Origin of the sequence: Segatella paludivivens DSM 17968 = JCM 13650, assembly GCF_000373185.1 — a bacterium.
Lineage (GTDB): Bacteria > Bacteroidota > Bacteroidia > Bacteroidales > Bacteroidaceae > Prevotella > Prevotella paludivivens.
In genome coordinates this window covers 1-57,671 of record NZ_KB890642.1, presented here as the reverse complement: position 1 = coordinate 57,671, position 57,671 = coordinate 1, and the positions used below count along the sequence as shown (strand labels likewise).

44 protein-coding genes (1 of these 44 running past the window's edge) are annotated in these 57,671 nt (G+C 39.1%); 21 read left to right on the top strand and 23 right to left on the bottom strand.

Translation table 11 applies throughout. The features are described 5' to 3' along the window. The 7 genes in view from ileS to B045_RS0107070 are tightly spaced (at most 33 nt apart) and all read left to right on the top strand, a layout consistent with a single transcriptional unit that may run on beyond the window. Positions 1 to 3,516, top strand: partial view of an isoleucine--tRNA ligase gene (gene ileS / locus B045_RS0107100; protein WP_018463583.1) — the 3' portion only. Its footprint begins 120 nt before the window's first position; 3,516 of the gene's 3,636 nt are visible here — the last part of the coding sequence; its start codon lies off the left edge, out of view; it ends in the stop codon at positions 3,514 to 3,516. 33 nt (positions 3,517 to 3,549) lie between these two features. Continuing rightward, on the top strand, positions 3,550 to 3,933 hold the full coding sequence (locus B045_RS0107095) for a TraR/DksA family transcriptional regulator (protein WP_018463582.1): 384 nt from the start codon (positions 3,550 to 3,552) through the stop codon (positions 3,931 to 3,933). Further along, positions 3,930 to 4,580 carry a lipoprotein signal peptidase gene (locus B045_RS0107090; protein WP_018463581.1) on the top strand — a complete coding sequence of 217 codons (651 nt, stop codon included), beginning with the start codon at positions 3,930 to 3,932 and terminating at the stop codon, positions 4,578 to 4,580. The genes B045_RS0107095 and B045_RS0107090 overlap by 4 nt, the downstream gene beginning before the upstream one ends. Before the next feature lie 2 nt (positions 4,581 to 4,582). Next, positions 4,583 to 5,560 (top strand): DUF4296 domain-containing protein, encoded by a 978-nt coding sequence (locus B045_RS0107085; protein ID WP_018463580.1) that lies wholly within the window; start codon positions 4,583 to 4,585, stop codon positions 5,558 to 5,560. Next, a complete protein-coding gene (locus tag B045_RS0107080; protein WP_018463579.1) occupies positions 5,560 to 5,760 on the top strand; it encodes a hypothetical protein in 201 nt (66 codons plus the stop codon). Before B045_RS0107085 ends, B045_RS0107080 begins: the two co-directional genes overlap by 1 nt. Positions 5,761 to 5,772: 12 nt before the next feature. Continuing rightward, positions 5,773 to 6,621, top strand: a complete 849-nt coding sequence (gene nadC / locus B045_RS0107075; RefSeq protein WP_018463578.1) for a carboxylating nicotinate-nucleotide diphosphorylase — start codon at positions 5,773 to 5,775, stop codon at positions 6,619 to 6,621. Between the two features lie 13 nt (positions 6,622 to 6,634). After that, positions 6,635 to 8,284, top strand: coding sequence for a dipeptidase (locus B045_RS0107070; RefSeq protein ID WP_018463577.1), 1,650 nt, complete (start codon positions 6,635 to 6,637; stop codon positions 8,282 to 8,284). A gap of 174 nt (positions 8,285 to 8,458) precedes the next feature. Here B045_RS0107070 and B045_RS0107065 read toward each other — a convergent pair whose 3' ends face one another. From B045_RS0107065 to dnaN, 6 genes are read right to left on the bottom strand one after another with little or no spacing between them, the layout of a single operon-like run. After that, entirely contained in the window at positions 8,459 to 10,111 is a 1,653-nt protein-coding gene (locus tag B045_RS0107065; protein ID WP_026234361.1) for a tetratricopeptide repeat protein, read from the bottom strand. Between the two features lie 23 nt (positions 10,112 to 10,134). Then, complete coding sequence (recN, locus tag B045_RS0107060; protein WP_018463575.1) at positions 10,135 to 11,793, bottom strand: DNA repair protein RecN; 1,659 nt, start codon at positions 11,791 to 11,793, stop codon at positions 10,135 to 10,137. Between the two features lie 5 nt (positions 11,794 to 11,798). Beyond that, the gene (gene porD / locus B045_RS0107055) at positions 11,799 to 12,683 is read right to left on the bottom strand and encodes a type IX secretion system protein PorD (protein ID WP_018463574.1); all 885 of its coding nucleotides are present in this window, start codon (positions 12,681 to 12,683) and stop codon (positions 11,799 to 11,801) included. Next, positions 12,658 to 13,848 carry a bifunctional phosphopantothenoylcysteine decarboxylase/phosphopantothenate--cysteine ligase CoaBC gene (coaBC, locus tag B045_RS0107050; RefSeq protein ID WP_018463573.1) on the bottom strand — a complete coding sequence of 397 codons (1,191 nt, stop codon included), beginning with the start codon at positions 13,846 to 13,848 and terminating at the stop codon, positions 12,658 to 12,660. The genes porD and coaBC overlap by 26 nt, the downstream gene beginning before the upstream one ends. Next, positions 13,848 to 14,702: a 3'-5' exonuclease gene (locus tag B045_RS0107045; protein ID WP_025884093.1), complete on the bottom strand. Its 855-nt coding sequence runs from the start codon at positions 14,700 to 14,702 to the stop codon at positions 13,848 to 13,850. Before B045_RS0107045 ends, coaBC begins: the two co-directional genes overlap by 1 nt. A 24-nt stretch (positions 14,703 to 14,726) precedes the next feature. Then, positions 14,727 to 15,848: a DNA polymerase III subunit beta gene (dnaN, locus tag B045_RS0107040; RefSeq protein WP_018463571.1), complete on the bottom strand. Its 1,122-nt coding sequence runs from the start codon at positions 15,846 to 15,848 to the stop codon at positions 14,727 to 14,729. Between the two features lie 199 nt (positions 15,849 to 16,047). On the opposite strand from dnaN, the gene B045_RS0107035 reads away from it, so the two are divergent. Next, positions 16,048 to 16,437 carry a DUF3127 domain-containing protein gene (locus B045_RS0107035; protein WP_018463570.1) on the top strand — a complete coding sequence of 130 codons (390 nt, stop codon included), beginning with the start codon at positions 16,048 to 16,050 and terminating at the stop codon, positions 16,435 to 16,437. Between the two features lie 405 nt (positions 16,438 to 16,842). Here the strand turns inward: B045_RS0107035 and rpmA are convergent, their stop codons facing one another. The 5 genes from rpmA to B045_RS0107010 all read right to left on the bottom strand — a co-directional run bounded on the left by rpmA (position 16,843) and on the right by B045_RS0107010 (position 20,409). Beyond that, complete coding sequence (gene rpmA / locus B045_RS0107030; protein WP_018463569.1) at positions 16,843 to 17,130, bottom strand: 50S ribosomal protein L27; 288 nt, start codon at positions 17,128 to 17,130, stop codon at positions 16,843 to 16,845. 17 nt (positions 17,131 to 17,147) lie between these two features. Continuing rightward, on the bottom strand, positions 17,148 to 17,465 hold the full coding sequence (rplU, locus tag B045_RS0107025; protein ID WP_018463568.1) for a 50S ribosomal protein L21: 318 nt from the start codon (positions 17,463 to 17,465) through the stop codon (positions 17,148 to 17,150). A 183-nt stretch (positions 17,466 to 17,648) separates the two neighbouring features. After that, on the bottom strand, positions 17,649 to 18,725 hold the full coding sequence (gene hisB, locus B045_RS0107020) for a bifunctional histidinol-phosphatase/imidazoleglycerol-phosphate dehydratase HisB (RefSeq protein WP_018463567.1): 1,077 nt from the start codon (positions 18,723 to 18,725) through the stop codon (positions 17,649 to 17,651). Between the two features lie 11 nt (positions 18,726 to 18,736). Further along, on the bottom strand, positions 18,737 to 19,639 hold the full coding sequence (locus tag B045_RS0107015; protein WP_018463566.1) for a hypothetical protein: 903 nt from the start codon (positions 19,637 to 19,639) through the stop codon (positions 18,737 to 18,739). Positions 19,640 to 19,650: 11 nt separating this feature from the next. After that, complete coding sequence (locus tag B045_RS0107010; protein ID WP_018463565.1) at positions 19,651 to 20,409, bottom strand: RNA methyltransferase; 759 nt, start codon at positions 20,407 to 20,409, stop codon at positions 19,651 to 19,653. 1,445 nt (positions 20,410 to 21,854) lie between these two features. On the opposite strand from B045_RS0107010, the gene tamL reads away from it, so the two are divergent. Beyond that, on the top strand, positions 21,855 to 24,068 hold the full coding sequence (gene tamL, locus B045_RS0107000) for a translocation and assembly module lipoprotein TamL (RefSeq protein WP_018463563.1): 2,214 nt from the start codon (positions 21,855 to 21,857) through the stop codon (positions 24,066 to 24,068). Here tamL and B045_RS0106995 read toward each other — a convergent pair. Further along, entirely contained in the window at positions 24,065 to 24,868 is an 804-nt protein-coding gene (locus tag B045_RS0106995) for an MBL fold metallo-hydrolase (RefSeq protein WP_018463562.1), read from the bottom strand. The genes tamL and B045_RS0106995 overlap by 4 nt on opposite strands. An 88-nt stretch (positions 24,869 to 24,956) precedes the next feature. Between B045_RS0106995 and B045_RS0106990 the strand changes: the two genes are divergently transcribed. Beyond that, positions 24,957 to 25,427: a hypothetical protein gene (locus tag B045_RS0106990; protein WP_025884098.1), complete on the top strand. Its 471-nt coding sequence runs from the start codon at positions 24,957 to 24,959 to the stop codon at positions 25,425 to 25,427. Here B045_RS0106990 and B045_RS0106985 read toward each other — a convergent pair. The 5 genes from B045_RS0106985 to thrA all read right to left on the bottom strand — a co-directional run bounded on the left by B045_RS0106985 (position 25,411) and on the right by thrA (position 34,175). After that, positions 25,411 to 26,268, bottom strand: coding sequence for a glycosyltransferase family 2 protein (locus B045_RS0106985; RefSeq protein WP_081618611.1), 858 nt, complete (start codon positions 26,266 to 26,268; stop codon positions 25,411 to 25,413). The two genes, B045_RS0106990 and B045_RS0106985, sit on opposite strands and share 17 nt — an antisense overlap. A 35-nt stretch (positions 26,269 to 26,303) precedes the next feature. Continuing rightward, the gene (uvrA, locus tag B045_RS0106980; RefSeq protein WP_018463559.1) at positions 26,304 to 29,117 is read right to left on the bottom strand and encodes an excinuclease ABC subunit UvrA; all 2,814 of its coding nucleotides are present in this window, start codon (positions 29,115 to 29,117) and stop codon (positions 26,304 to 26,306) included. Positions 29,118 to 29,200: 83 nt separating this feature from the next. Further along, on the bottom strand, positions 29,201 to 30,502 hold the full coding sequence (thrC, locus tag B045_RS0106975; protein ID WP_018463558.1) for a threonine synthase: 1,302 nt from the start codon (positions 30,500 to 30,502) through the stop codon (positions 29,201 to 29,203). Between the two features lie 3 nt (positions 30,503 to 30,505). Continuing rightward, positions 30,506 to 31,735 (bottom strand): cofactor-independent phosphoglycerate mutase, encoded by a 1,230-nt coding sequence (locus B045_RS0106970; protein WP_018463557.1) that lies wholly within the window; start codon positions 31,733 to 31,735, stop codon positions 30,506 to 30,508. 4 nt (positions 31,736 to 31,739) lie between these two features. Then, a complete protein-coding gene (gene thrA / locus B045_RS0106965; RefSeq protein ID WP_018463556.1) occupies positions 31,740 to 34,175 on the bottom strand; it encodes a bifunctional aspartate kinase/homoserine dehydrogenase I in 2,436 nt (811 codons plus the stop codon). A 254-nt stretch (positions 34,176 to 34,429) separates the two neighbouring features. On the opposite strand from thrA, the gene B045_RS0106960 reads away from it, so the two are divergent. Then, positions 34,430 to 36,013, top strand: coding sequence for an NAD(P)/FAD-dependent oxidoreductase (locus tag B045_RS0106960; protein WP_018463555.1), 1,584 nt, complete (start codon positions 34,430 to 34,432; stop codon positions 36,011 to 36,013). Between the two features lie 59 nt (positions 36,014 to 36,072). Here the strand turns inward: B045_RS0106960 and B045_RS0106955 are convergent, their stop codons facing one another. From B045_RS0106955 to B045_RS0106930, 6 genes are all read right to left on the bottom strand, one after another. Further along, positions 36,073 to 37,284 (bottom strand): clostripain-related cysteine peptidase, encoded by a 1,212-nt coding sequence (locus tag B045_RS0106955; RefSeq protein ID WP_018463554.1) that lies wholly within the window; start codon positions 37,282 to 37,284, stop codon positions 36,073 to 36,075. 3 nt (positions 37,285 to 37,287) lie between these two features. Continuing rightward, the gene (locus B045_RS0106950) at positions 37,288 to 39,984 is read right to left on the bottom strand and encodes a valine--tRNA ligase (protein ID WP_018463553.1); all 2,697 of its coding nucleotides are present in this window, start codon (positions 39,982 to 39,984) and stop codon (positions 37,288 to 37,290) included. A gap of 121 nt (positions 39,985 to 40,105) precedes the next feature. Next, complete coding sequence (locus B045_RS0106945) at positions 40,106 to 41,788, bottom strand: bifunctional metallophosphatase/5'-nucleotidase (protein ID WP_018463552.1); 1,683 nt, start codon at positions 41,786 to 41,788, stop codon at positions 40,106 to 40,108. Beyond that, on the bottom strand, positions 41,748 to 42,863 hold the full coding sequence (locus tag B045_RS0106940) for a glycosyltransferase (protein ID WP_018463551.1): 1,116 nt from the start codon (positions 42,861 to 42,863) through the stop codon (positions 41,748 to 41,750). The genes B045_RS0106945 and B045_RS0106940 overlap by 41 nt, the downstream gene beginning before the upstream one ends. Beyond that, positions 42,860 to 43,834 carry a glycosyltransferase family 2 protein gene (locus tag B045_RS0106935; protein WP_018463550.1) on the bottom strand — a complete coding sequence of 325 codons (975 nt, stop codon included), beginning with the start codon at positions 43,832 to 43,834 and terminating at the stop codon, positions 42,860 to 42,862. Before B045_RS0106935 ends, B045_RS0106940 begins: the two co-directional genes overlap by 4 nt. Next, entirely contained in the window at positions 43,789 to 44,673 is an 885-nt protein-coding gene (locus B045_RS0106930) for a glycosyltransferase family 2 protein (RefSeq protein WP_018463549.1), read from the bottom strand. The genes B045_RS0106935 and B045_RS0106930 overlap by 46 nt, the downstream gene beginning before the upstream one ends. A gap of 82 nt (positions 44,674 to 44,755) precedes the next feature. Here B045_RS0106930 and B045_RS0106925 point away from each other — a divergent pair, with 82 nt between their 5' ends. From B045_RS0106925 to B045_RS15320, 10 genes are all read left to right on the top strand, one after another. Continuing rightward, positions 44,756 to 45,262, top strand: coding sequence for a DMP19 family protein (locus B045_RS0106925; protein ID WP_018463548.1), 507 nt, complete (start codon positions 44,756 to 44,758; stop codon positions 45,260 to 45,262). Beyond that, positions 45,259 to 45,738, top strand: coding sequence for an SsrA-binding protein SmpB (gene smpB, locus B045_RS0106920; RefSeq protein WP_018463547.1), 480 nt, complete (start codon positions 45,259 to 45,261; stop codon positions 45,736 to 45,738). Before B045_RS0106925 ends, smpB begins: the two co-directional genes overlap by 4 nt. Positions 45,739 to 45,803: 65 nt before the next feature. Next, on the top strand, positions 45,804 to 48,566 hold the full coding sequence (gene metH, locus B045_RS14405) for a methionine synthase (protein WP_018463546.1): 2,763 nt from the start codon (positions 45,804 to 45,806) through the stop codon (positions 48,564 to 48,566). Positions 48,567 to 49,227: 661 nt separating this feature from the next. Further along, on the top strand, positions 49,228 to 50,106 hold the full coding sequence (locus tag B045_RS15845; RefSeq protein ID WP_018463545.1) for a tyrosine-type recombinase/integrase: 879 nt from the start codon (positions 49,228 to 49,230) through the stop codon (positions 50,104 to 50,106). Between the two features lie 385 nt (positions 50,107 to 50,491). Then, entirely contained in the window at positions 50,492 to 51,091 is a 600-nt protein-coding gene (locus tag B045_RS15065; RefSeq protein WP_081618610.1) for a DUF3575 domain-containing protein, read from the top strand. A 41-nt stretch (positions 51,092 to 51,132) separates the two neighbouring features. Continuing rightward, positions 51,133 to 52,602 carry a DUF3868 domain-containing protein gene (locus B045_RS14890; protein ID WP_018463543.1) on the top strand — a complete coding sequence of 490 codons (1,470 nt, stop codon included), beginning with the start codon at positions 51,133 to 51,135 and terminating at the stop codon, positions 52,600 to 52,602. 93 nt (positions 52,603 to 52,695) lie between these two features. After that, positions 52,696 to 53,898, top strand: coding sequence for a fimbrial protein (locus tag B045_RS0106895; RefSeq protein WP_240470554.1), 1,203 nt, complete (start codon positions 52,696 to 52,698; stop codon positions 53,896 to 53,898). A gap of 90 nt (positions 53,899 to 53,988) precedes the next feature. Beyond that, complete coding sequence (locus B045_RS0106890; protein WP_238312252.1) at positions 53,989 to 54,894, top strand: FimB/Mfa2 family fimbrial subunit; 906 nt, start codon at positions 53,989 to 53,991, stop codon at positions 54,892 to 54,894. A gap of 182 nt (positions 54,895 to 55,076) precedes the next feature. Beyond that, positions 55,077 to 56,699: a DUF4906 domain-containing protein gene (locus tag B045_RS0106885; RefSeq protein WP_018463540.1), complete on the top strand. Its 1,623-nt coding sequence runs from the start codon at positions 55,077 to 55,079 to the stop codon at positions 56,697 to 56,699. A gap of 103 nt (positions 56,700 to 56,802) precedes the next feature. Next, on the top strand, positions 56,803 to 57,012 hold the full coding sequence (locus B045_RS15320) for a four helix bundle protein (protein WP_154650123.1): 210 nt from the start codon (positions 56,803 to 56,805) through the stop codon (positions 57,010 to 57,012). The last annotated feature ends 659 nt before the right edge of the window (positions 57,013 to 57,671 follow it).

Genomic DNA, 57,671 nt, shown 5'->3' with positions numbered 1-57,671 from the left:
CAGCAGTTTATATTTTTCGAAGGTCCTCCTTCGGCTAATGGACACCCTGGCATTCATCATGTGTTGGCCCGTTCTATAAAGGATACTTTCAACAGATACAAAACCATGAAGGGATTTCAAGTTCACCGTAAGGCTGGTTGGGATACTCATGGACTTCCTGTGGAATTAGGTGTAGAGAAAGAACTAGGTATTACTAAAAAAGATATTGACAACAAGGCTTCTGAAAAATATATCTCAACAGAAGATTATAATAAAAAATGTCGTGAGAATGTCATGATGTTTACCGCTGAATGGCGTGATTTGACTGAAAAAATGGGATATTTCGTTGATTTGGATCATCCTTATATTACTTACGACAATAAATATATCGAAACCCTGTGGTGGTTGCTGAAACAGCTCTACGGAAAGGGAATGCTATATAAAGGCTATACAATTCAACCATATTCTCCAGCTGCAGGAACAGGACTTTCAAGTCATGAGCTTAATCAGCCTGGATGTTATCGTGATGTTAAGGATACAACAGTAACAGCACAGTTCCAGATTAAAGACCCTAAGGCAGAATGGACTAAGCATGGAAAACCTTATTTCATAGCTTGGACAACAACTCCTTGGACTCTTGCATCTAATGTTGCATTGTGTGTTGGTCCTAAGATTGATTATGTAGCTATTGAAACATATAACTTATACGATGGCGAACCTATGACTCTTGTTATGGCTGAAAGTCGTATAAGTGCATACCTTAATCCTGAGCAGGAAGTTAAGGAAGGCGAACTAGGTGCTTTTGATAAGGAAAACAAAGTATGCCCTTGGCGTATTGTTGATCGTATTAAAGGTACCGATTTGGAAGGTTTGCATTATAAGCAGTTGATGCCTTGGGTTAAGCCATGCGAAAAGATTGGTGACTTCTCTGCTAAGTTTGTCAACGACTATGCTGAAAAGCATGCTGATAAAGTGTTCACAAGTGAGGACGGACGTGATAAGTTTGTAGAGATGGATAGTGAGGCCTTCCGAGTTATTCTTGGTGACTACGTTACAACTGAAGACGGTACTGGAATCGTTCATATCGCTCCTACATTTGGTGCAGATGATGCTAAAGTTGCATTAGATGCAAATATCCCAGCTCTATACCTTATTAACAAAAAGGGAGAAACTCGTCCTATGGTAGATCTTCAAGGTAAGTATTATGTTGAAGAGGAATTGGACGCTAACTTCGTAAAGGTTTGTTTGAACAAAGAAGCCTATGGCAAGCATGCTGGTGACTATGTTAAGAACTCATACGATCCTAAATTCAATCCTGATGGCGTGTGGGATAAGAAAGCATCTGAAAAAGCAGAAGACCTGAATGTTATTATCTGTATGGAGATGAAACAGGATGGAACAGCTTTCAAGATAGAGAAGCATGTACACAACTATCCACATTGTTGGCGTACAGACAAACCAATTCTTTATTATCCTCTTGACAGTTGGTTTATTAATGATACTGCTAAAAAGGAGCGTATGGTTGAACTAAACAAGACGATACGTTGGCAGCCAGAGAGTACAGGCACTGGTCGTTTCGGTAACTGGTTGGAAAACTTGAATGACTGGAATTTGAGCCGTAGCCGTTTCTGGGGTACACCACTTCCTATATGGCGTGATGAAAAGCGAAACGCTAAGTGTATCGGTAGTCTTGAAGAACTTTACAATGAGATAGAGAAGAGTGTTGCTGCTGGTGTTATGAGCAGCAACCCATTAAAGGATAATGGATTTGTTGTAGGCGACTATTCTAAAGAAAACTATGACAAGGTTGATCTTCATCGTCCATATGTAGACAATATCATTCTTGTAAATGAAGAAGGAGAACCAATGAAGCGCGAAAGCGACTTGATCGATGTATGGTTTGATTCTGGTTCTATGCCTTATGCACAGCTTCATTACCCGTTTGAAGGCGAAATAGCCAATGACGGTTTGAAGAGTACAGGTAAGAGTGAGGCAGAGTATCGTCGTGAACTAGTTACTTCTACATACGAGGGAACACCTGTTCCTCCAGCTTTCTATCCAGCTGATTTTATCAATGAGGGTGTTGACCAGACACGAGGATGGTTCTTCACACTTCACGCAATATCAACAATGGTATTTAATCAGGTTGCTTTTAAAAATGTAATCTCTACTGGCCTTGTGCTTGACGCAAAGGGTAATAAGATGAGTAAGCATGTTGGTAACGTGACCAATCCATTTGAAATGATAGATGAGTATGGAGCTGATCCTGTCAGATTCTATATGATGACAAACTCTGAGCCTTGGGATAACCTAAAGTTTGATCCTAATGGTGTAGACGAGATACGCAGAAAGTTCTTTGGTACATTATACAATACTTATAGTTTCTTTGCATTATATGCAAATGTAGATGACTTTGATCCAGCTGCACCTCAGGTGGAATTGGCAAAGCGTCCTGAGATTGATAGATGGATTATATCTAAAGTGAACTCACTTATCAATAATGTAGAAGCTGAACTTGAAAATTATGATCCTACACGTGCAGGACGACTTATAGATACTTTTGTAAATGATGACTTGAGTAACTGGTATGTTCGTTTGAATCGTAAACGTTTCTGGGGTAAGGAAATGAGTGAAGACAAGTTGAGTGCTTATCAGACTCTTTATACATGTTTGATGACTGTTGCTAAACTACTTGCTCCTTTTACTCCATTCTATGCTGACGAGTTATATCATGACTTAGGTGGTAAACTTACAAGTGTTCATTTGGATAAATTCCCTGTAGCCGATAATGCTGCAGTTGATGCAGACTTGGAGATACGTATGGGTATGGCACAGAAGATTACTTCTATGACTTTGGCTTTGCGTCGAAAAGTTAATATTAAGGTTCGTCAACCACTTGCTCAGATAATGGTTCCTGCTATTGACGAAAATCAGAAACAGCATATTGAAGCTGTCGCAGACCTTATTAAGAGTGAGGTTAACGTAAAGGATTTGCAGTTTGTTGGAGGACAAGGTATTCTTGTCAAGAAAGTAAAGTGTAATTTCCGTATTATGGGTAAGAAGTTCGGTAAGCTGATGAAAGCTGTAGCTGCCAGAATGGATGCACTTGACCAGAATGAAATTGCTTTACTTGAAACTTCAGGCAACACAACCTTTGATATTGAAGGACAGACAATTACAGTTGATGCTACAGATGTAGACATTATCAGTGAAGATATACCAGGATGGTTGGTAAGCAATGAGGGTAACATTACAGTTGCTCTTGAAGTTGAACTTACTGATGAATTGAAGATGGAAGGTATGGCTCGTGAGCTTATCAATCGTATTCAGAATCTTCGTAAGGAAAATGGACTTGAAATTACCGATAGGATTATGGTTACAGTTGCTCCACATGAAGAGACAAATGCTGCAATTAAGTCTTTCGGTGAAATGATCAAGAGTCAAGTATTGGCAAATGATATAAAGATCGCAGACAATGATGGTGCTGAAACTGAATTCGATGAGTTTAAACTCAACATCACTGTTGAAAAGAACTAGCAAGAGTATAAATAATTAAATACTTATGTATCTATGGACAAGAAAACACGTTATTCAGATGAGGACTTGGAAGAGTTCCGCGGAATTATTAATGACAAATTAAAGGTGGCTCACGAAGAGTATTCTTCTATTATGCGCCAGCTAATGAATCAAGATGACAATGGTGTGGATGATACGTCTCCCACTTATAATAAAGTTTTGGATGACGGTAACGCCAACCAGAGCAAGGAAGATATGATTCAGATGGTTCAACGTTTGCAAAAGTTTATCAAAGGACTTGAAGCTGCTTTGTTGCGTATAGAAAATAAAACTTATGGTGTTGACCGTGTTACGGGTGAACTGATACCTAAGGAACGTCTTCGTGTTGTGCCTCATGCTACTCTTAGCGTGGCTTCGAAGAATGCAAGAAAGAAATGAAAAAAAATAGTTATTTATCGCAAGATGGTTTATTGGCATTTATCTTGATTATCGCAATACTTGTTATTGACCAGATAGTCAAGATAGAGGTCAAAACCAACATGTGCTTAGGTGAGTCTGTTCGTGTAACAAACTGGTTTTATATCAGCTTCATTGAGAACAATGGTATGGCTTATGGTATGACATTCTTTAACAAATTAGTTTTGAGTGTATTCCGTATTATTGCTGTTGGATGTATAGGTTGGTATATGCATAAAGTCCTTCAACAAAAACATTCTACTGGTTACATAGTTGTCTTGTCCATGATTATGGCTGGTGCAGCTGGTAACATTATTGATTCGATGTTTTATGGGCTGATATTTAATGCATCTTCACCGTTCTATGTATCATACCTTGTGCCTTTTGGTAGTGGTTATGCATCATTTTTACAGGGAAAGGTTGTGGATATGTTTTATTTTCCTCTTATTGTTACAACATATCCTGATTGGGTACCTTTCAAGGGCGGACAAGAATTTATTTTCTTCTCACCAGTATTTAACTTTGCCGATGCTTGTATTTCTGTAGGTGTTGTGCTGTTACTTCTTTTCTTTAGAAAAGAAATGGAAGGTATTTCCGAGACCGTTAAGGGTGCTTTTAAAAAGAAATAAATATGAAGTCTTCGTCTCACCAAGGAGGTAAGTTCCTTAAAATGACAATAAGTTCACTTGTTGTAATTATGGGATTATTTCTGGTGGTTTCATGTAAACCATCTGTACCTTCAAAGTTTATTCAACCAGATAAAATGGGTGATGTTCTTTATGATTATCATCTAGCTAGCAGTATGGCTCAGATTTCAGGTAATGATTCTGTCAATGCGATAAAGTATCGTGCAGCTGTATTGAAGAAGTATGGCTATACTCCTGCGGAGTTCGATTCATCAATGGTTTATTACATGCGCCATACAGATCAGTTGAAGCAAATTTATGAGGATTTAAGTAAACGACTTGGTAAAGAGGCTGTTGCATTAGGTGCTTCTGCTGATGCCGTTAATAGATTTGGTGGTGTTACTGCAAATGGTGACACTGCAAATGTATGGAACGAAGAGTCTGCTATGGTACTTACACCACAGAAACCTTTCAACTTGAATTCTTTTTCAATGGTTGCTGACTCAACATTCCATAAGGGAGATGGCATCATGCTTGATTTCAATACACAATTCATATTCCAGGATGGTATGCGTGATGGAGTAGTCGTGTTAGCTGTTAAGTTTGGCAATGACAGTATTGCTACACAAAACATGCATATTTCAACGGCAAGTCATTTCAATCTAACTATCCGTGATGACAAGAGACTTGGAATAAAGGAGATTCGTGGCTTTTTCATGCTAAATAAGAGTCAGGATCCTGGAGATAATGCAACGACGCTGAAACTCATGATAGTAAGTAATATTAAGTTGTATAAAATGCATCAGAGTAAGGCGACTGCAAATAAAGTGAATGGTGACAGTATAAAGACTTCTGGCAATGATTCAGCAAAGTCAAATGGTCAACAACCAATGCCACCATCAAGCGTTCCTGTTCCTCCTAATTCTGATCCGAATATGCAACCGAAACGCCAGATGCCAATCCCACCCAAAGCGTTGAATTAATGGCAGATGAATTCAGACGATTGGGCTTTCATGAATTGAAAGTATCTGGAAAAGTTCTCCATCAGGTCATAGTTGAGGTCATTGGAGATAGGGTAGTAAACTACTATGAGTTTACAGATGAATTGCCAATGACAGAATGGATTGGAGGAACTTGTGAGATCATTAAAGACAAGTTGATTATAGATAATAGTAATATATAAATATAAAATAATATGTTATCAGTAGACGAATTAGAAGATAAACTGATAGAATTGGCTTTTGCTGAGGATATTGGTGATGGTGACCATACAACATTGTGTTGTATTCCTGATGATGCAATGGGTAAATCACATTTGCTAATAAAGGAAAACGGTATATTGGCTGGTGTAGAAATGGCTAAAAAGGTTTTTGCTAAGTTTGATTCTACATTGAATGTTGAGGTTCTTATCAATGATGGAACTCCTGTTAAGGTTGGTGACATCGCAATGATTGTAAGTGGTAAGACTCGTTCACTGCTTCAGACAGAGCGACTTATGCTTAATATAATGCAGCGTATGAGCGGTATTGCAACAATGACAAACAAATATGTTAAGTTGTTGGAAGGAACAAGAACTCATGTGCTTGATACACGTAAGACAACACCTGGATTGCGTATGCTTGAAAAGCAAGCTGTTAAGATAGGTGGTGGTATGAATCACCGTATCGGACTTTTCGATATGATTCTTCTTAAAGATAATCATGTAGACTTTGCTGGTGGTATTGAGAGTGCTATTGATCGTTGCCATGCTTATCTTAAGGAAAAAAGACTTGATTTGAAGATTGAAATAGAAGTAAGAAACTTCGATGAACTTCAATGTGTACTTAACCATGGTGGAGTAGACCGTGTCATGTTTGATAATTTTAGTGTTCCTGATACAAAGAAGGCTGTTGACCTTGTTGCTGGAAGAATGGAAACAGAATCTAGTGGTGGTATCACTTTCGACACTATCCGTGGATATGCTGAACAAGGAGTTGACTTCATAAGTGTTGGTGCTCTTACACATAGTGTTAAGGGACTTGACATGAGTTTCAAGGCTTGTTAAATATATTAAGTTTATGAAGAAACAAATTTTAATTGCTGTCTTTACATTGAGTGCATCTGCTGCTTTGGCATGTACTAATTTTATCGTAGGAAAGAAAGCCAGTGCAGACGGAAGTGTTATCTGTTCATATAATGCTGATGATTATGGCATGTTTATTGATTTAGCTCATTATCCTGCAGGTGTTCATGCTAAGGGAGAAATGCGTAAGATTATTGACTGGGATACAAAGGCTTCTCACGGACAGATACCAGAGGCTCCTGTTACATATAATGTTATTGGAAATATCAATGAATTTCAGGTGACTGTTGGAGAAACTACTTATGGTGGTCGTCCTGAAATGGTAGACTCTACTAGTATCATTGATTATGGTAGTCTTATATACTTAGCTCTTCAACGTTCACGCAATGCGCGTGAGGCGATAAAGGTCATGACATCTTTAGCCGAGAAATATGGATATAATAGTGAGGGTGAGACCTTTACTATTTGTGATCCTAATGAGGCTTGGATAATGGAGATGATGGGTTGCGGAGCAGGAAGCAAGAGTGCAATTTGGGTTGCTCAACGCATACCTGATAATGCTATTTGCGCACATGCAAACCAAAGTCGTATTGGCAAGTTCAATATGAACGACCATAAGAATGTTATGTATAGTAAGAACGTTATTTCTTATGCAAGAAAGAAGGGCTGGTTTACAGGAAAGGACATCGATTTCTCATGGAAGATGGCTTATGCTAAACCTGATTTTTCTGGTCGTCGTTTCTGTGATGCTCGTGTATGGGCTTTCTTTAATCATTTCACAGACGGTTTCAGCCGTTATCTGCCTTGGGCAGAAGGAAAGGATGAAAATGCCGAGGATATGCCATTATGGGTTATTCCAAACAAGAAGCTTTCTGTAAAGGATGTCCAGATGGCTATGAGAGACCATTATGAAGGAACTCCTTTGGCAACTGATACTTTAGACTTTGGTAGCGGTGTATGGGAAATGCCATATCGTCCTACACCATTAATGTTTAAAGTAGACGGAAAGTCTTATTTCAATGAGCGTCCAACAAGTACTCAGCAGACTGGTTTTTCTTATGTAAGTCAGATGCGTTCTTGGCTTCCTCGTGAAATAGGTGGTGTGTTGTGGTTTGGCAATGATGATGGTAATATGATTGCATATACCCCAATATATTGTGGTAATACGGTTCAGCCTGAATGTTATAATACTCCTGGTGCTGATGCTGTTACATTCTCTACAAAGAATGCTTACTGGGTTTGCAATTGGGTTAGTAATATGATTTATCCACGTTATTCACTTATGTTCCCAGAGTTGAAGTCTGTTCGTGACAGTTTAGAAAGTTCATACTTTGCAAATCAACCAAACGTTGAGAACAAGGCACGTGAACTGTATGTTAGTGATAAGGCTGCTGCATTGAAGTATCTTAATGATTACAGTAATGATGAGGCTCAACAAATGCTTGCTAGATGGAACAAGCTGGCTTATTATCTTATTGTTAAGTATAATGATATGTCAGTCAAACCAACAAAAAATGGTGAGTTTATCAGAACAAAGACTGGTATTGGAGCAACAGTAATGCGTCCTGGTTATCCTGCATCTTTTGCCCGTAAGCTTGTTAAAGCTACTGGTGATAAGTTTGAAGTTCCAGAACAAAAGAAGTAATCTTCTTAATAACACATAATAAATAAAGCCCTTCAAGAAATTCTTGAAGGGCTTTATTTATATTTATTATATAGGTATATGAACCATTATAACAAGTGATTTTTAATTCAGACTAACATATTAATTTGTTTTTATATTCAAACAATTGTATGTTAGTCTGTCTTAAAGATTATATTATAGCTTTTTCAAATATTCGTCAGCACGAGTATCACCTAGTGATTTAGCCTTTTCTAAAGCCTTCTTAGCCTCGTCCTTATTTCCAAGTTCCTTGTTTGCTAGACCTAGCAATAAGTAACCGTCAGGATATTCAGGAGCAATTACAGTGCATCTTGTTGCAGTTTTTACTGCGTCTTCATTCTTATTCACGCGAATTTGCAATGAAGCCATTTCTGCATAATAAGTAGGTTCATTAGGTGTTACGATGATAGCACGTGCTATATCGTTCAGTGCTTGCTGGAAGCGATGTACTTGAAGTTCACATTTATATCTGGTATAGTAGAAACTAGAGTTCAATGGTCTGCCTAACATCAATGAATCGTATTCATTATAATCAACCAATGCATTATGATAGTTTTTCATAGCATCGTATGATACGCCACGTGCGAGTACGTATGGTGCGGCAATTGAAGTAAGTGGCTGTGGACAAGCTGCTATAGCGCTGTCAAGAAGTGCCATTACTTCATTCTGTGGAGCTTTGAGTTGGGCTTTACATTGTGAAGCCTCGTAAAAGAGTTCTCCGTTGCGAAGTTTGGTTTTTGTTAGAGCAATAAACATGTTGTAGGCATTTTGATATTCACCTTTTGAATAGGTTATCTGTGCTTGCTGATGACGATATACGTCCAAGTCGTTTATTGCAGAGGCCTTTTTTGATTCCTCAAGAGCTTTGTCTAGACTCCAGTTTGTATATGGTTTGTTGCTGAAAAGTTCCTTCTGGTATATTACTTTTGCATATTCAGAATGAGCCTCGTCTTTCTTTGCAACTTTTTCTAATGCTGTTTGCATGACCTTGTCAGCCTCCTCAAACTTTCCTCCGTTTACATAACTTGAAGCTTTATTGGTGTAACCTTCTGTAGAACTAGGAAACTTACGCATGAAGTCATCAATATACTTCTGACGTGAGATCGAATCTGACTGTTCACTAGCCATCATCATTGTCAGTAAAGCTTGGTTCTCGTTGTCAGGTAAAACTGTTCTAATACCGCATGTTCTCAATACTGCGTCATTGATAGTGAAACCATTTGCAACCATGTCTGATGCAAATTTTGCGTCAGTAGCATGTACATCACCATTTTTGCTATGCTGAAGGAGTCCGATAACCTGTCCGTTGTTATTCACGAATGGGCAGCTTGATGCGTTATCAGGTGCTGTGGTAGAAAATATGTAGTAGTTGTACTTATCCATAAACTTCTCTACACTTGCAATTTTGAAAGTATTGATGTCAGCTTTCTTTAATGAATAGTTAAGAAGAAAGACATTGCCATTTGCTTCTGTTGAAGCAACATCAGCCTTTATTGTACTACCGTCAACAATGAATTTGCAGACATCATACAATTCGTTAGCTCCTACAATTGCATCTACATTGTATGTCTTGCCATTTGCATCAACTACAACAGCATGATCTGCACCAACAAATGGTGCCCAAGTACTGATAGCCTCACCGTCTTTGCCTACAAAGACTCCATGACTTGATGCGAGAATACTGCCATCTTTATTGAATGTCGTCAATGTGAAGACAGATTTCGAGGCTTTTTGAACTTGTGCTGACTGTGCCAATACTCCTGATATCGAGAAGACGATTGACATAATCAATAAATAGATTCTTTTCATAAGTATGTGATTTTATTTTTTATTTATAGTTTAAGAAGAGCCCTTGCATTGTTTATGGCCTCTTCTGATATGTTACTTCCGCTCAGCATCTGGGCAATCTCTTTTATGCGTTCCTCGTTGTTTAACATGCGCATCGTACTTATTGTCCCGTCAGCAGTTTCTTCTTTTTCAACCTTATAGTGAGTAGAACCTAATGCGGCAATCTGTGGAAGGTGAGTGATGCTTATTACTTGTCGCTCATTGTTTCCCATTTCCTGCATTATTTGTGCCATCATCTCGGCAACTCTACCGCTCACACCAGTATCAATCTCATCGAATATGATTGTTGGTAATTTTACTACACCACTTATCATTGCCTTCAGTGACAGCATTACACGTGCAATTTCACCGCCAGATGCAACTTGACTAACCGGTTGGAGTGGGGTGCTCTTATTTGCGCTGAACAAGAACGAAATCTTGTCTGCTCCGTCTTCTGACAGTTCTTTATTTATAAGTTCAATCTGGAAACGTACGTTTGGTATTCCTAAAGGTATAAGTCGACTAGACATTTCCTTTTCAACTTTCTTAGCTGATTCACTGCGCAGCTTTGTAAGTTTCTCAGCCTTGCTGATACATTCATTTTTAAGTGCATCAACTTTCTGTTGTGTCTCTTTTATCGTGTCATCAGAGTTGTCTATATTCTCTAACTTAACTTGCAAATCGTCACGTATAGACAGTAATTCTGCAATAGTGTTTACACGGAACTTTTGCTCAAGAGAGTATATGTAGTCTAGTCTTTGAGTGAGATTATTCAATCTGTCTGGATCAAAGTCCACATTCTCAACATCGCGACTAATCTCCTGTGCTATATCTTTCAGTTCTATGTGGCAGTTGGATAATCGTTCTGCAAGTTCTTTAGCGTTTTGAAATACGTTCTCAATACTTTGCAGTCTTGAAGCGGCAATCTTTACTTGTTCGACGGCTCCGTTTGTTTCTGCCATAAGAGCATTGTCACTATCGTATAAAGCCTCCTTAATTTCCTCAGAATGACTCAGTTGCTCTGTGTCCTGTTCTATCGTTTCCTGTTCTCCGTCTGTAAGTTGTGCCTTATTTATTTCGTCGAACTGAAATCTCATAAACTCTTCATTATCACGACTTTGAGCAATACTTTCTTTAATCTTTTCAAGTTCTTTTATTGCTTGGTGATATTTGGCAAAACAGTTTCTGTAATCTTTCAGTTCCTTATTGTCGTTGGCTATAATATCAACCACATTCAGTTGAAAGTCTTCTTTTTGCAATAATAGGTTTTGGTGTTGACTATGGATATCTACAAGCATTTCTCCAAGTTCACGTATCATTGTCAGCTGAACAGGAGTATCATTAATGAAGGCACGGCTTTTGCCATTCTTGTTTATTTCCCTTCTAATGATGCAGTCTTGTGGTTCATAGTCAATATCGTTATTAGTGAAAAAAGAGTCCATATCATATTTGCTAAGGTCAAAGTGAGCTTCAATGACGCACTTGTCTTTTCCAGATTTAATAACCTTCAGGTCAGCCCTTTGTCCAAGCAGTAAACCGATAGCTCCAAGTATGATACTCTTTCCTGCACCAGTTTCACCAGTAATCACTGAAAAGCCGGAATTGAATGCAATATTCAATTCGTCTATCAATGTGAAATTTCTTATGTAAAGCTGTCTTAACATGATTGCTAATTTTTAATTTTGTTCCAAGAGTTATTTTGGCTTGCATTTATTCCAAATAGGATCTCATATATCTTTTCTTTTTCATTCTGCGTTCCTTTACCATTGTAAATGCTTGCCAGTTCGTCTTTTTTATAATCAGTCCATATCTGCGGTAACATACTCATTGGTCGTGCCTCATGAGCTGTTTTAAGGTCGCTTTCTATTGCTGCAGATATGTTCACTCTGCCTTTTTCTGGATTTTGAGCCATCTCATCCATTCCGTTTCTATAATAATCATATTGCAGTTGACGGAATGGTTTCATTCCCTCGTCAATATAATCATTTATTATGGCATATCTGTTTTTGCTGTCATCAAAACTCTTCCATCCGGTATAGTTAAGATTCTGTGAGTTGTTGGCTACGTTCATGCACCGTTGTAATATATCCTCACCACCCATAGGTGAAAATGAATCAATATCAATTCCTATTATCAGATATGCGTAGTAGGCGCAAAGTGCTGTTAGTTGATTATCAACACTTTCGTCATTGAATTCAAGTTGATTGAATTCTGTAAACTCAAAGTTGAAGTCGTTGTCTGTATTATTGTATAGTGTTGTGTTGTATGCAGAATTATATACAGGACGATTGGCTTGTATGATAGCCTTGCATGTAAACATATTAGTCGCTCTGTCATATTTTGTGACGGTAATATTGAAACTGCATGCTATGCGCTCGTTTTTCTGGAATTGGAGATTCGTCCATTTCCTATCATTCATAAATTGTGACAGCGTGTTTCGTAAATTGTCGAATACAGAATTATCAGTACCTTGAATTTGCGAATGGTTGATGTTTATAGTTGCCTGAAGTTCTTGAGCGTTGGCTGCATTACTGCATAATAGAAGCCAACTCATCAATGATATCAGTCGCAACTTCAGATTTAGGCTTTTTGTCATATTCCTTTTTCCCATCCTTACTGATAATGGTTATCTGATTTTTGTCACTGCGGAACGTTGTATCAGGTATTCTTGTTGAATTCAGTACAATGAAGTCTGCGTTCTTCTTTTCCAACTTATGTTTGGCATTTATCTCCTCATCGTTTGTCTCCAATGCGAATGCTACGATTTTCTGTTTATCGGTCTTTATCTTGCCAAGAGATGCTGCTATATCATGAGTTGGCTTTAGTTGGATAATCAAGTCATCCTTCTCTCGCTTTATCTTCTTGTCTGCAATGTTTTCTGGTTTGAAGTCAGCAACAGCTGCGCATAGTATTGCTGCGTCACAGTCGCTAAAAGCTTTTGTGGCTTCGTTATACATGCTTTCACTGCTCTCAACATCAATTCTATTTATTCCGTCAGAGCATTTCATAGACACAGGACCTGCTATAAGTGTCACGTCAGCACCACGTTGATAGCATTCTTCAGCAATGGCAAATCCCATTTTACCACTAGAATAGTTTCCTATGAATCTTACTGGATCTATTTTCTCGTATGTTGGTCCGGCAGTAATCATTATCTGTTTGCCTTTAAGATCTTTATGATAGAATTGGCGGTTAAGAGTTTTCACTATTTTTTCAGGGTCTTCCATGCGTCCCTTACCTTCAAGTCCGCTAGCCAAGTATCCGCTAGCAGGTTCGATGATATAGTTTCCGTACTCTTTCAGCTTTTCAATATTGGCTTGTGTTGACGGATGCTTATACATATCTAGGTCCATTGCTGGAGCAATGAAAACAGGAGCTTTCATGCTAAGATATGTTGTAATAAGCATGTTGTCAGCTATTCCGTTTGCCATTTTTCCGATGCTGCTTGCCGTGCATGGGGCAATAAGCATCGCGTCAGCCCATAAACCAAGGTCAACATGTGAATTCCACGTGCCGTCACGTTGTGAGAAAAATTCACTTATCACTGGTTTATGTGTAAGAGCGGAAAGTGTTATCGGTGTGATAAATTCTTTTCCGTCAGGGGTAATAACAACTTGTACCTCAGCACCGCGTTTAATTAGTTCGCGAATGATGAGGCACGATTTGTAGGCTGCTATTGAACCCGTAATTCCTAATACTATTTTTTTCCCTTTTAGCATTATCTATTATTGAATTCTCTTAATCTGATACGAGTAAGAATCTGTTTGGTATTGTTAGGGAAGTCTGCTCCAAGCATCCAAGAGTAATATCCAGGATCTTTTTTTAACACCTCAGCAACAGGCATATCCTTGTACTTTCCGAAATTGAATACCTCCTGCTTTTGTGGATTACCCTGTTTGTCGGTAAGTGGATTGCCGTCCTTATCTGTTATTGGCTTCCATACAACTCTTCCTGCAAAGTCTACATTGTCGTTTTGTTTTGAGAAATCCGCAAGGTAGTCCATGTCGTTAGGCAAAACTCTTTCTGGCTCTTCCTGATTCTCAGCTGTGTACATCTCAAGTTCTCCCATAAGCACACGATATGTTGCTTCTGTATCTTGGTCAGCACGATGAGCTTCGAAATCGTCTTCCATCTTGTGTCCGCAATAGAATTTGTATGCAGCCGCTAGATTGCGCTTTTCCATCTTGTGGAATATTGTCTGTGCGTCGATGAGTCTGCTCTTAGAGAAGTCATAGTCAATACCTGCACGCAAAAATTCCTCAGCAAGCATTGGAACGTCAAATCTATTTGAATTAAATCCGGCAAAGTCGCATCCTTTGAATTTTTCGCTTAATTCAGATGATAGTTCCTTGAAAGTAGGAGAGTCCTTAACCTTCTCATCGTCAATCCCAGTCAATGCAACAACCTCATTAGGAATGTGCTTCTTTGGATTTACTAAATAATCGCCTCTATCCTCACTACCATCAGGATTAACCTTTATATATGATAGCTGTATTATTCTGTCGTTTACAATATCAAGCCCCGTAGTCTCTAAATCGAAGACTATCAAGGGCTTTGTAATATTTAGTTTCAAGATATATTTATTTTAAATTGATAACTAGTCGTTCAGCAACATTGGCATAATCAGTGTGAGGATGTTTTCATTCTCAGGCTGCTCTGCTGGTACTATAACTCCTGCTCTGCTAGGGTCTGCCAACTGGAAGATAACTTCGTCGCTTTCGATATTGGTAAGTATTTCTTGTAAAGAACTACCCTTGAAACCGATGTTTATTGGTTGACTGCTGTATTCGCATGTGATTTGTTCCTTTGCGCTTGTAGCGAAGTCTATATCTTCTGAAGAAACTTCCAACTTTCCTGCCTCGATGTGAAAACGTATCAACTGACTGCTTTCGCTTGCAAACGGAAGTACACGGCGAAGTGCTCCGATAAGGCTTTTGCGGTCAATGCTCATGTTGTTTGGATTTTCAGGAATTACGCTGTTATAGTTAGGATAATTACCTTCAATCAGGCGGCAAGACAATTGTCCGTCTGTGAATTTAATCTCTGCGCAACGATCATCAAATTTGATAACTACATCGCTTCCGTCTTTGCTAAGTACATTCTTTAGCAATGTTGCAGGCTTCTTAGGCAAGATGAAAGATGCTGCAGTCTCACTCTTAATATTAAAGTTTTGATTGCGTACAAGCTTGTGGCCGTCTGTTGCTACAATAGCCAGATAGTCTGTTGTAAGATCAAAGTATATACCATTCATTACGGGTCTTAGCTCATCCTGAGCAGTAGCGAATAATGAACGTGTGATATTGTTAATGAGTGATGTTGATTCCAGAGTTATAATTGTTGCACTATCAGGAACTGTCTGTGTATGTGGATATTCATCAGCATTCTGTGCAGTGAAGTTATACATACCGTTCTGATAGAGAATCTTTATGGTAAGTGCCTCTGTATCTACATCAAATGCCAGTGGCTGCTCTGGAAGCTCTTTTACAGCGTCAAGAATCGTACGGTTTGGTACTGCAAAACTCCCTTCACCATCACACTCGTCAAGTGTAACGGATGATGTCATAACATTCTCGTTGTCAGATGCAGTTATTTTTAGTTCACTGTTACTTACTTCGAAAAGGAAGCTGTCAAGAATTGGAATAGAATTCTTGCTATTAATCACTTTTGAAAGTGATTGTAGACGTGCGTTAAGTGTTCCGCTTGATAATGTGAATCTCATTATTATTTTCTTTTATTCGTTATTGTTCTGATATTATATTTTCAGATTACAAAAATACTAAAAACCATTGTTTAAAACAAAAAAAACGCATAAAAAATTTCATTTATTAGAACTATTTTATTAATTTCGCAAACTGAAGTGGGATTGTAAAAACTTTCACGTCGTCATAAAGTATACTTAAAAATAATATATTTAAATTATGGAATTACAAGGTAAGGTAATTGTAGCTCTAACAGAGCGTACTGGTGTTTCTAGCCGTGGAGAATGGAAATCACAGGATTTCGTCATTGAAACTCATGAATCATATCCTCATAAGATGGTGTTCTCTGTCTTTGGTGCAGAGCGTTTGCAGCGTTTCAATATTCAGGTAGGTCAGGAAGTATCGGTATCTTTTGATATTGATGCACATGAGTATAATGGCCGTTGGTTTAACAGTATTCGTGCTTTTGACGTTCGTCAGATTGATCCAGCCACTTTGGGCGCAGGTGCAGCTCCTGCTGCTTTCAATGCAGCTCCATCAGCTCAGGCTCCATTCCCTCCAGCACAGAATGCTGACGGTGGAGAGAGTGCTGATGATCTTCCATTCTAATTAGTGTGAATTTGTTGTGAATGCTGATAATAATATCAGTATTTTGCTATAAAAACAAAAGGATTGTGATATTATTTCGCAATCCTTTTATTTTTGTTATAAGCCAAAATGTGGGCTTGTGTTAATATGTTAAATTTTAAGAATGCTTGGGTTTACGGTGCTTTAGTTCTAATGTAGATTTATATAATAGCTCTAAGTAATTGCATTATTCACTTGAATCTGATATATTTTAAATTTCCTTTGGCGCTTATTGCGCTTGCTTTTATAACGCTATGTTTTTTGAGCTGTATCAATAAAAGCATATATAATGTGGTAGTTAATAAGTTTTCATTTTATTATAACGAAGAAATGCCAACTCAAAAGGAGCTGGCATTCTATGTTTGTTTGGAATAAGTGTTTAATTATTTAAGCTTCAACCTTAGTTTTAGCTGCGTAAACTTCAGGTGAGAGAACAGAAACTGTACTCTTGTCCTTCTTGCCCTTATGGAAGTATACTAGACCATCTGTAAGAGCATAGAGAGTGTCATCTTTACCCTGAGCAACGTTCTCGCCTGCGAAGTGCTTGTTACCACGCTGACGGATGATGATGTTACCTGCGATAACTTTCTGACCACCCCAAATTTTTACGCCTAATCTCTGTGAAGCTGAGTCACGTCCGTTCTTAGAACTACCTACACCTTTCTTATGTGCCATGTTTTGTCCTCCTGATTTTAAGCGTTAATTGATTTTACTGTTACCTCTGTGAATTGTGCGCGGTGACCATTCTTCTTGCGGAAATCCTTACGGCGTTTCATCTTGAAAACGATTACCTTGTCACCCTTAACGAGTGGGTTCACAACTTCAACTACAACTTTTGCACCTTCAACTGTTGGTGCACCGACTGTAACTGCTCCGTCTTTGTCTACGAGCAGAACCTTGTCAAATTCAACAGTCTTGCCCTCTTCTGCATCCTTGATGTGGTGCACAAAGAGTTTCATGCCTTCTTCAGCTTTAAACTGCTGACCGTTAATCTCTACGATTGCGTACATTGTTTATTTATTAAACGGGTTTCTCCGCTAGGCGGATGACTAATGTCAACACTTATTTGAGCCTAAAACGGACTAAATCGGGCGCAAAGTTACTTAATTTTATTCATATCCACTGTTTGTGAAATGATAAATATTATCTATTTAACGCCCGTTAACTTTTTATATATCTATTTAGTGGTGATACTATAACTTTCCCTTTGTTGAAGGAAGTTCATAATGATAGATATCACGCTTTACAGCCATCTTCAACGAGCGTGCCAATGCTTTAAAGATACCTTCTATTTTATGGTGTTCGTTTGTGCCTTCAGCCTTTATGTTAAGATTCATCTGCGCTGCATCGCTTAGACTTTTGAAGAAATGCAGAAACATTTCAGTTGGCATTTCTCCGATTTTCTCGCGGTTGAATTTTGCGTCCCATACAAGCCAAGGGCGTCCTCCAAAGTCAAGTGCTACTTGGCAAAGGCAGTCATCCATCGGTAGGCAATAGCCATATCTTTCAATACCTCTCTTGTCGCCTAGTGCTCTGAGTATGCACTCGCCAAGTGTTATCGCTGTATCTTCAATAGTATGATGCTCGTCAACGTTCAGATCTCCTTTGGTGTGAATTGTCAAATCCATCATTCCATGTTTGCCTATTTGTTCAAGCATGTGGTCAAAGAATCCCAAACCTGTTGATATGTCGCATTTACCTGTTCCGTCAAGATTAATCTTTACGTAGATATCTGTTTCCTTTGTTGTACGCCGTGACTCTGCAATCCTTTCTCCGGCAAACAGAATCTCGGCTATCTTATCCCAAGTAATACCATCTTGTCCTAAGATAAGAGCTTTGCAACCGATGTTTTCAGCTAGTTTAGCATCTGTTTCTCTATCGCCGATAACAAAACTTCCTTCAATATTATAAGCTGGATTGCTTAAGTATTCCTTTAACATTCCTGTGTCAGGTTTTCTCATAGGAGAATTGTCCTCTGGAAAATGACGGTCAATCAGTTGATCGTCGAAAGTAATGCCTTCGCCTTCCAAAGTTTGGATAATAAAATTATGTACAGGCCAAAAGGTATCTTCCGGGAATGATTTTGTTCCCAGTCCGTCTTGGTTGCTTACCATAACGAAGCGGAAATCTAAATTCCTGCGTATAAATTCAAGGTTCTTAAACACCCCTTTTGTGAACTTCAGCTTTTCAAAAGAATCAATCTGCTCATCAGCTGGTTCCTCAATAAGAGTTCCGTCACGGTCAATGAATAATATTTTCTGCTTTTTCATCTCTATTTAAATTATTCGTATTTGTCTATTTTCATTTTTATATCCGCTTTTTCCTTTTCCTGTTGTGTTATTGCACCATAGATATAATAACAGAAAATGTAGAAGTAAACAAATATGTAGGTGTACAAGAATGTTGTCAAGAGTGATACCACAATCAGAAGAAACGTTAAATATGAAGGCATTCCGTCAGAATCACCATTCATAATACCCATTTGATTGAAAAGGTATGAGTTAAAGATTATCATAAATGGTAAAGATACAACAATCATTATTACCATGTAAAAAAGCATTGTTATAATCTGTCCTATCAGAATAAATCCCAAATGCTTTATTCCTGTGTGATAATCTTTGCCTATGATATTTACGAATTTCGTATCCTTTCCCATGATATATTTTGTAGTAGAAAATATAAATGGCAATATAAATATGCATCCGATTATCATAATTGCGAGTTGTATGATCAAAGATATAGACATCGCTTTTTCAGGACTGAAAACGTGCTTTGAAACAAAAATAGCAATCGCTGTTCCCCCTGAATAAAAGGAGATTGAGATGATTACTATGGTTAGGAATAGGTTTGTGAGTGTAATAAATAGAGCCTTTCTTAAATTCTCTTTAAACGAATTTGTGTTTAGCAATGTATATGTTTTGCCCATAAGCCATGATTGAGCCATCGTCTCACATACTGCAAGAAGTATAAATCCCAGTAATATCCAGTAACTGAGTTTCTGTCCGCTTAGATTAGCAATCATAACATTTTTGCAACCTAATATATATATAGTGGAGATTACTGCAAGTGCAATAGCTGGCATCCATGTCTTTTTTAATATCGTCAGGATATTAAGGTTCAATAAGTTGAATGCATCCTTTACGCATCCATAGATGCTGCGACTTTTATATAAATTATTTTCCATATTGATTAATTTTAGATCATTCTACGTCTGAATTCAGCACATGTCACAGCCGTGGCAATTGCTACGTTAAGGGATTCTGCAGTTTCTCTTCCTGTAGGGTAATTAGGGATGAGTAGTTTGCGACTAATCATCTTTCTTATTTCAGGCGATATACCGTTTCCTTCATTTCCCATAACGATTATACCATTTTTTGAAAGTTCCTCTTTATAAATATCTGTTCCTTCTAGCAACGTGCCGTAAACAGGATAGTTGGGTGGGAGAGAGCCAATGAACTTGTTTAGGTCTGTATAATGAAGTTTTACTCTTGCAATACTTCCCATTGTTGCTTGTACAACTTTTGGATTATATATGTCGGCGGTGTCATTGCTGCAATAAATATCAGTAATGCCAAACCAGTCTGCAATGCGAATGATTGTTCCTAGGTTGCCAGGGTCCTGCACTCCATCAAGAGCAATATATAATGTTTCGTCATTATCTTTTATGATGGGTGCATCGTATTCAAACAATTTAAATATGGCAAGTACCATTTGAGGATGCTGCAAAAAACTAACTCGTGAAAGTTCGTCTTCTGTAACTTCTATTATTTCGTCAGAATTAATATTATTGTTTGTCTTAATCCATTCACTTGTAGCCACAATAATTTTAGCTTGGTATTTTGTCAGTAGGTCGCCTACAACTTTGTGACCCTCAGCTACAAATACACCTTCGCTGTTTCTTATCTTCTTGTGTTGAAGAGATTTGATATATTTTATTTTAGCTTTGCTAATCATACTTGCAAAAGTAATAATTAATATTGAGAAATTAAAAAACTTCGTATTTTATTTTGTTGTTAGTTATGTTTTTATTCTCAGAGTAATATTTAGTATTTCTTTGCATTAAAATTCTGACTATAAATAGTATAAATAATGTAATGATTTCTTGATATATAGTTTGAATAAAAATAGATCTTTTCAAGAAATTAGATTGATGGAATGATGTCTTGAAGATCAAAGTCAAAGTATTAGATAATATTTGGTAACGCCAAAACAACGCTAACAGCAAAAAGTTTTTTGATGAAATAATCGTCACTTCATAACTTCCCCCCCCCTGTTTATCGGCATTTTGGAGTGATGATTCAGTGACGATCTTGGGGTAAAAGTGACGATATAATTGAAATCACACCAATATTTTGCGCTTTTTTGTAAATTATGCTAGCAGGCTTTCCTTTATATAAACACCATCCTTCGAAAATATAAAGCAAACGTATTGGCGGAATTAGAACTACAGTAATATATCCTTAAGAAGTAACACATCTCGTTGATTTCCTTTCAATTGTCATAATATAACATGTACTTAAGTACAGAATTCCTCTCTAAGCGTTTTTAAATAAATAGCTACGCAGCTACGTTTATGCTTGAAAGTCCCTTGTTTACAGGCATTGTTGAAAATAGAAACAAAGATATTAGCTACGGTAAGCTATGTTCGAGCTACGTAATTAATAGCCGTTATAACGATAAAACGTAAAATAGAGCGTAATTCAAGCTGGTTTTGTATCATCACAACATAAGGTCTTCTATAAGCACAATTTTCCCTTATATAGAATATGGAAACTTTTGATTGCAAGACTGAAAATATTATTAAGCAAATGAAACGCATAGTGATAAGGCCTTTATCACTTCCTACTTCTTCGTAAACTGCATAGTGATAAGGGCCTTATCACTATGCTTTATTTCGCGAATTTTCTCTAGTCGGAATACGTTTGTTGAGAATATCACCCCCCCTAAATTGACGAAGAACCAAAACTTTATTATCATAAATACGTATTATGTAAATAGCATAATTGCGAAAAAAACGCAAAAAACAGGTGTGCTTTAGGGTATAATGCCACTTTTATACCGATAATGTCACTTAATATCACTGGCTCAGCCCTTATAAACAAAGGGTTTGTGACATTATGACATTAGTGGCATTAAAAAAACTTTTTTCTAGTTGCTGTCTTTACATCTTGATTTAAAACCCTAATAAGACGCTTGGCTTTTTGTAGACTATATGTAGAAAATTAATAAGAAGTACGGTTTTTATGAGAGAGTTTAGACGTTAAATTCTTGAGAATTAGCTATAAAAATCATTTTTTATTTTGTAATGTGTTTTGCTTGCACTATCTTTGCATAAGATAAGGTTGCACATGGCAAAACATTTGATTTATTTGCCTTTGTTTGCATGTAAATAATGATAAATGAATAAAATTAAATTTTTAATATATATATCGGCAATAGTTCTTTTAATGTCGTGTAATGCTTCTAAGTTCGTACCTGAGAATAAGTATTTGCTTGAAAGTGTGAAAGTGGAATCAGACAATAAAGAACTAAATCCAGTCATGCTTCAGGCGTACGTGCGTCAGAAAGCTAACTCTAAATGGTTTTCAATATTTAAAATACCTCTTGGAACTTACTCTTTGGCAGGAAGAGATTCTGCTAAATGGCTAAATAGAACATTAAAAAATATTGGTGAAAAACCTGTTGTCTATGATACTATCATGGCTGATCGTTCTGTTAATGATTTGACAACAGCCATGCGTAACATGGGATATATGCACGCTACAGCACAGATTAAGACAAAGATCAGGGGACATAAAATAAAAGCTATTTATCTGCTGCATCCTGGAGAGCCATATTATATCAGTTCGATAAAATATGATATCAAGGATAGCGTGATAGCTAAACTGCTTGCTAACAAGAATATGCGCAGTCCATTTAAGGCAAGACTTACGAGCGGAAGTCGGTTTACTGTAGATGAATTGAATGCAGAGCGAAAGAATATAACAAGTTTCCTTCTTGATAATGGATATTATAAATTTCATAAGGATTATATAATATTCAGTGCCGATTCTGCTAGAAATAGTAAAGACATAAATCTAGTATTACATCTTTTGCCTTACCGTGTCACTAGTGCCTCTCCCGATACTCTTCACCCATGTTATACGATAAATAAAATCAATTTTCTTAGCGGTGATACAGTAAGGATCCACCTAAGAAATAGTGTTCTTCGTTATTCTACGGCTTTGGAAGAAGGAAAACCGTATAAAAGTAGCGCATTGCAAAACACATATAATAAGTTTGCTAGGCTACAGGCTGTAAGATTTACGAATATAAGTTTTCGTGAACATCCTGATACAACATTGCTGGACTGTGATATACAGTTGAGTACGAATAAGCCAAACACGTTGTCTTTCCAACCAGAAGGAACTAATACTGCCGGTGATTTAGGTGCTGCAGCAAGTTTGACGTGGGAGAATAGAAATCTTTTTAGAGGTTCGGAATTATTCAGTATTCAGTTGCGTGGTGCTTTTGAAGCCATAAAGGGTTTGGATGGTTATCAAAATCAGAATTATGAGGAATATAATATAGAGAGCAAACTTCAGTTTCCTAGATATCTTGCTCCTTTCCTGTCAAATGCATTTAAGCAGCGCACTAATGCAACATCAGAATTGTCGTTGAATTACAATCTACAAAATCGCCCTGAATTCCACAGACGGATATTCTCTGCTGCATGGCGATATAAATGGAGCGAACCTCGTCACCATCTTTCATATCGTGTTGACCTTCTGGATCTTAACTATGTGTACATGCCATGGATAAGTGCCACGTTTAAGCATGATTATCTTGATAGTGTGAGCAATCGAAATGCCATACTTAGATACAACTATGAAGATTTGTTTATCATGAAGATTGGTGCCGGTCTTACTTACAATGACGGTATAAATGTAGTAAGGGCAAATGTTGAGACTGCTGGTAACATACTTAATGGACTGTCAAGAGCCTTTGACTTTAAGAAAAATAGCAACGGACAATACACCTTATTCAATATAGCCTATGCACAATATGCTAAATTTGACTTCGACTTTACTCACTTGTTGAGATTTGATAATAGCAATTCTTTAGCAATGCATCTTGGTTTTGGTATAGCATGGCCTTATGGAAACAGTACGATATTGCCTTTTGAAAAGCGATATTTCTCAGGCGGTGCAAATAGTGTTAGAGGATGGAGTGTGAGAGAGTTAGGTCCAGGAAGTTTCAAAGGTACTGACGGAAGAATTGACTTTATTAATCAAACTGGTGATATGAAGCTGGATATGAACTTGGAATATCGAACATCTTTATTCTGGAAGTTTGATGGTGCTGCATTTGTTGATGCGGGTAATATTTGGACTCTGCGCAATTACGAGGAACAGCCGGGAGGACAATTTAAAATAAACGAGTTCTATAAGCAAATAGCAATGGCTTATGGAGTGGGGTTGCGATTAAATTTCAGCTATTTTATACTAAGGTTTGACATGGCTATGAAAGCTATAAACCCTGCTTATGAAACCGAAAAAGAACATTATGCTATATTCCATCCGAATTTAAGCAGGGATTTTGATTTCCATTTTGCAGTGGGATTGCCATTCTAAATGAGATTATAAATCTCACTTGGAATCTTGCGTTTAAGTACTTCCAATTTAAAGTCTACTCCAGCTACAATTCCATGAGCTCTAAGAGTGGTTTCAATCGTCTTTTGTGCTAATACAGGATGATTGTTTTCTTCGCTTAAATGGCATAGCCAAACATGTTTCAGTTCTGGAGTTGCATATTCTGCTAATGCATTACCGCATTCAGAATTGCTCAGGTGACCGTTTGGTCCTAAAATTCTGACTTTAAGATGTGCTGGATAAGGTCCATTGCTAAGCATCTCCTCATCATGGTTTGCTTCTATAACAAGATAATTAGCTTCACCGATGTATTTATGCATGTCATCAGTAATATGCCCGATATCAGTCATCAAGACGAATATTATTCCGTCATGTTCGATCTTATATCCTACGTTATCAGAGCTGTCATGAGGAACTTCAAAAGGCGTTATTTTAAAATCTCCAAGTTGGAAAGTCTTATCCTTTTCAATGACTTTTACACAGCCATTGTTTATCTTTTTTCTAACGCAGTAATTATTCTCAATTCCATTATGCACAGAGTTGGTTGTATACACGCTGACGCTGTAATCATTACTTATACTGCCTACTGATTTAATGTGGTCAGCATGGTCATGAGTTATAAGCAAATGATGTATACTCGTCATTTGTAATCCATAGTTCTTAAAATGCTTTTTCAGGGTTCTCACTCCAATTCCAGCATCAATAAGTAATCCGTCAGTTTCTGTATATAAATAGTAGCAATTGCCACTACTTCCACTGCCGAACGATATAAACTTCAGCATTATAATATTTCTTTTCTACAAAATTATTAAGAAAAGATGAAAATACCAAAGAATTTGGCTACCTTTGTCCTAAATTAATGAATTTAGTATGATTTTTAGGCTATCAACAACAATAAAGAATACATTTTTTGCAATAATGTTGATTATTGTGATGTTAAATTTTGTATCTTGCAATCATCCAGGAAGCGAAGACAGTCTAACAGAGAATGCAGATTCTTTTTCTTGCCATTACTTTAATTGGCAATATCAAAAAGCACTTCGTTATGTAACTCCAGAGTCGGAGAAATGGTTGAAATTTGAAGCTAGTCAAGTTCATCAGGTTGATGTTGATATGCTAAAAGCTATGGATGAAGGAGCAGCATGCGAGATTGGAGAGGTTACATATCTTAACGATGATTCATTGGCAACAGTCAAAGTTGATGTTAAGAACTATCTAGGAAAGGACACTATTGGCGCAGCGTCACATATAGTAGAGAAAGCTACATTTGTATTGAATATGGTTTATAAAAATGACAAATGGCTTGTGAAGTTAAACTCTGTTCCTAGGAGATTGAAATAAAATAACCCAGTTTATACATAATGAATGTAGACATATTAGGAGTTTTACCTATTAGTTTCTTTTCTAAATGTTTTTGGAATAATTTCCAATATAGTTTGATAATCCATTTTTGATGGAAGCGTGATAACCTATTGCTAATAGCCAATATATGTGAATATCCGTTCAATTCATTAGAAAACTTTTTTAAAGTTTGTAACCCTTCTTTTGTCTTTTCAAGATACTCATAGTTTGATTCGTAATTGTCCAATATCAGCGGGTTATCAATATGCAGGATTTCAATTTTATTTTCTTTCAGTCTTTTTCCAAGTAACACATCTTCATATCCATAATTTCGTATTCTCTCGTCAAAAGGAATACTAAGTATGACTCTTTGTGAAATTAATAGATTTGCTGTATGTAGATCTTGATATCGATGACAGTTCCGTTTTACAGCAATATGTGCTTTCTCTGCGCTCTTCTCATAAATGAATCTCAGGTTGGAATTATCACCAGAAGCTAAACTATATCCTCCATATACAACTTCGTACTTATCGTCTTGTTCTAGATAGTTAATGACATACTCGTCACAATCTACGCTCATGTCGCTGTCTATAAACAGCAACCATTTGTAGGAGGCTTCTTTTGCAAGGAAATTCCTTATAATTGATCTTCCAACATTTTCTTTCCTTATAATGTATTTTATATTGTCAAGTTCTAGAATTTCCTTATTTACAATACGTGAATGTTCATCGCTGCTTCCGTCATCGGCAACGATAATCTCGTAGTGTAATCCTTCAATGTTTTCACATTGAGTACAAAGCGCTTTAACCAGCTCTACGCATATTTGGTTATAGCAGGGGATGAGTATGCTTAGTTCGCTTTTGATAATATGAAATTTTACAGTTTGTCTTTTAAAAATTTACCAGTAATGCTGTCTTCACATGCAGCAATATCTTCAGGTTTACCTTCGCAAACAAGATTACCACCTTTGTCTCCTCCGTCAGGACCAAGGTCTATTACATAGTCTGCACATTTAATTACATCTAGATTATGTTCAATCACCACTACTGTGTGACCTCTTTCTATCAATGCGTTGAATGCTGCGAGCAGACGTTGGATATCATGGAAATGAAGTCCTGTTGTTGGCTCGTCAAAAATGAACATCGTCGGATCTTGTTTCTCTTGTCCAATGAAGTAAGCTAGTTTTACTCTTTGATTTTCTCCACCAGAAAGACTGCTTGAATTTTGTCCTAGTTTAATGTATCCCAGTCCAACCTCAGCAAGAGGCTTTAGTCTGTTTACAATAACCTTCTGATTGTATTCGCTGAAGAATTCAATAGCTTCAAGCACAGTCATATTCAGAATGTCATAAATGTTCTTTTCGTGGAATCTCACTTCCAGTATATCATGTTTAAACCTTTGTCCGTGGCATGCTTCACATTCAAGTACCAAATCGGCCATGAACTGCATCTCAACGTTTATAACTCCAGCTCCTTTACATTCCTCACATCTACCGCCTTCTGCATTGAAAGAAAAATATTGTGGAGTGTATCCTTGTTGTTTTGCAAGTGGCTGATCTGCGAAAAGTTGTCTCACAGCATCGTATGCTTTTACGTATGTTGCAGGGTTTGAGCGTGTGCTTTTACCTATTGGGTTTTGATCTACAAATTCAACATGTTTAATATCTTGCCAATCACCCTCAAGAGATGTGTACTCTCCTGGAGCATCGGCAACCTCGTCAAGATGGCGTTTTAGAGCAGGGTATAAAATGCCTTTGATAAGACTTGACTTACCAGATCCTGAAACTCCTGTTACACAGGTGAATATGTTGAGTGGAATCTTAACATCGATACCTCTCAAGTTATTCATTCGCGCTCCCTTGAGCTCTATATATTTATTCCAGCTGCGTCTTGATTTTGAGGTAGCGATTGAATATTCTCCTGTTAGATATTTAACTGTATATGAACGTGGATATTTTTCAACCAAAGATTTATTCTTTTCGTTCAGTTCTTTTGTGTCACCTTCGAATACAATTTCTCCTCCGTTAGAACCAGCATCAGGACCAACATCAATGAGATAGTCAGATGCTCTCATGATTTCTTCATCATGCTCAACAACCATTACGGTGTTGCCCAGACTTTGGAGATCTTTCAATACTTTTATTAGTCTGTCGGTGTCTCGGCTATGAAGTCCGATACTTGGTTCATCTAAGATGTACAATGAACCCACAAGTGAAGAACCGAGTGATGTTGTAAGGTTTATACGTTGACTTTCTCCACCACTTAGACTATTTGACTGTCTGTTGAGTGTGAGATATCCCAATCCAACTTCAACCAAAAATCCTAATCGGTTGTTTATTTCTGTTATTAGGCGTTTGGCTATTCCTGCATCATGCTCGTCAAGTTTCAGCTTTTCAAACCATTCTTTTAAGTTTGTTATAGGCATTTCCACTATGTCGGTGATGCTCATACCGTTGATTTTTACCCATCTCGCCTCTTTTTTAAGTTTGGTTCCATGACAGTCAGGACATACAGTTTTACCTCTATATCTGCTCATCATCACACGGTATTGTATTTTGTATTGATTTTCCTTCACCATCTGGAAGAAACTGTCAATGCAAATCTTATCTTTTATATTAAGTTTCTTTTCACATGGCAGGCCATGCCACAGCATATCTTTTTGCTTTTGTGTCAGCTTATAATAAGGTTCAAAAATGGGAAAGTTATCTTCTGCCGCACGACGACAGAATTCAGTTTTCCAAACCCCCATTTTATCTCCATGCCAACATTGCACGCATCCATCATAAACACTGAGCGATGAATTTGTTATGACTAGTTTCTCATCTATGCCAATTACATTTCCAAAACCTTCACAAGTAGGACATGCGCCTAGAGGTGAATTGAATGAAAACATATTATCATTAGGTTCTTCAAATTTGATGCCGTCAGCTTCAAATTTAGTAGAGAATTCATAAATGATATCTCCAGGAAGGAATACTAGTTTAAGTATTCCGTCACCTTCATAGAATGCTGTTTCAGCAGAGTCTGTAAGCCTTGATATGGCATCTTTCGTGTCATCAACGCTCATTCTTGTTATTACAAGATATAAATCAGATATATCTTTGGGTTTATCGTCAGTTAGAATATCCTCAATTCTTACTACGTCACCATTTACGTACATTCTGGAATAACCTTCCTTCATATACATTTCTAGTTGCTTCTCCACGCTGCGTCCTTCAACAACATGTAGAGGTGCAAGTATCATGAATTTTGTTCCCTTTGCAAATGTAAGGCTACATTTCACAACATCTTCTGGAGTATGACGTTTCACTTCTTCACCACTTACAGGAGAATAAGTGCGTCCTATGCGTGCAAATAGCAGACGCATATATTCATAAATCTCTGTAGTTGTTCCAACAGTAGAACGTGGATTGCGTGAAATAACCTTTTGCTCTATTGCTATTGCTGGAGGAATGCCCTTAATAAAGTCGCATTCAGGTTTACTCATACGTCCCAGAAACTGTCGGGCGTATGATGAAAGGCTTTCTACGTATCTTCGCTGACCTTCGGCATACAATGTGTCGAAAGCAAGCGAAGACTTTCCCGAACCGGAAACTCCGGTTATGGTAATAAATTTATTGCGAGGGATATTAAGCGCAACGTTTTTTAAATTGTTTACGCGTGCGCCTTTTATCTCAATATATTCGTCCATAATAACTTTACTATTCTTGTCTTAATCGGCAAAGTTACTTAATTTTCATGACAATATACCTAATCTTTTGTATTTTTTATATATTACTGTTCCAGTAAGAATTCCTTGAATTCAGCGAAGCTGTTATTCATTTCAATACTTTGCTTTTTACCTTTCATGAATTCTGCCAGACGTGAAGGGATGTTGATGTCTATATTCAGTATGTCGTCAACCTTTTCCTTGAACTTAGCGGGATGTGCAGTTTCCAGAAAGACTCCAGTTTCTCCGTCCTTGAGTCCTTCTTTTAAAGCACGGTAGCCACATGCTCCATGAGGATCTAGAATGTAGCCAGTTTCTTTATGGCAAGTCTGCATCGTGTCCTTTATCATGTTGTCTGTATATGTGGCTCCACTGATAAGATTTGTAATCTTCTCATGACTACCTCCAAATAGGTCGTATATACGTGCAAAGTTTGAAGGGTTACCAACATCCATTGCGTTTGCTAATGTCTGTTTGCTAGGTTTCGGCTCGTATTTTCCGCTTTGCAGATACTTGTAGAATATGTCATTGGCATTGTTTGCTGCTATGAATCTCTTGATAGGTAATCCCATTTCATGAGCAAATATTCCTGCACATATATTTCCAAAGTTTCCACTTGGTACGCATACGACCATATTGTCAGCCTTGTTTAGTTTCTTCAGTTGAGCATAAGTATAGAAATAGTAGAATGCCTGAGGAAGGAAGCGTGCCACGTTGATGCTGTTAGCTGATGTAAGTTTCTTGTTCGCATTCAGTTCTTCATCCATGAATGCTTGTTTTACAAGAGTTTGGCAGTCATCAAATACACCGTTTATCTCGATAGCTGTTATGTTCTTACCAAGTGTGGTAAACTGGCTTTCCTGAATCTTGCTCACTTTACCTTTCGGATAAAGTACGTCTACGTGTATGCCATCTACGCCAAGAAATCCATTTGCTACAGCTGAACCTGTATCACCAGATGTGGCAACAAGAACAGTAACAGATTTTTGACCTTCTTTCTTTATGAAATATTGCAAAAGTCTAGCCATAAATCGTGCACCAACATCCTTAAAAGCAAGAGTAGGACCATGAAACAGTTCAAGAGAATATATGTTGTTCCCAACCTTTGTAGCAGGAACGTCAAAAGATAGGGTGTCATATACAATGTCTTTCAATGCACTTGTCTCTACATCATCGCCAAAAAAAGCCTTTGCTACTTCGAAGGCGATTTCTTGAAACGACATGTTTTCTATGTTATCAAAAAATGCTTTTGGCAACTTATGGATATCTTCGGGCATATATAGACCCTTATCTGGAGCCAAACCCTTTACGACAGCTTCTTCAAGAGTTGCAATTGGTGCTTCTTTATTTGTGCTATAGTATTTCATAACTTATTTTATTTTCATAAATGTTTCCATAAATTCATTCAATCTCAGCAAACCGTAACTTCCGCTGACACAACTCACTTCATCGTATGTGCTTACTTCATCCGGTTCAATTCCTTTATGCCAGATAATAAAAGGTACTGGCTCTTTTACGTGTGTACGTATTTCAACTGGAGTAGGGTGGTCCGGCAAAACAGCAATGCAAACAGGATCATTCCAGTCTTTCACTTCTTCATATACTGTTTTTACGATTCTGGAGTCAAGATTTTCAATTGTTTTAAGTTTCAAATCTAAATCTCCGTCGTGTCCAGCTTCATCGCTAGCCTCAATATGTAGGAAAACAAAGTCCTGTTTCTTCAGAGCATCAATGGCAGCCTGTGCCTTTCCTTCGTAATTGGTGTCAGATAGTCCTGTAGCTCCTTTTACCTTAATGACATCCAGTCCTGCATAATGTCCTATGCCACGTATAAGGTCTACAGCCGAAATTACACTTCCTGTTTTGATATCAGGAAATAGTTGCATAAGGGTTTTCATAGATGGTCTGTAACCACCACTCCAAGGCCATATACTGTTTGCCTTTTCCAATCTTCCGTTATTAAAGGGATGTTCGGAGAGTAATTTCTGACTCTTTAATATCAGTTCGTTTATCAAATCAGCTGTTTCTTGAGGACTCATTCTTGAAGAATCTGTCTCAACATAATCATCTTCTGGTTTTACAAGAAGTTTTTTCCATTCCTCGTTTGGATGATCATGTGGTGGAGCACAAACGATATGCTTGTTTCCGCCTTTTATCACGAGAAGATGGCGATATTGTATGCCGGTAATAAATTTAATCTTGTCGTTGCCAAGTTTGTCATCAAGATATTTAATCAGTCCATCTCCTTCTTCTGTTGTGAGATGTCCACCATGATGATTTTTTATCAATCCGTTTTCCAACTCAATGATATTGCATCTTATAGCCATGTCTTCTGGTTGCATGATGTATCCTATTGATGCAGCTTCGAGTGGTCCGCGACCTTCATATACTTTGTTTAAATCATATCCAAGAATTGCAGTATTGGCTACTTCAGAACCAGGAAGAAACCCATTAGGAATGGTGTTTAATCTTCCAGTACGTCCGTTTTTAGCCAACATGTTCATGTATGGTGTTTCTGCATATTGCAGCAGAGTTTTGTTTCCTAATTTTTCAACTGCATGGTCTGCCATACCGTCGCCAAGTATGATAATATGTTTCATAATCCTAGATATTAGCAATTGACATTATATTTGCGAATACACCGGCAGCCGTCACGCTAGCTCCAGCACCGTAACCCTGAATTAACATAGGATATTCTTTGTATCTTTCTGTTGTAAGAAGTACTATATTATTGCTTCCTTCAAGATTATAGAATGGGTGATTTCGCTCAATAGCTTTTAGTTCCACGCTTGTCTTACCGCCGTTCATAACAGCAACGAATCGCCATTTCTTGTCTTCGCTTTCAATTATCTTTCGGCGTGTTTCAAAATCTGCGTCAAGTTTTGGAAGATTCTTCCAGAAATCATCAATGCTTCCCTCAAAATATTCTTGTGGAACAAATAGATGTTTTTCTACATCCTCTTGTTCTACTCTGTAACCTGCTTCACGTGCTAGAATAACAAGCTTTCTTACGACATCTTTTCCGCTTAAATCAATACGTGGATCTGGTTCACTGTATCCTTTTTCTTTTGCTCTGCGTACTGTTTCAGAGAATGGAACATCACTGCTTATCTCATTAAAGATAAAGTTTAATGTACCGCTTAATACAGCCTCTATTTTTAATATCTTATCGCCAGAGTTTCTAAGGTCATTGATAGTTCCGATAATAGGAAGACCTGCACCTACGTTTGTTTCGAATCTGAATTTAACGCCACGTTTCAAAGCTGTCTTTTTCAGTTCCACATATTTGTCATATTCAGCACTGGCGGCAATCTTATTTGCAGCTATTACACTGATATTGTTTTCAAGAAAACTTTGGTATAATGCAGCTATATCCTTACTTGCTGTACAGTCTACAAACACACTATTGAATATGTTCATTCCCAATATAGCTTCTTTCAGCTTTTCAGGACTACTTATTTCTGATGTCTTCAATACATCCTTATAATTTGAAAGATCTATTCCGTCGCGATTTAATATTGCGTTCTTGGAACTTGCGATACCAACGACATTAAGTTTCAGTTGACTTCTTTCCTTCAACTCATCATACTGATTGCGAATCTGTTCAATAAGTTTGCCACCTACAGTTCCGATTCCACATACAAATAAGTTTAGAACCTTGTATTCAGAAAGGAAGAATGAGTCGTGAAGAACATTCAATGACTTTCTTAATGATTCACTTTTTACGACGAATGATATATTTGTTTCGCTGGCACCCTGTGCACATGCTATAACACTGATACCGCTTCTTCCTAAAGTTCCAAACAGTTTACCTGCAATACCAGCGGCATGTTTCATGTTCTCGCCTACAATGGCTACAGTAGCAAGCCCGCATTCTGCATGCATAGGGAACATAGCTCCGTCTTCGATCTCGGTTGCAAATTCATCATTCAGCACTTTTACAGCCTCTTCTACATCTTCCTCCCTTACACCGATACTGGTTGAGTTTTCTGAAGATGCCTGCGAAACCATGAATACGCTTATTCCTTCATTGGCAAGAGCTGTAAAAATTCTGCGGTTTACACCAATGACACCAACCATAGAAAGACCTGTCACGGTGATAAGTGCTGTTCCGTTGATAGAACTTATACCCTTGATAGGTTTCTTGTCATCATTAATCTTATTCTTTATTATTGTTCCTTGATTTTCAGGATTGAATGTATTCTTAACTCTGATAGGAATATTCTTTATACATACTGGGTATATTGTTGGAGGATATATTACCTTAGCACCAAAGTTACACAACTCCATAGCTTCAATATAACTTAGTTCGTTAATTGTGTATGCAGTCTTGATAACTCTTGGATCGGCAGTCATGAAACCATCTACATCCGTCCATATCTCCAATACTTCGGCATTCAGTGCAGCTGCAATAATGGCTGCTGTATAGTCGCTTCCTCCACGTCCAAGATTTGTTATCTCGTCAGTATCAGTGTCACGACTGATAAATCCGGGAATCAATGAAATATGTGGAAGGTCTTTAAATGTATTTTTTACTAACTTATTTGTTAATTCACTGTCAAGTGCATTTTTACCATTAATACGTTCGGTCTTAATAAATTCGCGACTGTCAAACCATTTTGCACCTTTTACCAGAGCAGCAACAATATTACTTGACAGACGTTCGCCGTAACTAACGATAGCATTTTGTGTCTTTTCGCTTAAATCATGTATTAGGTAGACACCAAAATAAATGCTTCTCAATTGTTCAAATAGAGAATCTACAGTGTTGAATAAGTCTTCTCGTTTTTTTGTGTCTGTGATAATTGTGTCTATCATTTTATGATGACGATCAACCATCTGGTCGAATTCGTATTTCCAATTATCATCGTGTTGTAATGCCAATGTTGATGTGGAAATCAATTTGTCCGTTATGCCACCAAGTGCACTTACAACAACTACTATCGGCTGTTTTTTAGCCTCTTTCTCTACAATACTCTTTAAGCTAAGAATGCTTTCTACGGAACCAACAGATGTTCCACCAAACTTTAATACTTTCATTTACTAATGGTTTTAATTTGTGCGACCACTTGACAATAGTGGCATTTCGCTAACGAAATCAGACTTTAATTGTCGGTTATAATCATAGCCGAGTTTTAAAACCAGCAGTACAAAAGTGGCAAATAACTCGAAAAACACATCAAAACCTTACAATTTGAATGAATTCATGGGCAAAAATACTAAGAATTATTATTATAGCCAACTAATTCATTGATAATTTCCATTTTAGCTTCATTTTTTGTAACTTTGTACCCATGATAAATGAATATCAAATTCGTGTTTCGCCACAGGTGGCTTACACTGAAGAGAATATAAAACAGTTTATAGCTGAAGATAAAGGATTGGACATTCGCACCATAAATCAGGTGAGAGTGCTTAATAAAAGTATTGATGCCAGACATAGACAGGTCTTTTTCAACTTAAAGGTTCGTATATATATTAATGAATTCCCACAGGATGAGCAGTATGTTACTACTGAGTATCCTAACGTTGAGAATTGTCCGCAAGTAATTGTTGTGGGCGAGGGACCTGGTGGACTTTTCGCTTCTTTAAGATTAATTGAACTTGGCATTCGTCCAATTGTAATTGAGCGTGGAAAGAATGTACGCGAGCGAAAGGTTGATCTTGCTTTGATTACTAAGACGCAGAAAGTTGACGGAGAAAGTAATTATAGTTTTGGTGAAGGTGGTGCTGGTGCTTATAGTGATGGCAAACTTTATACGCGTAGCAAGAAACGTGGATCTGTTGATAGGATTCTTAATGTTTTCTGTCAGCATGGAGCTTCTGAGTCTATCCTTGCTGATGCTCATCCGCATATAGGTACTGATAAGTTACCTAGCGTTATCGAGAACATGCGTAATACTATTATTGCTTGTGGTGGTGAGGTGCATTTCCTTACTAAGATGACGAGTCTTATACTTGAAGGTGATAAGGTTGTTGGTGTTGAGGCAGTTTCTTTGAATGATGAGAAACAGATGGAATTCCATGGTCCTGTAATCCTTGCCACTGGTCATAGTGCCCGTGACGTATATCGCTATCTTAATGATTCTAAGATTGAGATAGAGGCAAAGGCTATAGCAGTAGGAGTGCGTCTTGAACATCCTAGTGAACTGATTGATCAGATCCAGTATCATAATAAAGACGGTAGGGGAAAGTATCTGCCTGCTGCTGAATATTCTTTTGTAACACAAGTTGACGGACGTGGTGTATATAGTTTCTGTATGTGCCCTGGTGGTTTCGTTATACCTGCTGCTACAGATAAGGAACAGATTGTTGTAAATGGTATGAGTCCAAGTAACCGAGGTACTGCATGGAGTAATAGCGGTATGGTTGTTGAGGTTCATCCTGATGATTGCGCAAAGATGTCTGGAGATGATAATGAAGATGCTTTAAGCGTTATGAGATTTCAGGAACAGTTTGAAAAGAACTGTTGGCAACAGGGAAATATGAAGCAGACTGCCCCTGCACAGCGAATGTCTGACTTTGTTAACAAGCATCTTAGTTACGATTTACCAAAGAGTTCATATGCTCCAGGACTTATAAGTAGTCCGTTGCATTTCTGGATGCCAGAATTTGTTAGCACCCGTTTACAGGAAGGCTTTAAGACTTTTGGTAAAAATGCTCATGGATTCCTTACAAATGAAGCTGTAATGATTGCTGCTGAAACAAGAACTTCTAGCCCCGTACGTATACTAAGAGACAGAGAAACTCTTCAGCACGTACGCATTGCTGGACTTTTTCCATGTGGTGAAGGTGCTGGATATGCGGGTGGTATTGTTTCTGCTGGTATTGATGGTGAGAGATGCGCTGAAATGGCTGCAGAATATGCAAAGAAGTAATAGGAATATTATATAAATGAAAAAAGGAGAATTTCTATTGAAATTCTCCTTTTTATATTTTAATGTGTCGCTTGCCACCATGCAGTGTTCTTCTTTGAATTTACTACTGTCGAATTCAATGTAGGATCACTAATCGTTATTCCGCTAAATGTGTTCACCTTGAATGTATTGTATGGATTCTTCGGATCAGTATCACTGCGGTATGAATTAGAGTATGCCGTATATATATATGGTGTACAAACCTTATATGGAACAAGATTTTCAAGAGCTGTCTTGAAGTTTGTACTTAACGGTGCTATAGCTCCCAATTGTTCTACGTATGAACCTAAATCAAAAAACACGTTATTGTCATAACCATCAAGGTATTGTACCGAACTAAGTTTTGACTGGTCAAAAGTATATGTTGTGTTGATATCTTTCATCACGCTTGCCATCTGCTTTATTGCGTCACCGCATTTTATAGCAGATAAAGCTCCATACGGATAACTGCTTTTCATATAATAATTGTAGAAAGTCTTGCAGATATTGTCATAGTCTGGAGTACCTAGCATATACTTAAACAATGTATCATAAGGGAAACCGTCTCCCATAACCTCACTTGTTGAGGCTACGAGATAGTTGGTGACGTCTCTCAGTTCATAAGCTGTTTCAACGTTAGCCATATAGCAGTCATCAAAACTAACAAATTCAACTTTCTTCATTGCTGAGTTTGCAATTGCATAACTCAAATCACTTAAGTCATATTGCAATTCCGGTCCTTGACCACCAAAAGCTCTACTAGCTCTTGGCATTGTTGCGTCACTTCCTCGTGGAGTCCATCCACTTCCGTGACAGCCCACAAGAATAGAATAAGAACCAGTGTTACTGTATGAACTTACTTGATTCAGTAAACTTGTTAAGTTTTCCTTTGTTATAGCATTATTACTGACGTTTGCGAGTAATGTGTCAAGCTCACATTTTCTTAATGTGATATTATACTTCATTCTAAACATTACAGCTTTGCTAGCACTGTTGGCTTTATATACGATAACATCAGTTCCTTTGAGTCCGCCATTTGTATTTATAGCGTTCTGTATTGAAGTGATGTTTACGTCAAAGTAATCTGTAAGAGCTCCGTTACTACTTGTTGTAGAACCAGTCCAAGGCATGTATATGAATATGGTCTTTGTTGTGTTCTCATATTGATAAACAGTCTTAGGGTCGTCATGGTCACAGCCAACAATAGCGAAGGCTGTGAGAGTGACAAACAGTAATGTTAGAATTTTCTTCATATCTTATTTCTTTTTAAGTTCCTCTATAGTCTGCTTTAGTGCAGCTATCTTTTCTTCAGAGTCACTTTCCTTTTTGCGTTCTAGTGCTACTACAGCTTCAGGAGCATGAGCTACGAAGTTCTCGTTGCCTAGTTTCTTGCGAATGCCGATAAGGAAACCTTCAAGATGTTGTATTTGGGCTTGTGCCTTTTCTATTTCAGCTTCTACATCGATAAGATTACCAACAGGAACAGCGTATTCATCTGTACCAACCATGAATCCGCTTGCGTCTGCGGTCTTCTCAGTAACAGTGTTTATTGCGCTTAGGTTAGCCATTTTGATGATGACGTTGTTGTAATTAGCAAACTTATTTTCACCTACAGTCTGGAGTTCAAGAACTTCTTTTGGTGCAATGTTCTTCTGGTTGCGCACAGTACGTATACCAGATACAATCTGCTTCACTGTTTCTATGTCAGCTGCAAGTTTGCTCTCTTCACTTGTTCTAGTTGGAATATCAAGTGTTGCACACATAATGCTCTCACCATCTTTGCGTTCTGCAATCTGCTGCCACAACTCTTCTGTAATAAATGGCATAAAAGGATGCAGCATCTTCAGCAATGAATCAAAGAATTTTATTGTTGCGTCAAATGTCTTTTTGTCTATTGGTTGTGCGTTGCCATCATTATAAGCAGGCTTGATCATTTCAAGATACCAGCTTGAGAACTCGTCCCAGAATAGTCTGTAAACAGTCATCAGAGCTTCGCTTATGCGGTAATGCTTAAATTGCTCCTGCATATCGGCGTTTACTTCCTTTAGTTTGGCATCAAACCATTTAACAGCTATTTTGCTTGCTTCTGGTTGCTCAATGTCAGCAGTCTCCCAACCCTTGATAAGTCTGAATGCGTTCCATATCTTGTTGTTGAAGTTACGACCTTGTTCACAGAGACTCTCGTCAAACAGAATGTCGTTGCCGGCTGGTGCACTTAGCATCATACCCATACGTACACCATCTGCACCGTATTTCTCAATAAGTTTAATTGGGTCTGGAGAGTTTCCAAGACTCTTACTCATTTTTCTACCCAAACCATCACGTACGATACCAGTGAAATATACATGCTTGAATGGGAATGTATGGCGATATTCATATCCAGCCATGATCATTCTTGCTACCCAGAAGAATATGATATCTGGACCCGTTACCAAGTCGCTAGTAGGGTAGTAGTAGTTTATTTCCTCGTTGTCTGGATTGTTTACTCCGTCAAATACAGATATAGGCCACAACCAAGAAGAGAACCATGTGTCAAGACAGTCGCTTTCCTGATTCAGGTCTTCTGCCTTAATGTTTGCATTCTTCTTCTGTGCCATTTCAAGAGCTTCCTCTGCGCTCTCGGCAACAACAAAGTCATTCTTTCCATCTGCGTTTACAAAGTAGTAGGCTGGAATACGATGTCCCCACCACAACTGGCGGCTTATACACCAGTCCTTGATGTTCTCCAACCAGTGGCGATAAGTGTTTTTGTATTTCTTTGGATAGAATTCAATCTCGTCGTCCATAACAGGTGATAGGGCAATGTCAGCAAAGTGCTGCATCTTCAGGAACCACTGTGTAGAAAGTTTTGGCTCAATAGGAACGTTTGTGCGCTCAGAGAATCCCACTTTGTTATCGTAGTCCTCAATCTTTTCCATCAGACCAGCGTTCTGCAAGTCTATTGCAATCTGCTTACGCACGTCCATACGGTCTTGACCAACATATAGTCCGGCAGCTTCACTTATAGTTCCGTTGTCGTTGAAAATGTCAATAGTCTCTAGTCCATGTTTCAGTCCTAGTGCATGGTCGTTAATATCGTGTGCAGGAGTAACCTTTAAGCAACCTGTACCAAACTGTATGTCAACATAACTGTCTTCAATAACAGGAATCTCACGATTTACCAATGGTACTATTACGTGCTTATCCTTCAACCAAGTATTCTTAACGTCTTCTGGGTTGATGCACATTGCAGAGTCGCCCATGATAGTCTCCGGACGTGTTGTAGCTACAACGGCGTAATATCCATTTTCGTCCTTATGCATCACGTTGCCTTCTTCAACTTGTTTACAGTCGCTTTCAACAACACGATATTTCAGATAATATAGTTTTGAGTGTTCATCCTTGTATATTACTTCTTCGTCAGACAAAGCAGTCTGTGCTTTTGGATCCCAGTTCACCATGCGCACGCCACGATATACAAGTCCCTTCTTATATAGATCACAGAATACTTTTATAACGCCTTTACTGCGTGTCTCGTCCATTGTAAATGCAGTACGTTCCCAGTCGCAAGAGCAACCAAGTCGGCGCAATTGTTTAAGTATGATGCCTCCGTGCTCGTTTGTCCAATCCCATGCATGACCTAGGAATTCGTCACGTGTCATGTCAGTTTTTTTAATGCCTTGTTCAGCAAGTTTGTTTACCACTTTAGCCTCAGTAGCTATACTTGCGTGGTCTGTTCCTGGAACCCAGCATGCGTTTTTGCCTTCCATGCGTGCACGACGTACAAGAATATCCTGTATGGTGTTGTTAAGCATGTGGCCCATATGAAGCACTCCTGTAACATTAGGTGGTGGAATAACCACGGTGTAAGGTTCGCGTCCGTCTGGCTTACTGCTAAATAGCTTGTTGTTAAGCCAGTATTCATACCATTTTGATTCCACGTCTTGTGGATCATACTTACTTGCTAGTTCCATATCTAAATTTTATATTTATTTTTATATATTTATACTGTGCAAAATTACAAAATTAATTTTAATTATGAAAAAAAAGTACCTTAATCTTGATGCATATTGCATGCTGATTTGGTAAAATATATCAATTCGTAGATTCTTTGTCATTCGGGAACAATAAATCTCTATCTTTGCTTATTGCGTGCTCTGTCCATTTTGTTGGAATGAATTTCCAGTTTGTGTGTGCTTGAGGATTTATGTGGTGATGACTTTCAATATATTCCATAAGTAATCTTCGTTGGTCTTTGTCGCTGATGTATTCTATTCGTGAAGCAATCTCTTCAAACGGAATGCCGGCACCTTTTGTAAGCAGTTCTCCGCCTCCGTTTCCACGATAGCTGTTCATCGCTACTTTATATGTGTTTTCTTCGCTGAATGGTCTTCCGTCAGACATACGTAATATCTTTACTTTATGTCCTTTTTCCTTAGTCACGTCAACCTCATAGTCTATTCCTGCTGCCGAATCGAAGTTAAAGGCCAGGTTACGCCAATGGTGTCTGCCGTTGTTGTCAATATCCATAAGCATGATGTGGTCATCCTTTGATTTCATAGTGTCTACCCATAGATAATAGCTCATCTCCAAAAGGTTGTGTATTTCCTTTCCCGACATTCTGATAGCATACAGTTGATTTTCGTATGTATATAGATTGAACATATCGCTCACGCGAATTTCTCCTTTTTTTATACATGCATCAAATTGTAGCGGTGCGTTTAGTGATATTTCTGCCCCTGTTGTTTTCAGTTGCACGTCGTGTATGAAATCACTGAATGGAGCGGGACCAAAGAAACAGTCTTTGGTGAATATAGATTCTTCTATAGTTCCGATTTTGCGATTTACGTAGTTTTTCACTTCTTCCATATCTTCCGTGAAGTGGGAGAGAAACTCCTCGTCAACCTCTTCTTCTTCAATGTTCACTAGTTTACTGTCTATCTTATCCAGCGCCCAACCGCTTTCTGTTTTGTGAGCAGTAATCGTTGATTCACTAATGTAGTGGGCATTACTTGATGGATTGATAATGTTTATTTTTTTTGAATCTCCAAACGTCTGCACTACGTGTTTTAGTCTATGGTCGTGTCCGCAGAGAATAAGATCTATTCCTGCTACGTTTGTAGCCGTTTTAATACTTTCGTTTTCTCCTATTCCGTTGTCATTTATACCGCCTTCAAATCCTGTATGAAACAGTCCGATAACAATGTCTGCATGTTCTATTTCCCTTACGTGTCTTGTCCATTTATCCATACATTCTGGAATGCCTTCAAACTTCATTCCGCTCCACAGATGTTCATGTAGCCAATGTGAAATTGTTGGTGTCAGCATACCGATTATCGCAATACGCAAACCGTTTATTTCCATCATCTTATATGGCTTAAAGTATGGCTTTAATGATTTTGTGTCAATCACGTTAGCAGCAAGTATATCACAGTCTGTCTCTAAACAATATTTATCATATACTTTGTGCCCTGTTTCGATATCATGGTTTCCTATGGTCTCAGCATCATATTTCATTAAGTTTATCACCCTTGCAGCCACGTTTGTTTTTTCTGTATTTATATAGTTGCAGTAATAACACGTCGGTTGTCCCTGTAAGATGTCACCACCGTCAAGCAGCAGAAGTCTTTCTCCGTATTCCTTTCTTAATTTTTTCACATAGGTAGATACCCTTGCAAGCGATCCTTTGCGTTTGCATGAATTAATGAAGTCGTAGGGGAAAAAACTCCCGTGTACATCAGTAGTGTGTATTATTTTTATTTCCAAGTGATTGTTCATAAACTTCTATGTATTTTTTTGCAATTGTAATATATTCGTGATGCTTTTTAATGTAAAGCATACTGTCGTTTTTCATCTTGTCAATACTATTGGAGTTATTAAGTAAGAATTCTATTGCCGTTATCACTCCTTCATAGTTTGGAGCAGTATTCACAATGGGTCTCAGTTCATGCTCGTTAATGATATTATAGTTTTCTTCCTCACCTCCGCCAATGCAGATAATTCCGTTACTCATGGCTTCAAGCGCATTCATCGACGGTGTGTAACTGTATAGCTGGTCAAGAATTGCATCAGAGCCGTTCATCATCCTTATATAGTCGTTGAAGGGTATGCTTTCTGCAATGTTCAGTTCAATCCTGTCACCATATTTTTTTTTCATGTCCTGGGCAGCCTTCAGCATTATGTCTGTGCCCTTATATATGTTGCGTTCTTTGTTTATGCCGATAAATAGTTTCAGGGTTCCGTCAAACTTTCTTGGTTGTGTGTTTTTTGTAATTATAGGGTAGGGACAGAATTTTGTTTTGTTTTCGAATGCCGGTTTATAGCATGCCCAATATTCATATAATCCTGCTACAATGCGGTCGCAGTCTTGTGCGATATATTTATTAAGTTTTTCCTTTTCGGTATCAATCCAGTCTTTTCTGTATTTTATAGCTTCTTCGTCAGTGCGTAGTTTATGTCCAATGTTAAAGTCGCTGTATCTCAGTGGCATTCTTGTAATACATTCATGCACCCAGTAATAATCCATCCCGAAAGCTCCCATTATAATACATTTGTTGTGTCTTCTAAGATAGTTGTAAAATATATAATGCCTTTCAGCCTTCAACTCAAAAAACAATGGGTTAATCAGTTGCACAATGTCAAATCCTCTCATCTTAGGCAATAGTGAAATTAGTTTGGCATATAGCATTACACCTCCCACACTCCCTTTCTTTCTGCTAACGTCATAGTCACGCGGATAGTCTTTCCAGAAGTCGCCGTTTGAGACAACTACGACATGATGTCCCAATTCTCGCAAGCCTTTTGCAAGAGTTGCATGTACGTTACTGTATTCTCCTATCAAGAGTATTTTCATATTGCTGTTGCAATAATTAATCTTCTTCCTATAGCGTTTTTGCTCATCTTTCTGAACAGACTGTATTTTCTTGTATATTTTTTGTCTGGAAGCGGAAACAGTCCACGTCTTCTCAGTCTTTCGCATGCATCATTAAGATGCGAGTAGCTGTGAGTCAGTCGTGCGGTGTTATATAGGTAGTCCATAGACAATTGTGCTATTCGTCTTTCCATTGCAGCTCTTTCTGCTTTTGGCAGTTTGTCAAGCATATCATGCAAATGGAATATGATAGATTCGTTTTCTTCCAGTCTTTGAACTTTTGTGCGCTTGTTTATTTCATGGATTACAGAGTTGCTTCTCTGTCTGTAGAAATATGCTTTTGATGGAGTGGTGAATAGTCTTTCTGCACGAATAATCAGTTGTGCTGTGAACTCTTCGTCCTCCCCAAACTTTATGTTTCTGTTGAATCTCAGACTCATGAGGATGTCTTTCTTGAATATATATCCCCATGCCATGCCTTTTAAATTATTGTTGTGCATGAACTCTGCACCCGAAAACGGACCGTCATAGGCCTCTGTTACTACAGAATCATTTTTGCTTGTATGTTCAAACATCACCATGTCTGGGTTATGATATCTGGTTATGTCAAGGCAATGCTCGTAGGTGGCACTTATCAGATAGTCATCACCATCAACAAACTGGATATATTTTCCATGTGCAATGTCTAGTCCTATGTTTCGTGCCGCACTTGCTCCATTGTTAGGCTGCCAAAGATACACAATGTTTTTGCATACGCTTGTCAGACTGTTGAGTGCAGGCAAGTCGCTTCCGTCGTCAATTACTATAATCTCTCGTTCATCAATGCTTATTGAAAGTCTTGTAATACTCTCTATGCATTCTTTCAAAAGCCCTGCGTCAAGATTATACGTTGTGATAATGAATGTTATTAGCGGCTGTGTGTTATTATGCGAAATAATTTGTGAATCAAGCATAGTCTTTTAATTCCTAATAAATGATATAAAGTCAGTTTGAGGGTGCCTCTGTATGGTAATCCGTCTTCAACAAGAATATTTCCTCCCATGCGGTACACGTCAAGTTGTATGTTAATTATATATTTGAAATATCTGTTGTCGCAAGTCTCTTTCATAATTGCTACATGTGTTTCAAGCATACTTTCCAATTGCTTTACATGAGCGTTTGCCGTGAGTCCGTCACCATTATAGATGTAGTTATACGTACCAATTTCCGTTGTTGCTACTACTTTGCATTTCTTCAGCAGTCTTGGCAATATCTCTACATCCTCAAATATGATACCAGTCTTGTATTTGATGTCGTTAAATAATGACCTTCTGTATATCTTGTTGCATGCATAGGCGTGTTTATATGCCCTTTCATTAAGCCAATATGCCTTCATGTCATTGTATTCGTGATTATTGAATTTTAGTTTTCTGTTATTTCGTGAATTGTATCTCACGTTTACAGAGTATTCCAATACGTCATATTCAGGATGCTTGTCAATCAATTCAAACAATCTACTATACGTTCCAAGTTCCAGACTGTCATCGCTGTCTATAAAAGTTATATAATCACCCTTGGCAGCATCAATACCATAGTTGCGTGCTTCACTCAGCCCACTGTTAGGCTTGTGAATCACGGATATTCTTGAATCCTGAGCTGTGTATTCATTGCATATATACGGCGTTCCGTCTTGCGATCCGTCATCCACCAATATTATTTCCATATCGGTAAAATCCTGCGCAATGATGGAACTTATGCATCGGCATATTGTAGCTCCTGAATTATAAGCTGGTATTACAACTGATAGTTTCATAACTGCAAAAGTAATAAAAAAAAGTAAGTATTTTGTAATTTCATATAAAATTAGTACTTTTGCAATATTAATAAATTAAATTATGAAAGAGGTAATAATAAAAGATGATATATTACAGAAGGCTGCCGAAGAAGGTATGGATGCCTTCGTAGAGGTTTTCACCAATGCTATACTTGACTCCATTGATGGTCAGTTGACAGCTGAAAACATGTCGCAGCTTAATTCCGATCAGATAACGCTGCTTGCTTTCCATTACCTCCATGATGAGATTATGGATGGTGGATTCGTACAGTTGATCCATAACGGACTTGGCGCATTCATCTACATGAATCCTACTGATAAGGCTTTTCGTGAATGGGGATTGCCTGAATTGTTTAAGATAATAAATAAGAGTCATCGCCTGTATGCTATGCATCACGAGGAAATTGAGAAAGATTGTACAGACGAGGAATTTATGGCTATGTTTGAACAACATGCCGAGTTTGACGACTTTGATGATGAGTTCGTTGAAAATGAAGAGATGTTCGTATCAAAGGTGGCTACTTATATTGATCAGCACATTGATAATTTTGCAAAGATTGAAAAATGAATAAAGAAGAACAGGAACTAAGAAAGAAAAGTCCCATACAGATAAGAAACAAAAAAGCTTCTTTTGAATATTTCTTTGTCGACACGTTCACAGCAGGGCTCGTCCTTACAGGAACAGAGGTAAAGAGTATCCGTTTAGGAAAGGCTTCTTTGGTTGATTCTTTCTGTGTCATCTATAATGGTGAGATGTGGGTGAAGGGAATGAATATCAGCCCGTATTTCTATGGTTCGTTCAGTAACCATGAGGCAAGGCGCGACCGTAAATTGCTACTCACCAAGCGTGAACTTCATAAATTGGAGGAGGCTACCAAACAGGTGGGATTCACTATCGTACCTGTTCTGATATTTATAGATAATCACGGACGTGCAAAAATTGATATTGCTCTTGCCAAGGGTAAGAAGGAATTTGATAAGCGCCAGACCTTGCGTGAAAAGCAGGATAGGCGTGAAATGGATCGAGCTATCAAGCATTTCTAGTATAGGCATTTTGTTGCCTATACTTTGTTTTAGTATTTTAGCAGGATAAGTTTATTGTTTTGATTATGAGGAGTTTAAAAGATTTAGCTAAAGAAAAGATTTTGATTTTAGATGGTGCGTTGGGTACTATGGTACAATCGTATGATCTCTGTGAAGATGACTTCCGTGGCGACATGTTTGCCGACATCAAAGGTCAGCTTAAAGGAAACAACGATGTGCTTTGCTTAACTAAGCCTGAAGTCATAATGGATATACATCGCAGGTATCTTATTGCCGGTGCCGATATCATCGAGACTAATACTTTTTCTTCTCAACGCATCTCTCAGGCTGATTATGGGCTCGAAGCTCATAGTTATGATATTGCTCTTGCTGGTGCCAAATTGGCAAGAAAGGCAGCTGATGAGTTTACGTCTGATGAAAAACCTAGATTTGTAGCTGGTTCTATCGGACCTACAAACAAGACTTGTTCTATGAGTCCTGATGTAAGTAATCCTGCTGCAAGAGATGTTACCTACGATGACTTGTTTGATGCTTATAAAGAGCAGGTAAATGGACTCCTTGATGGCGGTGTAGACGCATTGCTCATCGAAACGATATTTGATACTCTCAATGCAAAGGTTGCCGTTGATGTAGCGCAGACCATTATGGAAGAACGCGGATTAGATCTTCCAATAATGCTCAGTGTCACTGTGAGCGACCTTGCCGGAAGAACTCTTAGCGGCCAGACCTTGGATGCCTTTTTAGGAAGCATAAGCGAATACAATATATTTTCTGTAGGATTGAATTGTTCATTTGGCGCACGCCAGATGAAACCATATCTTAAGGAACTTTGCAAGAAAGCTCCTTATTATATTTCGGCTTATCCTAATGCCGGACTTCCTAATTCAATGGGACTTTATGATGAGACTGCCGAGAGCATGTCGCCTCAGATTGCCGAGTTTATTGATGAGGGACTTGTTAACATCGTTGGTGGTTGCTGTGGCACCACTGATGAGTTTATCAGGAAGTATGATGAAATGGCTCGTGGAAAGAAACCGCATGTCTCAGTCTCTAAGTCGTCTACCATGTGGCTTAGTGGTCTTGAATTGCTTGATGTCACTCCTGAGGTTCAGTTTGTCAATGTCGGTGAACGCTGCAATGTAGCAGGTAGTCGTAAGTTTCTTCGTCTTATTCAGGAAAAGAAGTATGATGAGGCTCTCAGCATTGCCCGTAAACAGGTCACTGACGGTGCCCTTGTCATTGATGTAAACATGGACGATGGCTTGCTTGACGCACAGACCGAAATGGTTAATTTCCTTAATCTTGTGGCTTCAGAACCTGATGTTGCTAAAGTTCCAATAATGATTGACTCCAGTAAATGGGATGTAATTGTTGCTGGATTGAAGTGTGTTCAAGGTAAGAGTATTGTCAATTCCATATCACTTAAAAACGGAGAAGCTGAGTTTATCAGCCATGCACGAGACGTTAAGAAGTATGGCGCTGCCGTTGTTGTGATGTGCTTTGACGAACAGGGGCAAGCCACAACCTACGAACGCAAGATAGAAATTGCGTCACGTGCATATCATATTCTTACAGAGACAGTTGGACTGAATCCGCTTGATATAATTTTCGACCCGAATATTCTTTCTATAGCTACAGGAATAGAAGAGCATGATAACTATGCTGTCGACTTTTTAAATGCTACAGAATGGATAAAGAATAATCTTCCTGGCGCTCATGTCAGTGGAGGAGTGAGCAACTTGTCTTTCTCTTTCAGAGGCAACAACTACATTCGTGAGGCTATGCATGCAGTGTTCTTGTATTATGCTATAAAGAATGGTATGGATTTCGGAATTGTCAACCCTGCTACAAAGGTTATATATTCGGATATTCCACAAGATCAGCTTGCTATAATAGAAGATGTAGTACTAAATAGAAAACCTGGTGCTGCCGATTCGCTTATAGATTTGGCTAATAAGATAAAGGAAGAAGAGGAAAAGGCTAAAGCTGAAGGCAATAGTGGTTCTGTTTCAGTTAAGAGTTCTGCCAGTGATGAATGGCGCAATAATGATCTTGAAAGCCGACTTGCTTATGCCTTGCGAAAAGGTATAGGTGACTATATGGAACAGGACATACACGAGGCTCTTGCCAAATATCCTCATGCCGTGAATATCATTGAAGGACCTTTAATGAATGGAATGAATGAGGTAGGTGTGTTGTTTGGTGAGGGCAAGATGTTTCTTCCTCAGGTTGTCAAGACCGCCCGAACAATGAAGCAGGCAGTAGCTATTTTGCAGCCTTATATAGAGTCTGAGAAGACAGAGGGATATTCTAAAATGGGAACTGTTATCCTTGCCACTGTCAAGGGTGATGTTCATGATATTGGTAAGAACATTGTTGGTGTCGTCATGGCATGCAACAACTATAATGTTATTGATTTAGGAGTTATGGTTCCTGCCGAGCAGATTGTGAAGAAGGCAATAGAGTTGAAGGCTGATATTATAGGTTTGAGCGGGTTGATCACTCCTTCGCTTGAAGAAATGGTGAATGTAGCTACAGAAATGCGCAAAGCCAATCTCAACATACCAATTATGATTGGTGGTGCTACGACCAGCCAACTTCATGTAGCCTTGAAGATAGCCCCAGTATATGGCGGTCCTGTTGTATGGCTGAAAGATGCTTCCCAGAATGCCCTTGTTGCTGCTCGTTTGCTTAATGCCGAAGACGAGCGTAAGTTAAGAGCCGAACTCGATAGTAAATATGAGTCGCTGCGTGAGAGCTACAAGCAAAAGCAGGAAAATATATTATCTTTGGAGGAAGCACGAAAAAACAAGCTCAATCTGTTCTAAAGGGTTGAGCTATCAATACCGTTTTGGTAGCCGATTGAAGTTATGAAACTTTGGACTAAGTCGACGTACAAATACTAAGGTGTAGAGTTTTTACAATGTTCAAATAGTGAATAGCCACGTACAACACAATTATAACAAAAACGTGCCAAATATCGTTTTTGACATTCAGCATATTTCAAGTTTGTGGTCTATTCTTAATAGAATTTCTTATACTTAAAAGATTCATATCATATAAGCCTATATTTGAGTATTCATTTTTCAAATAGCCTTTATATGATTTACTTTGGTATTTCTTTTTTGCAACTACTACATTTGGATTATCTCTTGTTACATAGAATTTAGTAGTTGTTGGAGTATATAATGGTGTTGTCTCTGCGTTATATGAGGTATTTTCTTTATCAGATTCATTTAATCAAATTGTCTTTGTCTTTATCTGTGAGATTTGCGAGAGACTATACTGTTTTGCATGTACAAAGAAAAAGTATATCTGCGGGGGAACCCCTCTATGAAATGGCTTTGTCTATTATTTTGAATAGACATATATAATCTGTACTTAAATACCAAAGATTCGTCTGTTATTTAATTGTAAATGGGTTTGTACTTTCTTTTTATTGGTTTTTGATTTGTATTTTTGTAATTCACTTTTTAAATTATTATTATTATGAAAGTAACATTCTCTTCTTTTACTCAAACATGTATCAACAAACTAAGAAGTTGCGGTAGCTTTTCTACTGCCCATCTTTATGGTTGTGCCGTTCATTCTTTCAGTGAGTTTCTCGGACGTGACACTATCCGGTTCGGCGACATCACTACCCAAGCCCTGAAACTCTATGAGAAATACCTTATTCGTACTTCCCATTCCTACAACACCATTTCTACTTACATGCGCATGCTCCGTGCCATCTACAACAAGGCGGTGATGGCAGGTTTTGCTAAGTTCGTGTTCAATCTGTTTCACGATGTGTTCACAGGCGTAGATAGAAACCACAAGAAGGCACTCGACGAACCTAAGTTGAAGGAGATCCTTACCGGTGANGTGAAAAGTCCTGTTCTGAAGCGTGTGCAGTTAATGGCAGCCGCCATGTACCGACTTTGCGGCATGCCCTTTGTCGACNTGCAGCATCTGGACATTGATTCCATTGTAGACGGTATCCTGAAATACAACCGCCATAAGACTGGGACCTGTGTCAACATTCCCGTAAGCAGCAATATCCGCAAGCAGATCACTGATCTCTCNGTACCTAACTTTGATCTCAGCACTGAGTCCGGCTATAAGCACTATCAGTCATCTCTTCGCAATTTCAATGCTGGTTTAAAGCGCCTTGCACAAACCTTGGGCGTAACAGTCCACATCTCCTCCTATACATTCCGTCATTCTTGGGCTACGAATGCCCTCCGCCATCATGTGCCAGTGGAGGTGATCAGTTCAGCCCTTGGCCATTCCGACATCAGAACCACACAGATATATCTGAAAGGCTTTGATGCAGACGAAATAGGAAAGGCAAATAATAAGGTCTGCAAATGTCTGAATGTAAAATAAACAACAGGGAAAAATACTGTTTTTAAAGCTTCAAACGACATCAATAAACATCTATAGTGATAAAAAAAAATATCCGTTACTTTGCAAGTAACAGATACAATTAATAATTGGGCAAATGTAATCATTAATTTATTAAGTTATATACAAATTTGCATTTATTAACCTAAAAAACAATCAAAAACATAACAAACGCGAGACATATAGCCATAACACGTTAATTTATAAACACATTTTAAACATCCTTCAAGGAACATCTTGATATCCACCGGAAGCCTTAATCCGTTGGTAAGTCCTCTTTTTGTCTATTTTTATTCCATGTAATTCCTGATTTGTATCTGTTACTTGCAAAGTAACGGAACGTGTATTTATAGTATAGATAAATTGGATGAGTAAATTAAAATTTCATAGTACGAATTTTAGAATAAGTGATATTATATTAAAGTCATTTTTGGTTTTATTGGTATCCCTTTCGTCATTGCGCCTTCACGCGCAATACGTCGCGCTGAAGTCCAATCTGCTCTATGATGCATTATGCATTCCATCTCTGGGTACTGAGGTCCGTCTCGATAGTACCCTTACCGTGAGTGTTTCCTCAACCTATTGCCCGATATCCTACGATGGTGACCGTAAATGGAAAAACTGGTCAGTTCAGTACGAAGCCCGTCATTGGTTCCGTAAGGTCTTCAATGGTCCCTACATCGGCGTCTTCGGCATTCATGGAGGCTTCAACCTAAACCGCATTCCCGTTTTTCGTCTTACCAGTCACCGTGCCGAAGGTAACTTCAACGGTGCCGGACTCACTTTTGGCTTCCATAAGATCCTCTCTCCCCATTGGGGCATAGATACATCCCTTTCCGCTGGCTACCTGCATCTGCGCTACCGCCATTACCGTGAGGGAAGCTACGGATACCTTGAATATACAAAGGGTAGGGACTATGTCGGTCCAGTTGCCCTTTCCGTGTCGCTGGTGTATATAATCAAGTGATAATAATAAGATAATAACAATGAAATAATATTTATAGAGAAATGAAACTATTACAATCTGCATTCTTTCTTCTTGCCTTCTGCGGAGTAGCATCCGCAGCATCCGCCCAGACTGTCTACGGCGGACAGATCTACGTGAATTCAGAGAACTTCACCCGTCAGGGCGACCTTCTCCGTGTGCGCATGAAGGTAAGCTATGACAGCAGCGTCGTGGGGAGCTGTGAGTCGCTCACCTTCACTCCTGTGCTTAAGACAGACAGTGCCGTCTCAGTGCTTTCCTCAGTGGTCATCAATGGTCGTGAGCGTGAGCGTGATGCTCACCGCACAGAAGTCCTTTCCGACAATCGCCGCAACATGCCCATCGTTGTCAAAGACAGCCATGCCGCCAAGCGCTACTTCATCTACGACACCACTGTTCCTTATAAGGACTGGATGCAGGAGTGCCGCATGTATGTAGAGAGTGAGGAGCTTAACTGCACCGGTCATCGCGGCCATGTTTATGAGGACCTTGTGCTGAAGAACATCTATCTTCACGACATGAGCAATGATAATCCCGACCCGAACGTACATTATTATAACCTGATGGACTATGTACAGTTCCTTCAGCCTCAGGGCTCAGACATTGATAAGTTTCACCGCAGCGGTGAGATACCTATCTTCGGCAACAAGTCTCTTGCCAAGCTCAGTGGAAGCAGGTTCAACCGCACCGTGTTCAACACCATCGCCTCTGACGTTAAGAGTGAGCTTCAGCGCTATGGCACCAGCCTTGTTGGTCTTCGCATCAACGGCTTCGGTGCTCCCATCGGCAACTACCGCCGCAACGAGAGTGAGGCAATGGAGCGTTCGCTTGATTTGAAGAAGTACCTGATGAAGCAGAAGCTCACCAACCGCAACGACCTCACCGTAGGCTGGCTTGCCGAAGACTGGGACAGCATCTCTTCGCTTGTAGCGGGCAGCGGCATGAACCTTCGCGAAGCCGTTGTAGACATCATCAAGAGCATCGACGTAGTCAACGGTCGTGAGCGTGAAATCCAGAACATCGGCCACGGTATGCCCTATGAGTATATGAACCGCTTCATCTTCCCGAAGGTCTATCGCATCAAATATACGCTTACCTTCCGTCACGATGGCTTCGACAGCAACTCAGCTATGCAGCATCTTGGTTCAAACCCTGCCACAATGACGCTGGGTGAACTCTATGCCACAGCTGGATTCTATAAGAAGGGTTCTCGCGAGTATAACGATATCGTGGACCTCACCGCTCGTCTCTTCCCTGATAATCCAGAGGCAAACATCAATGCAGCGGGCGTAGCGCTGACACGCAACGACGTAACCCTTGCCCATAAATATCTCAAGCGTTGGGAGACTGATCCAAGAGCCTACTGCAATATGGGACTACTTTATCTTAGCGAGGGCAACCGTGATAAGGCTGAGGTTTACCTGAAGATGGCAAAGGCTGCCGGAGTAATGCAGGCAGACAAAGCCCTTGTAGAACTCATGAAGATGAAATAAATAAAGGAATAAAGGAATAAAACGAAAAGAAACAAAACGCAAAAGAATATAAGGATTAAATAATAGTATTAATAATTAAAAAGAAATAAGATTATGAGAATTAAAACCATCATGACCGCCTGCCTTGCAGTGCCTGCATTGTCAGTGCTGTGCCTAATGTCCTCATGTTCAAGTGAGGAGCTTCCTACAACAGAGAAGCCTTCAACGGGTCCTCAGACCTTAACCCTGAACTTAAAGGCTGCTGGCACGCGTGCTGCCGTCTACACCGATCCGGGAACGACAGCAGAGAACACCATCAATATTGTTACCATCGGTATCTTTGACCAGACTGCCGACGGAACTGGTAACTATCCCGTAAAGACGATTCAGGAGGTAACCACGAGTTCCACCAGTCCTTCCATTACGACCAGTCAGCTTGTTGCCGGTGATAAGGTTCTTGTAGCTGTGAATGCCAAGGCTGGAACTTTTACTGGTGCTAAGAATCTAACCGAATTTGAGAACAAGACGCTCGCCATCGACGATGCCCTTGCAAGCAGTAATGGTTCTGCCACAACAGTTGCCAGCAGCAATCTTCCAATGTTCGGTACTGGTACCATTGCCGGATCATCAACTACCTTTACAGCTGCTGTAGACGTATACCATATGGTATCAAAGATTACTCTTAGAACCCTGAACGTGAACTTCCTTGCTACGGGTGCCTATTCGGCTGCAAAGTTCACGCCTACAGCTGTTTTCCTGTCAAACGTCCCTGCTGCCCTTGATTTTTATCCAGCAAACACAATGACAAGCTACTCAACCTTTGCCTCTGCCGGAACCCTTCAGCAGGGCGAATCAGGAGTTTCTTCAAACCTCAAGTCTTATCTTGGCACAGCTTCACCCATAGGCTTCACTCCTGTGAATGCTACACTGAGCGGCGTGACTACAGGTAGCACTTATAACTGGGGAACCGTATCACCATCGGTGGCCAACATTCTCTACCTTTATACCATGCCTAGCAGTGCTGCTACTTCAACCCGCCTTGTCATCAGAGGTGATTTCGATCCAGACGGTACAGGTGCTAATAAAGTTCAGGTCTACTATCCAGTTAACATCAACTATAATTCATCTGGCAGCACTATTCCAGACGGTGGTACAGTTGCAAAGCAGATCTATCCAAACAAGAACTATATCATAGATGTGACTATTCAGGGTAAGGGTTCATCAAGTCCTACAGTAGCTATCGACCCTCAGACTGCAACGGCTAACATCACAGTGAAGGATTTCACATCTGCCAATCAGAGTAACGTGTTCAATTAAAACGGTAAATAAGAATTACAGTAGTAAGAACAATTGTAGTAAGAACAACTGTAATAAGAACAATAGTAACAACAATAAAACTAAGGTCCAATGAAAATTAGGCATATACTTATCACCTGCATCCTTCTGGCTATGCTTTCGCCCCTTATTAGTAGCTGCATCAACGACGACGAGAGCCTTCGTGTGCAGTACAATGTCGGCGTTCGCCTTACCACGAGGACAGGCGAAGTATTGCCTGATTCAGTGGCTGGCAGCGTGCATGCCTATATGTTCATCGGCGGTCGCTATTCTAATGAGGTAGCCAGAGAGCCGGACGGTCGCTACTATCTCTGCTTCGACAACCGCCAGACGATGCGTCTTGTTGCTGTGGGTTTAGGTAGTAGTGACAGCGTTCAGCTCGTTCCTCCCGTTTTGGGCGATTCTCTTAGCAGCGTCTGCGCAAGGCTCCGCCGTCTCGGTGACTCCCGCTCTGCGACAAGGGCAGCTGATGCCATCACCGAGATCACGCCGATGAGCTATATCTGCTATGGTAGTTTCAGCTATACGCCCGGCGATGCACTTCGCGACTCCAGCTTTGCCACCCTCACGATGATGAATAAAAATGTGCGCATCCATATCGTGATCCGTAACCTTCTCAGTCAGATGGGTGCAGGCAACTACACCGTAAAGCTTCAAGGCTTCCGCAGTGCCTTGGCCTTCGACGGCAGCATCAAGGGCGACAGTGTAGTCTATGAGCCACATGGTGGCTTCAACAGCGATGGCGTGTTCTCTACGGATATCATCAATGCCCTTCCCACGGCTAATGGCGAGAACGTTACTTTCACCCTTTACAAAAACGACAATCCGATATTCAAAAGCACCACAGATTCATCCGGAATCCCGATAACCCTTTCGCCTGAAGACGACAAGGCAATCGTTGTAGATGTGGGTAAGATGGGAGTCAATATCAATGTGATGCCTTGGAGCGATGTAAACAACGGCACCATCTTCTACTAGATTATAAAGTGGTTTTGTAATCCAATACATTTCTCACCGTAAAGCAAATAAACGCAATGAACAAATATCACACTCTATATTCCCTTTCAGTTCCAGTACTGCTACTGTCTCTGTGTCTTTTTCTTTTATCCTGTGCAGGCGACGACATCACGTCGACTTCACAGAATAGCGGAGACACAACGATGGTTAAGCTTAGTTTCTGTATCAGTGACGGCAGCCAGACGCGTGCCATTACTTCAGCCAATGAGAATATCGTGAGCGATATCACCGTGATGATCTTCGATTCTAATAATTCTTTGATTGGTAGCCAGTATCTGTCTTCAATATCAGCCGGTACAGTTTCAGTTCCTGTAACAGCGCGTTCGGCTACAGGGTGCACCATCTATGCTATAGCCAATACAGGTTCATCAAGTTATTTTGCGGGCGTGAATACAATCGATAAGCTGAATGCCATGTACACCACGATAGCCAGTGCGGCAGCTCTAGAAAGCAATGGCAGCACAGCTGGCAGTACAGGTGCTCTGATGATCGGTAAGGCATCTGCCGATATCACAACAGGTGGAGCGAATCAGTTCTCAATTTCTTTATACCATCAGTGCTGCAAGTTCAGCTTCACCATCACCCCCGCAAGCGGAGTGACGATTACGGGCTATCAGCTGTGCAATGTTCCTCTGAGCAGCTATATCACTGACAGCCATGTTCCAGCATCAGCCTCTACGGTAGCAGGTCCTCCAGCAGGAGCAAGTAGCTATGGCAACTTCACAGCCGTGAGCGGTTTGAGCCAGACTACAGCCTTATCCAAGACCTATTATGTATATGAGAATCTTTGCGGCAGCAACAGTAATGCCACTACAGAGGCGAAGCGCAACAGCAGCAATGCTCCTGTTTCAGCTTCAGCCAGTGCCAGCTACCTTCTGATTACTGCAAAGGGGAGCACTTGGGCATCCACGTATAGAGTCTATCTTGGCGGAATGACTAATGTGGCTACGCCTGCAACTGACCTAACCAACTTCAACGTCTACCGTAATTTAAACTATAATTGCACGATTACCCTTGGTGCAAATGGAGGTAATGGGGATGCAAGAGTAACATATCAGGCTACAGGTCAAGGCACCCGTTCTGGTTCTGTAACAGGTACAGCGACAGTAGGTAATTATCTATATAGTGATGGTACAACAGGTACTACAAAAACAGGTCATACAGTAGTTGGTATCGTGTTCTCCAACCAGTTAAGCTCTGCAGAATACAATGCAGGCTATACCCATGGTTATGCTTTGGCGCTAACTGATGTTTCAGGATTTCCTGCATGGGGCCCTTATCCAGGTGATGCTGGATTAACCAAAGTTACAACCTTTGCAGGTTATTATAATGATATCACTGCTGGTTATTATGGCACCTTTACGAAAGGTTACAATAAAAGCAACGGCAGCTATCCCGCATGGCAGTCAGCCAATAATTACAATGTAAACGTTTCTGGCTTCACTAATAGCGGTTGGTACCTTCCCAGTATTGGTCAATGGTGGGATGTCTGTGCTAATCTTGGCAAAGTTAATCTTGTCAGTCAACAGAGTTCCAGTTCGTCAAGTGATTACCTTTATAACGGTTCAACAGCAACCACGAATGTAAACAATGCCATAACAGCAGCAGGTGGAACAGCATTAACTCCAAACTATTATTATTGGTCTGCGTCAGAGTATAATAATACCAACGCTGCGATAGTTCTCTTCTATATATCGTACGTCACCTTGAGCTACGACATTAAGAACTACACGAGCTTCTATGTGCGTGCGGTCTTGGCTTTTTAACTATTTATCTATTTAATAATTTATCTATTTAAAAATATATTATGTGTATACAGCATTTTAAACACCGCCTGTGGCGGTCGAAAATCTAAAAACGAAAGTACCTATGGCATTATCTCATGAATTACCAATCTACCTTGATACAATGAAGTTACTAAGTTTAACGATAGAAAAAACTAAATGTTATCCACGCTTTTACCGTTATACGGTAGGCGAAAAAATGGTAAATATTAATCTGGAACTGTTGTCTCTGATATATAGAGCAAACAGCAGTTACGAAAACAAGCATGATGATAGAACTTCTAATTCAATATAACAACAATGCTTTATCGCATTAGATAAAAAAGATATAACTCAATTCGGATGCCTGTCAATGATGCAGCAATCGCTGCATCATGAAGAAAAAAGATTCGTGAGAACCGATGGCGTCTAATAATTATCACTATAATTTAATGAATAGTTAGTTCTATTCATTTTCTTCTAAGGCAATTTAGTCTAAGAAGAGTACATCCCAGTGGGGATGTATTTGAGAGCCTTCACACGTGAGTGTGGAGGTTCTTTAGTTTAATCTCCCGCAGATATTCTTTTTCGTAGTATCTGCTAAAGCAGATTTATTGTATCAACGTAAACGGTCTATTCTCTCGCAGATAATGCAGATGACGCAGAGAAAGACATTTTGTAGTTAGTGTTGTTTTGGGGTTTGTCTGCGTAAATCTGCGAGATCTGCGGGAGACATTGGGGTTCATGTGTGCAATATTGATTGAGTACTCTTGCGTGAATATTCTCCCGCAGATAGCGCAGATCACGCAGAGGAATGCAGCAAAGCTGCATTATTTCGCAGAGAAAGACATTTTGTAGTTATTGTGGTTTTGGGGTTTTGTCTGCGATAATCTGCGAGATCTGCGGGAGACATTGGGGTTCATGTGTGCAATATTGATTGAGTACTCTTGCGTGAATATTCTCCCGCAGATAGCG

Excerpts from the sequence above, each read along its gene's own strand:
- B045_RS0107095 (WP_018463582.1), top strand. The coding sequence starts at position 3,550 with ATGGACAAGAAAACACGTTATTCAGATGAGGACTTGGAAGAGTTCCGC.
- B045_RS0107090 (WP_018463581.1), top strand. The coding sequence starts at position 3,930 with ATGAAAAAAAATAGTTATTTATCGCAAGATGGTTTATTGGCATTTATC.
- B045_RS0107085 (WP_018463580.1), top strand. The coding sequence starts at position 4,583 with ATGAAGTCTTCGTCTCACCAAGGAGGTAAGTTCCTTAAAATGACAATA.
- B045_RS0107080 (WP_018463579.1), top strand. The coding sequence starts at position 5,560 with ATGGCAGATGAATTCAGACGATTGGGCTTTCATGAATTGAAAGTATCT.
- nadC (WP_018463578.1), top strand. The coding sequence starts at position 5,773 with ATGTTATCAGTAGACGAATTAGAAGATAAACTGATAGAATTGGCTTTT.
- B045_RS0107070 (WP_018463577.1), top strand. The coding sequence starts at position 6,635 with ATGAAGAAACAAATTTTAATTGCTGTCTTTACATTGAGTGCATCTGCT.
- B045_RS0107065 (WP_026234361.1), bottom strand. The coding sequence starts at position 10,111 with ATGAAAAGAATCTATTTATTGATTATGTCAATCGTCTTCTCGATATCA.
- recN (WP_018463575.1), bottom strand. The coding sequence starts at position 11,793 with ATGTTAAGACAGCTTTACATAAGAAATTTCACATTGATAGACGAATTG.
- porD (WP_018463574.1), bottom strand. The coding sequence starts at position 12,683 with ATGAGTTGGCTTCTATTATGCAGTAATGCAGCCAACGCTCAAGAACTT.
- coaBC (WP_018463573.1), bottom strand. The coding sequence starts at position 13,848 with ATGCTAAAAGGGAAAAAAATAGTATTAGGAATTACGGGTTCAATAGCA.
- dnaN (WP_018463571.1), bottom strand. The coding sequence starts at position 15,848 with ATGAGATTCACATTATCAAGCGGAACACTTAACGCACGTCTACAATCA.
- B045_RS0107035 (WP_018463570.1), top strand. The coding sequence starts at position 16,048 with ATGGAATTACAAGGTAAGGTAATTGTAGCTCTAACAGAGCGTACTGGT.
- rpmA (WP_018463569.1), bottom strand. The coding sequence starts at position 17,130 with ATGGCACATAAGAAAGGTGTAGGTAGTTCTAAGAACGGACGTGACTCA.
- rplU (WP_018463568.1), bottom strand. The coding sequence starts at position 17,465 with ATGTACGCAATCGTAGAGATTAACGGTCAGCAGTTTAAAGCTGAAGAA.
- hisB (WP_018463567.1), bottom strand. The coding sequence starts at position 18,725 with ATGAAAAAGCAGAAAATATTATTCATTGACCGTGACGGAACTCTTATT.
- B045_RS0107015 (WP_018463566.1), bottom strand. The coding sequence starts at position 19,639 with ATGGAAAATAATTTATATAAAAGTCGCAGCATCTATGGATGCGTAAAG.
- B045_RS0107010 (WP_018463565.1), bottom strand. The coding sequence starts at position 20,409 with ATGATTAGCAAAGCTAAAATAAAATATATCAAATCTCTTCAACACAAG.
- tamL (WP_018463563.1), top strand. The coding sequence starts at position 21,855 with ATGAATAAAATTAAATTTTTAATATATATATCGGCAATAGTTCTTTTA.
- B045_RS0106995 (WP_018463562.1), bottom strand. The coding sequence starts at position 24,868 with ATGCTGAAGTTTATATCGTTCGGCAGTGGAAGTAGTGGCAATTGCTAC.
- B045_RS0106990 (WP_025884098.1), top strand. The coding sequence starts at position 24,957 with ATGATTTTTAGGCTATCAACAACAATAAAGAATACATTTTTTGCAATA.
- uvrA (WP_018463559.1), bottom strand. The coding sequence starts at position 29,117 with ATGGACGAATATATTGAGATAAAAGGCGCACGCGTAAACAATTTAAAA.
- thrC (WP_018463558.1), bottom strand. The coding sequence starts at position 30,502 with ATGAAATACTATAGCACAAATAAAGAAGCACCAATTGCAACTCTTGAA.
- B045_RS0106970 (WP_018463557.1), bottom strand. The coding sequence starts at position 31,735 with ATGAAACATATTATCATACTTGGCGACGGTATGGCAGACCATGCAGTT.
- thrA (WP_018463556.1), bottom strand. The coding sequence starts at position 34,175 with ATGAAAGTATTAAAGTTTGGTGGAACATCTGTTGGTTCCGTAGAAAGC.
- B045_RS0106960 (WP_018463555.1), top strand. The coding sequence starts at position 34,430 with ATGATAAATGAATATCAAATTCGTGTTTCGCCACAGGTGGCTTACACT.
- B045_RS0106955 (WP_018463554.1), bottom strand. The coding sequence starts at position 37,284 with ATGAAGAAAATTCTAACATTACTGTTTGTCACTCTCACAGCCTTCGCT.
- B045_RS0106950 (WP_018463553.1), bottom strand. The coding sequence starts at position 39,984 with ATGGAACTAGCAAGTAAGTATGATCCACAAGACGTGGAATCAAAATGG.
- B045_RS0106945 (WP_018463552.1), bottom strand. The coding sequence starts at position 41,788 with ATGAACAATCACTTGGAAATAAAAATAATACACACTACTGATGTACAC.
- B045_RS0106940 (WP_018463551.1), bottom strand. The coding sequence starts at position 42,863 with ATGAAAATACTCTTGATAGGAGAATACAGTAACGTACATGCAACTCTT.
- B045_RS0106935 (WP_018463550.1), bottom strand. The coding sequence starts at position 43,834 with ATGCTTGATTCACAAATTATTTCGCATAATAACACACAGCCGCTAATA.
- B045_RS0106930 (WP_018463549.1), bottom strand. The coding sequence starts at position 44,673 with ATGAAACTATCAGTTGTAATACCAGCTTATAATTCAGGAGCTACAATA.
- B045_RS0106925 (WP_018463548.1), top strand. The coding sequence starts at position 44,756 with ATGAAAGAGGTAATAATAAAAGATGATATATTACAGAAGGCTGCCGAA.
- smpB (WP_018463547.1), top strand. The coding sequence starts at position 45,259 with ATGAATAAAGAAGAACAGGAACTAAGAAAGAAAAGTCCCATACAGATA.
- metH (WP_018463546.1), top strand. The coding sequence starts at position 45,804 with ATGAGGAGTTTAAAAGATTTAGCTAAAGAAAAGATTTTGATTTTAGAT.
- B045_RS15065 (WP_081618610.1), top strand. The coding sequence starts at position 50,492 with ATGAGTAAATTAAAATTTCATAGTACGAATTTTAGAATAAGTGATATT.
- B045_RS14890 (WP_018463543.1), top strand. The coding sequence starts at position 51,133 with ATGAAACTATTACAATCTGCATTCTTTCTTCTTGCCTTCTGCGGAGTA.
- B045_RS0106895 (WP_240470554.1), top strand. The coding sequence starts at position 52,696 with ATGAGAATTAAAACCATCATGACCGCCTGCCTTGCAGTGCCTGCATTG.
- B045_RS0106890 (WP_238312252.1), top strand. The coding sequence starts at position 53,989 with ATGAAAATTAGGCATATACTTATCACCTGCATCCTTCTGGCTATGCTT.
- B045_RS0106885 (WP_018463540.1), top strand. The coding sequence starts at position 55,077 with ATGGTTAAGCTTAGTTTCTGTATCAGTGACGGCAGCCAGACGCGTGCC.
- B045_RS15320 (WP_154650123.1), top strand. The coding sequence starts at position 56,803 with ATGGCATTATCTCATGAATTACCAATCTACCTTGATACAATGAAGTTA.